At 42.2% G+C, this 57,671-nt stretch carries 46 protein-coding genes, 2 tRNA genes, 1 pseudogene and 1 other annotated feature (1 of these 50 running past the window's edge); of the genes and pseudogenes, 42 read left to right on the plus strand and 7 right to left on the minus strand.

What is annotated here, in order from left to right:
- The 3 genes and pseudogenes from BM294_RS10025 to BM294_RS10035 form a co-directional block, all read right to left on the minus strand.
- A pseudogene (locus tag BM294_RS10025) lies at positions 1-198 on the minus strand (transposase); the annotation flags it as partial.
- Between the two features lie 363 nt (positions 199-561).
- Positions 562-1,977: a glucuronate isomerase gene (gene uxaC, locus BM294_RS10030; protein WP_091207709.1), complete on the minus strand. Its 1,416-nt coding sequence runs from the start codon at positions 1,975-1,977 to the stop codon at positions 562-564.
- A 171-nt stretch (positions 1,978-2,148) separates the two neighbouring features.
- Positions 2,149-3,177, minus strand: coding sequence for a LacI family DNA-binding transcriptional regulator (locus BM294_RS10035; protein ID WP_091207711.1), 1,029 nt, complete (start codon positions 3,175-3,177; stop codon positions 2,149-2,151).
- Between the two features lie 274 nt (positions 3,178-3,451).
- On the opposite strand from BM294_RS10035, the gene BM294_RS10040 reads away from it, so the two are divergent.
- From BM294_RS10040 to BM294_RS10115, 16 genes are all read left to right on the plus strand, one after another.
- The gene (locus BM294_RS10040; protein WP_091207714.1) at positions 3,452-4,483 is read left to right on the plus strand and encodes a sugar kinase; all 1,032 of its coding nucleotides are present in this window, start codon (positions 3,452-3,454) and stop codon (positions 4,481-4,483) included.
- A 59-nt stretch (positions 4,484-4,542) separates the two neighbouring features.
- Positions 4,543-5,424 (plus strand): hypothetical protein, encoded by an 882-nt coding sequence (locus tag BM294_RS10045; RefSeq protein WP_091207716.1) that lies wholly within the window; start codon positions 4,543-4,545, stop codon positions 5,422-5,424.
- A 71-nt stretch (positions 5,425-5,495) separates the two neighbouring features.
- Positions 5,496-5,752 (plus strand) — a binding site (T-box leader).
- Positions 5,753-6,025: 273 nt separating this feature from the next.
- Entirely contained in the window at positions 6,026-7,126 is a 1,101-nt protein-coding gene (locus BM294_RS10050; protein WP_091207719.1) for an ABC transporter substrate-binding protein, read from the plus strand.
- Positions 7,127-7,146: 20 nt separating this feature from the next.
- Positions 7,147-8,100, plus strand: a complete 954-nt coding sequence (locus tag BM294_RS10055; protein ID WP_091207721.1) for an ABC transporter permease — start codon at positions 7,147-7,149, stop codon at positions 8,098-8,100.
- A gap of 80 nt (positions 8,101-8,180) precedes the next feature.
- Positions 8,181-8,996 carry an ABC transporter ATP-binding protein gene (locus BM294_RS10060; RefSeq protein ID WP_091207724.1) on the plus strand — a complete coding sequence of 272 codons (816 nt, stop codon included), beginning with the start codon at positions 8,181-8,183 and terminating at the stop codon, positions 8,994-8,996.
- A gap of 299 nt (positions 8,997-9,295) precedes the next feature.
- Positions 9,296-9,934, plus strand: coding sequence for a cytidylate kinase-like family protein (locus BM294_RS10065; protein ID WP_091207726.1), 639 nt, complete (start codon positions 9,296-9,298; stop codon positions 9,932-9,934).
- On the plus strand, positions 9,934-11,259 hold the full coding sequence (aroA, locus tag BM294_RS10070; RefSeq protein WP_091207727.1) for a 3-phosphoshikimate 1-carboxyvinyltransferase: 1,326 nt from the start codon (positions 9,934-9,936) through the stop codon (positions 11,257-11,259). The genes BM294_RS10065 and aroA overlap by 1 nt, the downstream gene beginning before the upstream one ends.
- A 353-nt stretch (positions 11,260-11,612) precedes the next feature.
- Positions 11,613-11,684, plus strand: a tRNA-Glu gene (locus BM294_RS10075).
- A gap of 21 nt (positions 11,685-11,705) precedes the next feature.
- Positions 11,706-11,777 (plus strand) — tRNA-Glu (locus tag BM294_RS10080).
- Between the two features lie 200 nt (positions 11,778-11,977).
- Positions 11,978-12,853 (plus strand): peptidoglycan editing factor PgeF, encoded by an 876-nt coding sequence (gene pgeF, locus BM294_RS10085; RefSeq protein WP_091207730.1) that lies wholly within the window; start codon positions 11,978-11,980, stop codon positions 12,851-12,853.
- 54 nt (positions 12,854-12,907) lie between these two features.
- A complete protein-coding gene (locus BM294_RS10090) occupies positions 12,908-13,117 on the plus strand; it encodes a hypothetical protein (protein ID WP_091207732.1) in 210 nt (69 codons plus the stop codon).
- 37 nt (positions 13,118-13,154) lie between these two features.
- Positions 13,155-13,802 carry an RluA family pseudouridine synthase gene (locus tag BM294_RS10095; RefSeq protein ID WP_175494629.1) on the plus strand — a complete coding sequence of 216 codons (648 nt, stop codon included), beginning with the start codon at positions 13,155-13,157 and terminating at the stop codon, positions 13,800-13,802.
- Between the two features lie 158 nt (positions 13,803-13,960).
- The gene (locus BM294_RS16560) at positions 13,961-14,905 is read left to right on the plus strand and encodes a DUF4186 domain-containing protein (protein WP_139225873.1); all 945 of its coding nucleotides are present in this window, start codon (positions 13,961-13,963) and stop codon (positions 14,903-14,905) included.
- 181 nt (positions 14,906-15,086) lie between these two features.
- Positions 15,087-16,094 carry an aspartate--ammonia ligase gene (gene asnA / locus BM294_RS10105; RefSeq protein ID WP_091207737.1) on the plus strand — a complete coding sequence of 336 codons (1,008 nt, stop codon included), beginning with the start codon at positions 15,087-15,089 and terminating at the stop codon, positions 16,092-16,094.
- A 245-nt stretch (positions 16,095-16,339) separates the two neighbouring features.
- The gene (locus tag BM294_RS10110) at positions 16,340-16,606 is read left to right on the plus strand and encodes a helix-turn-helix domain-containing protein (RefSeq protein ID WP_091207739.1); all 267 of its coding nucleotides are present in this window, start codon (positions 16,340-16,342) and stop codon (positions 16,604-16,606) included.
- 232 nt (positions 16,607-16,838) lie between these two features.
- Positions 16,839-17,363, plus strand: a complete 525-nt coding sequence (locus tag BM294_RS10115) for a cysteine hydrolase family protein (RefSeq protein WP_091207742.1) — start codon at positions 16,839-16,841, stop codon at positions 17,361-17,363.
- Between the two features lie 62 nt (positions 17,364-17,425).
- Here BM294_RS10115 and BM294_RS10120 read toward each other — a convergent pair whose 3' ends face one another.
- Positions 17,426-18,289: a hypothetical protein gene (locus tag BM294_RS10120; RefSeq protein ID WP_091207744.1), complete on the minus strand. Its 864-nt coding sequence runs from the start codon at positions 18,287-18,289 to the stop codon at positions 17,426-17,428.
- 460 nt (positions 18,290-18,749) lie between these two features.
- Here BM294_RS10120 and BM294_RS10125 point away from each other — a divergent pair, with 460 nt between their 5' ends.
- The 8 genes from BM294_RS10125 (at position 18,750) to BM294_RS10160 (ending at position 29,178) form a co-directional block, all read left to right on the plus strand.
- Positions 18,750-19,703 carry a helix-turn-helix transcriptional regulator gene (locus tag BM294_RS10125; RefSeq protein WP_091207747.1) on the plus strand — a complete coding sequence of 318 codons (954 nt, stop codon included), beginning with the start codon at positions 18,750-18,752 and terminating at the stop codon, positions 19,701-19,703.
- Between the two features lie 62 nt (positions 19,704-19,765).
- On the plus strand, positions 19,766-20,914 hold the full coding sequence (locus BM294_RS10130) for a tetratricopeptide repeat protein (RefSeq protein ID WP_091207748.1): 1,149 nt from the start codon (positions 19,766-19,768) through the stop codon (positions 20,912-20,914).
- Positions 20,915-21,092: 178 nt separating this feature from the next.
- A complete protein-coding gene (locus tag BM294_RS10135; RefSeq protein WP_091207751.1) occupies positions 21,093-23,549 on the plus strand; it encodes a dynamin family protein in 2,457 nt (818 codons plus the stop codon).
- On the plus strand, positions 23,542-23,913 hold the full coding sequence (locus tag BM294_RS10140; RefSeq protein ID WP_091207754.1) for a hypothetical protein: 372 nt from the start codon (positions 23,542-23,544) through the stop codon (positions 23,911-23,913). The genes BM294_RS10135 and BM294_RS10140 overlap by 8 nt, the downstream gene beginning before the upstream one ends.
- A gap of 5 nt (positions 23,914-23,918) precedes the next feature.
- On the plus strand, positions 23,919-27,140 hold the full coding sequence (locus BM294_RS10145; RefSeq protein ID WP_175494630.1) for an ATP-binding protein: 3,222 nt from the start codon (positions 23,919-23,921) through the stop codon (positions 27,138-27,140).
- 4 nt (positions 27,141-27,144) lie between these two features.
- Entirely contained in the window at positions 27,145-28,308 is a 1,164-nt protein-coding gene (locus tag BM294_RS16305; RefSeq protein ID WP_242944504.1) for an HNH endonuclease, read from the plus strand.
- A complete protein-coding gene (locus BM294_RS10155) occupies positions 28,308-28,712 on the plus strand; it encodes an SMI1/KNR4 family protein (RefSeq protein ID WP_091207759.1) in 405 nt (134 codons plus the stop codon). The genes BM294_RS16305 and BM294_RS10155 overlap by 1 nt, the downstream gene beginning before the upstream one ends.
- A gap of 136 nt (positions 28,713-28,848) precedes the next feature.
- On the plus strand, positions 28,849-29,178 hold the full coding sequence (locus BM294_RS10160) for a hypothetical protein (RefSeq protein WP_139225874.1): 330 nt from the start codon (positions 28,849-28,851) through the stop codon (positions 29,176-29,178).
- Positions 29,179-29,340: 162 nt separating this feature from the next.
- Here the strand turns inward: BM294_RS10160 and BM294_RS10165 are convergent, their stop codons facing one another.
- On the minus strand, positions 29,341-30,228 hold the full coding sequence (locus BM294_RS10165) for a hypothetical protein (RefSeq protein WP_091207763.1): 888 nt from the start codon (positions 30,226-30,228) through the stop codon (positions 29,341-29,343).
- Between the two features lie 285 nt (positions 30,229-30,513).
- Here BM294_RS10165 and BM294_RS10170 point away from each other — a divergent pair, with 285 nt between their 5' ends.
- A complete protein-coding gene (locus BM294_RS10170; RefSeq protein ID WP_091207765.1) occupies positions 30,514-31,161 on the plus strand; it encodes a lysoplasmalogenase in 648 nt (215 codons plus the stop codon).
- 73 nt (positions 31,162-31,234) lie between these two features.
- On the opposite strand, the gene BM294_RS10175 is transcribed toward BM294_RS10170, so the two are convergent.
- On the minus strand, positions 31,235-32,032 hold the full coding sequence (locus BM294_RS10175) for a ribonuclease H1 domain-containing protein (protein WP_091207767.1): 798 nt from the start codon (positions 32,030-32,032) through the stop codon (positions 31,235-31,237).
- Between the two features lie 560 nt (positions 32,033-32,592).
- On the opposite strand from BM294_RS10175, the gene BM294_RS10180 reads away from it, so the two are divergent.
- The 7 genes from BM294_RS10180 (at position 32,593) to BM294_RS10210 (ending at position 41,653) form a co-directional block, all read left to right on the plus strand.
- On the plus strand, positions 32,593-33,345 hold the full coding sequence (locus BM294_RS10180) for an HAD family hydrolase (RefSeq protein WP_091207769.1): 753 nt from the start codon (positions 32,593-32,595) through the stop codon (positions 33,343-33,345).
- Positions 33,346-33,630: 285 nt separating this feature from the next.
- Complete coding sequence (locus tag BM294_RS10185) at positions 33,631-34,974, plus strand: CobW family GTP-binding protein (protein WP_091207772.1); 1,344 nt, start codon at positions 33,631-33,633, stop codon at positions 34,972-34,974.
- A 96-nt stretch (positions 34,975-35,070) separates the two neighbouring features.
- A complete protein-coding gene (locus BM294_RS10190; RefSeq protein ID WP_091207774.1) occupies positions 35,071-36,111 on the plus strand; it encodes a TIGR03943 family putative permease subunit in 1,041 nt (346 codons plus the stop codon).
- Positions 36,112-36,453: 342 nt separating this feature from the next.
- The gene (locus BM294_RS10195) at positions 36,454-37,506 is read left to right on the plus strand and encodes an ABC transporter substrate-binding protein (protein ID WP_091207777.1); all 1,053 of its coding nucleotides are present in this window, start codon (positions 36,454-36,456) and stop codon (positions 37,504-37,506) included.
- A gap of 222 nt (positions 37,507-37,728) precedes the next feature.
- Positions 37,729-38,712 carry an ABC transporter permease gene (locus BM294_RS10200; RefSeq protein ID WP_091207779.1) on the plus strand — a complete coding sequence of 328 codons (984 nt, stop codon included), beginning with the start codon at positions 37,729-37,731 and terminating at the stop codon, positions 38,710-38,712.
- On the plus strand, positions 38,712-39,509 hold the full coding sequence (locus tag BM294_RS10205; protein WP_091207782.1) for an ABC transporter ATP-binding protein: 798 nt from the start codon (positions 38,712-38,714) through the stop codon (positions 39,507-39,509). Before BM294_RS10200 ends, BM294_RS10205 begins: the two co-directional genes overlap by 1 nt.
- 446 nt (positions 39,510-39,955) lie before the next feature.
- A complete protein-coding gene (locus BM294_RS10210; protein WP_242944505.1) occupies positions 39,956-41,653 on the plus strand; it encodes a C40 family peptidase in 1,698 nt (565 codons plus the stop codon).
- Between the two features lie 171 nt (positions 41,654-41,824).
- Here BM294_RS10210 and BM294_RS10215 read toward each other — a convergent pair whose 3' ends face one another.
- A complete protein-coding gene (locus tag BM294_RS10215) occupies positions 41,825-43,141 on the minus strand; it encodes a MarR family transcriptional regulator (RefSeq protein WP_091207785.1) in 1,317 nt (438 codons plus the stop codon).
- 378 nt (positions 43,142-43,519) lie between these two features.
- Here BM294_RS10215 and BM294_RS10220 point away from each other — a divergent pair, with 378 nt between their 5' ends.
- The 10 genes from BM294_RS10220 to rlmN form a co-directional block, all read left to right on the plus strand.
- Positions 43,520-46,672 carry a DNA translocase FtsK 4TM domain-containing protein gene (locus tag BM294_RS10220; protein WP_091207789.1) on the plus strand — a complete coding sequence of 1,051 codons (3,153 nt, stop codon included), beginning with the start codon at positions 43,520-43,522 and terminating at the stop codon, positions 46,670-46,672.
- 64 nt (positions 46,673-46,736) lie between these two features.
- Positions 46,737-48,404 carry a formate--tetrahydrofolate ligase gene (locus BM294_RS10225; protein ID WP_091207792.1) on the plus strand — a complete coding sequence of 556 codons (1,668 nt, stop codon included), beginning with the start codon at positions 46,737-46,739 and terminating at the stop codon, positions 48,402-48,404.
- Positions 48,405-48,515: 111 nt separating this feature from the next.
- Positions 48,516-50,009, plus strand: coding sequence for a UDP-N-acetylmuramoyl-L-alanyl-D-glutamate--2,6-diaminopimelate ligase (locus BM294_RS10230; protein ID WP_091207794.1), 1,494 nt, complete (start codon positions 48,516-48,518; stop codon positions 50,007-50,009).
- Positions 50,010-50,059: 50 nt separating this feature from the next.
- Positions 50,060-51,400, plus strand: a complete 1,341-nt coding sequence (locus BM294_RS10235) for a UDP-N-acetylmuramoyl-tripeptide--D-alanyl-D-alanine ligase (protein WP_091207797.1) — start codon at positions 50,060-50,062, stop codon at positions 51,398-51,400.
- On the plus strand, positions 51,400-53,415 hold the full coding sequence (gene priA / locus BM294_RS10240) for a replication restart helicase PriA (protein WP_091207799.1): 2,016 nt from the start codon (positions 51,400-51,402) through the stop codon (positions 53,413-53,415). The genes BM294_RS10235 and priA overlap by 1 nt, the downstream gene beginning before the upstream one ends.
- Positions 53,416-53,429: 14 nt before the next feature.
- Positions 53,430-53,933, plus strand: coding sequence for a peptide deformylase (gene def, locus BM294_RS10245; RefSeq protein WP_091207802.1), 504 nt, complete (start codon positions 53,430-53,432; stop codon positions 53,931-53,933).
- Between the two features lie 82 nt (positions 53,934-54,015).
- A complete protein-coding gene (gene fmt, locus BM294_RS10250; RefSeq protein ID WP_091207805.1) occupies positions 54,016-54,993 on the plus strand; it encodes a methionyl-tRNA formyltransferase in 978 nt (325 codons plus the stop codon).
- 73 nt (positions 54,994-55,066) lie between these two features.
- Positions 55,067-55,783, plus strand: a complete 717-nt coding sequence (locus BM294_RS10255) for a zinc metallopeptidase (RefSeq protein WP_091207807.1) — start codon at positions 55,067-55,069, stop codon at positions 55,781-55,783.
- Positions 55,784-55,794: 11 nt separating this feature from the next.
- The gene (locus BM294_RS10260; protein ID WP_091207811.1) at positions 55,795-57,159 is read left to right on the plus strand and encodes a transcription antitermination factor NusB; all 1,365 of its coding nucleotides are present in this window, start codon (positions 55,795-55,797) and stop codon (positions 57,157-57,159) included.
- Positions 57,160-57,271: 112 nt separating this feature from the next.
- Positions 57,272-57,671, plus strand: partial view of a dual-specificity RNA methyltransferase RlmN gene (gene rlmN, locus BM294_RS10265; protein WP_091207814.1) — the beginning only. 653 nt of this gene lie beyond the right edge of the window; only the first 400 of its 1,053 coding nucleotides appear in the window; its start codon is at positions 57,272-57,274; its stop codon lies beyond the right edge, outside the window.

A 57,671-nucleotide genomic window follows, 5' to 3' on the forward strand; every position in this document is an offset into this window, starting at 1 on the left:
TACGTTAATCGGAGTGTTACGGCGTGAAGGCTGATCACTGTACAATACTCGGAAAGGCTCTTCATCTATAGCTGGAAAAATATTTTCAGAAAAAAATTTAGCCCATGATTTTTCAAGCATTTTTACTTCTCTTTGGGTTAAATTAGAAGTAGAATCAAACAAGCTGATTTGCTGAGATGAATTTGTTGCAAATGACATAAACTATACCTCCAACAGATCCTATCTCTATTATACTATTTAGAAAAGGTAATGTATTAGGTTTTTAAGGTTCTAGCGCCCCATTTGTCGGGCGACTCATCATATGATGTAAGGATCAAAAGTACGAAATCACGTGCTTGCACGTTGATTTGAGACTTTATGACCCGCCCGAACACGAATAAAGTAGTCGTTTTGCACAGCAAAAGGACCCAAGTTTGAATGTTCAGCAGCACATCTGCCTTCGATTTTTAATCGAAGGAGCCACGCGGCTTTGAGCGCTTCAAAGGAATCTGTAAGGATTCCTTCTCATTGCACACGAATATGTGCGTTTGTGCTGTACATCATATTATCTATCCTAAGCTCTTAGCACTGCTCAAGATCAAATCCGAAATATCTTGCAGCATTGTTGTAAGATATGCCCTTGATGATGTCGCAAAGAGCCTTCTTGTCGTATGGATACTCGCCGTTCTCAACCCAACCACCTACGAGCTCGCAAAGGATACGACGGAAGTAGTCGTGACGTGTGTAGGAGAGGAATGAACGTGAGTCAGTAAGCATTCCGTTGAAGTTTCCAAGTGTTGACAGGTTAGCATAGTTGATGAGCTGATCTGTCATGCCCTGCTTGTGATCATTGAACCACCATGCAGCACCCTGAGTGATACGGTTCTGTACAGGTGCCTTGCAGAAGCATCCTGTGATAGTATTGATGGTTGTGTTGTCACAAGGATTCAGTGAGTAAAGAATGGTCTTAGGAATTTCGTCGGTAGCAGAAAGAGCATTGAAGAATGCTGCAAGCTGGTCAGCAGGAGCATAGTTGTCAACCGCATCAAAACCTGTATCAGCGCCAAGCTTTCCATACATATCAGCATTGTTATCACGGATGCATCCGAAATGAATCTGGAATACGAGATCTCTCTTGTTGTACTCCTTTGCAAGGAACTGCATCTCAGCTGTTCTGTACTTTGCGCACTCAAGATCTGTAAGCTTCTCGCCCTTAAGTCCCTTCTTTACAATCTCATCAACTTCAGCATCTGTAGCAGGAGCATACATAACATAGCGAAGAGCGTGGTCTGTAACCTTGCAGCCCATAGACTGGAAGAAATCAAGACGATTCTTGAGAGCCTCCTTAAGTGATGCGAAATCCTTAACCTCTATACCTGATCTCTCAGAAAGCTTCTTCATGTATGAAGGGAACTCAGGCTTCTCGATATTTGTAACCTTGTCAGGTCTCCATGCAGGAAGAACCTGAACATCGAATGTAGGATCATCCTTTATCTTCTGATGCCACTCAAGTGTATCGATAGGGTCATCTGTTGTGCAGATAAGGGTAACATTTGAAGCCTTGATAATGTTTCTTACAGACATGGACTTATCATGAAGCTTCTCATTACAGAGATTCCAAACCTCTTCAGCTGTATCCCCGTTAAGGTAGCCCTGATATCCGAAATACTTGCGGAGTTCAAGATGAGACCAGTGATAAAGCGGATTTCCGATAAGCTTTGGCATAGTCTCTGCCCACTTCTGGAACTTCTCACGATCTGACTTGTCACCTGTGATATACTCCTCAGGAACACCGTTTGTTCTCATCTGTCTCCACTTGTAGTGGTCACCGCCAAGCCATACCTGGAAAATGTTATCGAACTGACGATCCTCAGCAATCTCCTGTGGGTTGATATGACAGTGATAGTCGAGAATAGGAGCATTCTCAGCATAATCGTGATAAAGCTGCTTTGCTACATCTGTTGAAAGCAGAAAGTCCTTGTCCATAAATGGTTTCATTTTGAATTACCTCCATACTTTTTGCGCCGGCTAATGTTTTTATGTTCACATTAGCTGACGCCGTGTGTCTATTATTAAATTTGGGCGATGCAAGCTCATTGAAATCACAAAACCTAAAACCTAACTGATTCATGAAAATCGCATCTTTATATTTGAACCGGTTACCCGATATCAAAATCTTGTTGTCTGTCTCTTTACGAGATGAGTCTTTACCACAGTCTTGCCGGGTAAAGAAACAGGTACTGCTTCTCCATTTTCATCCATTGGCGGATTCAAAAGTTTCATAAGAGACTTACATGTCTTTGAACAAAGCTCCTGAAGCTTCGCATCCACACTTGTAAGCTCCGGTGTGGAAGCTTCTGCAAGCTTGGAGTTATTGTAGCTGACTATCTGTATATCCTCAGGGATATTAAGGCCCTGACGGGTGGCAAATTTAACCGCACCGACGCCTGATGTGTCAGATGATGCGATGATGGAATCAAATGGTTCCTTTTCATATTCCTTCTGAAGAAGATCCGCAATATCGGAATAGTCCTTCTTTCCCTTGACTATGCGAAGGTTTTCCTCCGGAATGCCGCACTTTTTAGCTCCGGCTCTGATGCCTTCGATCTTCTGACGCCCCGAAAAACTGTCACTGGAATATACATATATGATCTTTTGGGCTCCGGACTCATGAAGCTGTATAAATGCATCCTTCATGCCGCCTTTATCATCACTGATGATAGAGTAAACATTGTCACCCTCGATAAATCCGTTAACAAGCATGACAGGATGTTCCTTCGCCCCGTCAATGATGTACTGATCATCCGCAGGATTCGGCTCTACATACTTTGAACCGGCCAGAATAAATGCATCCACCTGTCTTGACTTGAGAAGTTCAAAGCTCTGCTTTTTTGTCTCGAGATCATAACCTGTACAGCAGAGAATAGAGTTGTAGCCATTCTTTCTGAGTTCCGTCTCAAGATAGTAGATGGCATTGGCAAGGTAAATATCTGATGAGTCTGAGCACATGATGCCGATGGTCTTCATGGAACCACGGCCAAGACCTCTGGCATATGCATTTGGCGTATAACCGTACTCATCAATAACGTCCATGACTTTCTTTCTTGTCTTTTCAGAAACATTGTCCGCGCCGTTTATAACGCGTGAGACAGAGGCGATAGAAACACCCGCTGCCTTTGAAATGTCGTAAATATTCATTTTATTTAAATCCTTTTTATGTTACGTGGCTTACCTGACTGTACCCACATGCGTTCCGCCCGGTTCACGCCGGTTCTGATAGCCGGTGTGAATTTTGATTCGCAAAACAGTTTTCCAAAGAAAAACTGCCATATCGCTACGAAATCCGCTTAATGTGGATCCTCACGCTGTAACCGCTTACATTTGACTTGATTATAACCAACTCGTGTTATAAAATCAATGCATTAGCGAAATTTTGAAAAAAGAGTTTTTCAAACAAAAGAGGAGCAGAATCATGAATTTTCCAAATCGTTCTTTTGACCTTGTTACCATGGGACAGCTCATGCTGAGACTATCACCTCCCGGCAATGAACGTATAGCAAGAAGTGATATATTTGAGAAAAATGTAGGCGGTGCAGAGCTTAATGTTGCCGTCGGAGCATCACTTCTCGGACTCCACACAGGCATCATCTCCAAGCTGCCTTCTCATGATCTCGGTCAGTTCATGAAAGGAACCATCAGAAGCTATGGCGTTTCTGATGACTTTTTCATCTATGACAATTCACCGGAAGCAAGAGTAGCCGTCTACTTCTATGAGTACGGAGCTTACCCTCGTAAACCTCAGGTCATCTATGACAGACGTAATTCCAGCTTCTTTTCCATTACACCTGACGAGATAAATCCGGAAGTTTATAAGAATACCAAATGTTTCCATACATCAGGCATCACGCTGGCGCTTTCACCGGAGATACGAAAGACTTCAATAGAAGCCATAAAGAAATTCAAGGAGAACGGTACACTTATATCATTTGATGTAAATTTCCGTGGAAATCTCTGGACAGGTGATGAAGCAAGAGAAACGATAGAAGAGATACTTCCTTATGTAGATGTTTTCTTCTGCTCTGAGTCTACAGCTCAGCTCACATTCAATAAGACAGGCTCATGTCACGACATGATCAGAAGTTTCACAAAGGACTATCCGATAAAGGCTGTCTTTGCTACTCAGAGAACAGTTCACAGTCCTAAATGTCATGACTTTGGTTCTCTCGCTTATGATGCTGAGAAAGATATGTTCTTCGAGGAGCCGCCATACGAGAATATCGATGTAGTAGACAGAATCGGTTCCGGAGATTCATATATATCAGGCGCACTTTACGGACTTATCAGTTCAGGCGGCAACGTACAGGAAGCAGTGAAGTATGGTAATGCCACATCTGCCATGAAGAACACTATTCCCGGTGATCTTCCTCAGAGCAATCTGAAGGAGATAGATGCCGTAATCGAGGATCACTACTCAACAGGTTTCCACAGTGAGATGAACAGATGATTCATTTGCTCATAAATGATTAGCAGAATTTTATAAAACATTGTCAGAGGGGGACAAGTATGAAAATCAAAAAGAGAATAGTTACAGGAACTGCATTGGCATTGACTGCATTGGCATTATGCTCATGCGGAAGTTCACAAACACCGGAAGCAACCACAGTAGCCAAAGCGGAATCTGAAAATGCAGAAACTACTGCAGCTGAGACAACAGCAGCTGTGAAGGAAACAGAGTCATCTTTAGTTGTTTATGAAAGTAAGGACGGCTGGTCAGTAAAGTATGACAAGGATCACTTCACCGTAAACGAGGGAAATGGCCTCACAAACTTTGTCTATACCGGAGAATCCTCAGGATCTGATCTTGTGGAGATAAGCTATATCAAGGACAAGCAGCCCGAAGAAGTTCTCGGAGAAATCACAGAATCCTGGGGAGATCCTGATAAAGTATCAATATTTGAAAGTTTCTTCCCCGGAACTTCCGATAAATGGGGTTACTGGCGCACGCTCGATGGCACAGATACCGGTTCAGGTCTTAACGAAACAGTCATCGCCGGAGAGTATAACGGAGGTGTCCTTCTTTTTGATATTACAACTCATGTCGAGAAAGGTGAGGATACATCTGTAAGCGATTATATCTCTGACATCATCAACTCCATATCCTATGATGACTTCAAGCCACAGACCATGTATGAATACGTGCCCGGCAAATACACCATGACTTATGAGGACGAACTTGATGGAAATAAGGTGTCTTGCGAGTACTCTGTAACACTCAACGAGGATCACACAGGAATCCTCAGCATACAGGATGATATAGAGGTTCTCTGGGGAAGCAGTGAGTTCATCCCTACTTCCGGCGGTGACAAGATTGAATACACCATCGAGGGCGATAACCTGATGTTGAATCAGGACGGAGAGTGGATTACATTTACAAAGGAGTCCTGATTCAAGCAAAAATATTCAGTCCGGTGTTGACACAATCGATTTAACGTGCTAAAGTACCTTTAAATTAATAACAAAAACCGATGACAGAGAGAAGTAGTTTATCTTTATCGTTCCAGAGAGCTGCAGGTGGTGGGATTGCAGTATGTGCGGATAAGTGAATGGCCTCTGGAGGGTGCTCAGAAAGACATTATCGTTTATTATCGAAGTCAAGTATGCGGCAACGGGTTCTGCACCGTTATCAGGCAGCACATATGCTGGTATGTGAAGAGTGACCTTTTTTATGAAGGTAATATGAGTGGTACCACGGATTTATATATTCGCCTCATGTCGGGAGCAATCCTGACATGAGGCTTTTTTGTGTATAAGTCCTGTATCAGATGTCTGTAAATACTGCAAGCCGGCTTGCAAGTATTTACAGACATCTGATACGACAACAGAAATCGAGAATAAGCACGATAGCGCGGATTCAAAATTCCTGTCAGGATTGCGAGAGTTGCGCAAAAACGAAGCATTCCGCAGGACTTATACCAATTCAGTATCACATGGCTCCAGTAAAAACGAATCATTACAAATTGACGTAACATAATTGGAGGAAAAACAAATGAAGAAACAGTTAATCGCAGCATCTATGGCAACTTTTATGGCAGCATCACTTATGGCTTGCGGCGGAAGTTCAGCACCTGCATCCACAACAGCAGCCGCTGAAACTACAGCAGCTTCAACAGAGAAATCCGCTGCAGATTCCACAGACAGGAAAGAGTATAAAGTCGGTATCGTCCTTTTCATGGATCATCCGTCACTCAATCAGATAAAGGATAATGTTGCTTCTGAGCTCGATAGACTTTCAGCTGATATGAATGTCAACTTCAACTATTCAGACTACACATTCAACGGACAGGGCGATGCAACAGTTCTCAATCAGATTGCAAGCGAGCTTATATCTGACGAAGTAGATGTTATCATCCCTATCGCAACACCGGCTGCACAGGTTGTTCAGGCCGCAGTAGAAGATAAGGCCATCCCTGTTGTATTCTCTGCAGTTTCAGATCCGGTTTCTGCAAATCTTGTTTCTTCAATGGAGACTCCGGGTGCCAACATTACCGGAACCTCAGATGCCCTCAATACAAATGCCATCATGGATCTCATGTTTGCAGTAAATCCTGACACAGACTATGTCGGTCTCCTTTACTCAAATTCAGAGGATTCTTCTAAGCAGCCTATCGCTGATGCCAAGAAGTATCTTGATGATAAGGGTATCAAGTACATCGAAAAGACCGGTACAAAAACTGATGAAGTTCAGGCAGCAGCTGATGCACTTGTTGCAGAGGGTGTTGATGCGGTATTCACACCTACAGACAATACTATCCAGCAGGCTGAACTTGGAATCTACGAGAAGTTCCAGGATGCAAAGATAGCACACTACGCAGGCGCTGACAGCTTTGCTCTTAACGGTGCATTTATGGGCTATGGCGTTGATTATTCATATCTCGGTGTTGCTACAGCAGACATGGTTGCTGACATACTTGTAAACGGCAAGGACGTTTCTACAACATCCGTGCAGACATTTGACAACGGTATCGCCACCATCAATACAGATACCTGCGAAGTTCTCGGTCTCAGCCTTGATGATGTGAAGAAAGCCATTGAGCCTCTCTGCACACAGATCGTTGAAACAAAGACTGAGAAAGAATTCTCAAAGTAAATTTTCAGGAGGAAATTCCATTGACTGGCTTCTTAACAGCAGGCATAATCCGCACCGCACTTGAGGTGGGACTCATATATTCACTTGTTGCACTTTCACTGTTCATCAGTTATTCGATTCTTAATATCTGCGATCTTTCAACTGATGGTTGCTATACTCTGGGCTGCGCCGTGGGTGCCATCATCACCATCGCAGGGCACCCGTTCCTTGCCATACCTGCCGCCATGCTTGCGGGTATTTGTTCCGGATTTGTAACAGCACTTCTCCAGACGAAGTTTGGAGTGGAAAGCATTCTCGCCGGAATCATTGTAAATACCGGCCTGTATACAGTGAATCTCGCCGTCATGGGATTCAGTTCCAATGTCTCTATCTTTGGCACCAATACCATCTTTTCTCTTTTCAAAGGATTGAGTGATTCAAGCTTCTGGAAGGACTGGTCAGCTCTTATCCTTTTGGCAGTCATAGTTGTAATCATTTGTGCCATCATCAAGTGGTTCCTTGGAACAACTCTTGGTCTATCCATCCGTGCGACAGGAGACAGCCCTGCCATGGTCAGAGCTTCTTCCATCAACCCTATATTCACGACCACAGTAGGACTTTGTTTTTCCAATTCACTTACCGGTCTCGCAGGCTGTCTCATAGGTCAGTACAACAAAACCTGTGACATTAATCTCGGAACAGGTATGGTTACCATCGCGCTGGCATCTCTTGTGATAGGTGAGACTCTCTGCGGTAAGAAAAAGATGATGTTCAGAATCTTCGGCATGGTCATCGGTTCATGCTTTTACAGATTCATCATTTCCATCGCACTTCGTCTTAATGTTCCTACCGAGGCATTTAAACTTGTATCAGCAGTTATCGTTGCCATCGCCATCGCAGCACCACGCGCAAAACAGCTCATCGAGTTTAAGCAAAAACAGCTCAGTGCCATGCAGGAAAGAAAAGCCCTGAGAGGAGGTAAGGCAAATGCCTGATATTGCACACACCTTCATCTCCCAAAACAGACATACCTGCTCTGTAAACAATTTGAGCACTTTATCAGGAGGCAGAGCAAATGCTTAAGATCGAACACATATTTAAAACCTTTAACACAGGAACAGTTAATGAAAAAAAAGCTCTGACAGACCTTTGCCTCGATCTTGAGGACGGAGATTTCGCCACCATCATCGGCTCAAACGGTGCCGGAAAATCAACCCTGTTCAATGCTATAGCCGGTTCTTTCTATACAGATTCCGGCTTCATCGAACTGGATGGAAGTGATATCACTTTCACTCCGGAGCACGCTCGCAGCCGCTACATAGGTCGTCTCTTTCAGGATCCTCTCATGGGAACCGCACCTCATATGACCATAGAAGAAAACCTGTCTGTTGCATACCTGAGAGCAAGTGAGCATAAAAGAGGTCTTTTCAGTCATGTTTCAAAAGCTGAAAGAGACAAGTTCAGAGAACAGCTTTCACTTCTCGATATGGGACTTGAAGACAGAATGAATCACCCTGTAGGACTTCTTTCCGGAGGTCAAAGACAGGCTCTGACACTTCTCATGGCAACTATGGTAACGCCGAAGCTCCTGCTTCTCGATGAGCACACAGCAGCTCTTGATCCTTCAACAGCTGCCAAGGTTCTTGATCTAACAAAGAAGATTGTTTCAAAGAATCACATCACCTGTCTCATGGTTACTCACAATATGAATCAGGCCCTGGAACTTGGAAACCGCACTCTTATGATGAACAATGGAAACATTGTCTTTGATGTCAAAGGTGAGGAACGTTCACACATGACCATTCAGGATCTCCTGGACAAATTTGAAGAGAGAGCCGGAAAGGGTCTCAATAACGACAGAATTCTTCTTTCGACGAAGGAAGGGGTATAAATCCTGCGCATAATCAGTGAGTGGCAAATACTTTTGACACTCACATCAAAAAATAGCTTAGTGCAGAAGTCCCGTTTTGTTGTAATGGGACTTCTGTTTTTGTATAATTCTATATAGAAAAAAATTATTCCACCGCATTAGTTCAGTTTCATAAACTCAATGAAACTTGTGCTTATAGTGAAAATACAAGATCGTAATTCATTATGCCGAAGGAACTCGACATAACAGTATAAATCATCCTTCAGCATGGCAGGTTTCTATTATAATCGCCATGTCTATAGGAAACTCAGGAGGCAGTTATGATCAAAAAACATTTTGTCATCACTATCGACAGACAGTATGGTTCAGGCGGACGTGTAGTGGGCAAGCGTCTTGCTGAGGACCTGGGCATTCACTTTTATGACAATGATATTCTGAAGCTCACATCAGAGCGTGCAGCCATAGGTGAACAGTATTTCCGTCTGGCTGATGAAAAAGCCGGCAATAACATTCTCTACAAAATCGTATCCCATCTGACACCTGACATCTCAAGCCCGAAGCTTGATGAGAACATCGTTTCTCCGGAAAATCTTTTCAGATTCCAGGCCGAAGTCATCAGAGAAATCGCAGAAAACGAGACCTGTATCATCGCCGGTCGCTGCAGTAATTTCATTCTGTCAGAAGCAAAAATGGAAGACCATGTCGATTTCTTTGTTTATGCCGATGAGGAAACACGTATAAAGCGTGCCATGGACTACGACAAGATCGACAGGGACGAGGCTGTAAAACGTATCAAGAAGATCAACAACGAGCGTAAAAAGTATCATAAGTACTATACTGCTCATGACTGGATGGATCCGGATTGCTACGATCTCATGATCAATGCTTCACGCATCGAATATGACGACATGGAACGACTCATGAAAGACTACTTACGTATGAAGGGATTTATCGACTGATGAACAAAACTGTAAATGGCATCGCAAGACCACTCCGCGGGGAGCTCACCGTTCCCGGAGACAAAAGCATTTCCCACCGCTCAGTTATGCTGGGGGCACTTTCCGAAGGAACCACGCATGTTAAAGGCTTCCTGAACGGAGCGGACTGCCTTTCAACTATCGAATGCTTCAGAAACCTCGGAATCGAGATAGAGCTAAGCGTTGATGAGACAGAAGTGACCATACACGGAAAAGGTCTCCATGGACTTAATGCCTATAACGGCACTCTGGACTGCGGTAATTCCGGCACCACAACGAGACTTATATCCGGCATTCTTTCCGCTCAGAATTTCGATTCAGAGCTCACAGGTGATGAAAGCATACAGAAGCGCCCCATGAAGCGTATCATGAAACCCCTCGGCGAAATGGGGGCCGAAATCACTTCAGTTCGCGGCAATGACTGCGCGCCTTTGCACATTCACGGAAAGGAACTTCACGGTATCACCTATGAATCACCGGTGGCAAGTGCTCAAGTGAAGTCAGCCATTCTTTTCGCTGGTCTGTATGCTGATGGAACAACTACAGTCATCGAACCAACATTGTCGCGTGACCACAGTGAAAGAATGCTTACTGCACTGGGTGCCAATGTCTCTACCCGTAAACTTCCCGATGGAAGAGCAGCGATAAGCATTGAACACTGTGACAGGCTGGTGGCTCCCGGGGATGTTCTGGAAGTTCCCGGAGACATTTCTTCTGCCGCATACTTTATCTCGGCAGCTCTTCTGGTTCCGGGATCTGATGTAGTTATAAGAAATGTAGGTATCAACCCTACAAGAGACGGAATCATCGAAGCATATCTCAGTATGGGTGCTGACATAACACTTGAAAACAAACGTCTTTCAGGTTCCGAGGATGTTGCGGACATTCATGTACGATACACCGACGGACTACACGGCACAGAGATCGGCGGTTCACTTATTCCGAGACTTATAGACGAACTACCTGTGATAGCTGCAGTGGCAGCAGGTGCTTCCGGAGAGACTCGTATCAAGGATGCAGCCGAACTTAAGGTTAAGGAATCAAACCGTATAGCTGTCATGGTTGACGGTCTGGAAAAAGTCGGCGTAAAAGCAACCGAAACTGAAGACGGTATGATCATCGAAGGGCAGGGCAGTGGACTCACTCTTATATCCGGCGAGATCGATACTCATAAGGATCACCGTATAGCCATGACATTTGCGGTTCTGGCACTGGCAGGATCAGAAAATACAGAAGTTACTCTTAAGGATGCAGATTGTATCAATATCTCTTACCCTACATTCTACGAGGATCTTGGGAAACTTTGATTCCTGATCACAACACATTACACACGAATGTGTACACTGGTGCTAATCAGTGAGTGGCAATACTTTTACAATCACGTCATATAAATAGTGCGATGAATACGTATTTCATACTTTAAGATAAAGTAAAATTGCTTTTTGATAATGCTGTGAGTATGAAAATCGACGTTGAAATATCTCAATTAACCTCTCTGCATATAGCTCATATATACGGGGAGGTTGATTCTTTGTAAGAAGAGTGAGTATTACATTATATCTTTACTTTATATGATAACTAAATGTAATATCAAAATGATGTTGACATTCTTGCGGCTCTCTGATAAATTATTCAAGTCGCATAAAGCGGCAAAACAAATGGCGGATTGGTCAAGCGGTTAAGACGCAGCCCTCTCACGGCTGAATCCCGGGTTCGATTCCCGGATCCGTCATTTGAAAACTTAATTTAATATGGCGGATTGGTCAAGCGGTTAAGACGCAGCCCTCTCACGGCTGAATCCCGGGTTCGATTCCCGGATCCGTCACTAAGCTTCAGGTCGTTTGACCTGAAGTTTTTTGCATATATCAGTATTTTCTACGGAAATACTGATACCGCCCAGCCAGCGAGGCTGGTTTCAGCTATAGACGAAATCAAACGAAAATACCCACGAACCGTGCTAACGGTGCACATTCGAATGGCATTTTCTCCCTGTATATATCAGTGTTTCCACGGGAGGCAGGTTTAATGAAAATAAAGCACTACGGTGATGCCGGCACATTAGAACTTAAAAACCATATTAACGAAGACGGAAGTCTGCTTCAGTATCTTCAGTTTCCGGCTATAGAAAAGACAGGTATCGCTACTCATGCATTCTCCACCAGGATAGGTGGCGCCAGCAAAGGGATATGGTCAACCATGAACCTGAGCTTCACAAGAGGTGATGATCCTAAGGATGCATACGAAAACTTCCATAGATATGCTGTTCTTTTCGGGGTACCTGATGAAAAGATTGTTCTTCCATACCAGACTCACACTGTCAATGTAAGAGTGGTGACAGAAGAGGATGGCGGAAAAGGATTCACAAGAGAAAGAGACTATACTGATGTCGACGGTCTGATTACCAATATTCCGGGGCTTGTCCTTGGCGTCTTTGCCGCAGACTGCGTACCACTTCTTTTTGTTGATCCTGTTCACAAAGCCATCGGAGCCAGTCACTCAGGCTGGAGAGGAACAGTGAACCGCATGGGAAAGGTCACCATAGAAAAGATGAAGGAAATCTATGGAACAGATCCTAAGGACATACTTTGCGCGATAGGCCCAAGCATCTGTCGAAAATGTTACGAGGTATCAGAAGATGTAGCTTTGCAATTCAAAAAAGAATTTCCGGGACATGAGGAAGATATCATGGTGGACGACGGGTTTAATTCTGATGGCGAGCATAAGTTCCACCTTGACCTTTGGGCAGCAAATAAAGTCGTTCTGGAAGATGCAGGTGTAAAGACCGAAAACATTAGCCTAACAGATATCTGCACAAACTGTAATCCTGAACTCCTTTTCAGCCACAGGTTCACAAAGGGACAGCGCGGAAACAACGGAGCTTTCATAATGCTTAATTTTTGACCGGCTTAATATTTCGTGTTAGAATCATGTTCACATAAACAAGGAGTTATAACTATGAATTTACCTATCGCAATCGGTATCATTATATTTTTAGCTGTCGGAACAGTTTTCATTTTCAAGAACGGCGTACGCATGGATAAACTCACTCCCGAGGAGCAGGAGACCATCATCAAGTCACGTTGCACTGCCTGCCGTATGTCACGTTACTGCAACGAATCAAAGACCGGGAACTGCAAGAGTCGTACCGTAAAGGATCTAAAGTGATATATCACTAATCCAAAGCTTTTCGGAGGCATCTCATTTGGAAATCATACATGAAACCGAAAATTACATCGTAATAAACAAAGCTCCCGGAGAGGACTCTGAGAAAGACGTTCCTAAACTCATAGCAGAGTCACTTGGTGGGGAAGCCGCTGACTTTTTTTGTGTACACAGACTTGATAAGACAGCTTCAGGTCTTCTCGTATATGGAAGAAATAAGGCTGCCGCTGCAGATCTAACCCGTCAGATACAGGATGAAACCATACAGAAAACCTATCTGGCCATAGTGGCAGGAAAGCCTGAAGAGGACACCGGAAGTTTCAGAGACCTTCTATATAAGGATAAGATAAAGCAGAAAGCTTTTCCTGTGAAACGTATGCGGAAAGGCGTGAAGGAAGCGATCCTTGACTATAAAGTTTTGGATACTACAGAGTTTGAGTCTCAGGTTATATCCATTGCAGAAGTAAAGCTTCACACAGGCCGTTTTCACCAGATTCGCTGTCAGTTTGCATCCAGAAAGATGCCTCTATTGGGTGACGGAAAGTACGGTTCAAGGATCAAAACAAAAAACCTCTGCCTTTTCTGTCAACGCCTCAGTTTCTATGATCAGACAGCGAAAGCAGTGGTTTCTTTCACAGCCGTTCCTCCGGCTGAAGAACCATGGACTCTTTTCAACCGGATACAGTGACTCTTTTATTCCATATATTATCCGGACAAAGCATGACCGGATAATAGCTTTATATATTTACGTGAGTATTAATACTTTTATGCTCACGTAAAAAGCTCAGCATTCACACAGTTGTACTGCTGAATACCCGCTTAAAAACACATCTACGGAGGCATCAAATGGATATACCGTTAAAAGCTTCATTATCCATTAGTTTTTCAACCCAAAAAGAAGCAGAAGAGAAGCTTGCAGAGCTCAATCAGCTGAATTCCGAAAAGATTCCTGATGGTATTGCACTTATCGCGGAACCATTGATCGAAAAAACAGATATCACTTCATTCTTAAGCTGTAAAAACATTTCATACCTCAGCTGTTCAGGTGATAATGCCGAAGACGGCTCTGTTCTTGACTTTGACTGGGTACTTGACTTAAGACGCCAGTGTATCCTTCGTGACATCCCTTTTTATTTCACGTCAACCGGAGCAAACTTCCGTATGCGGGGCCGTGATTTTCACATCAGCGAAAAATTCCGTGAATCTCAGGCTGCAAAGGCCAACGTTCATTACTTCCCGGTGTCTAAGGCATTGAATCCACCAACCTTTCAGGAAGACGATGACCTCCCCGAATCAGGTGAGATGCCTTTATCCTCTGTGGTTTTAGATGAAAACTTCGGATCAATGTCTGATAAAGATTCATGTTCCGGTGATATGAACGAGGACGGCAGTATTTCCATCCCGGGCATCAATTACAAAATTGAGATCGAACCTGAGGACAGATACATTGACGAACTCTTTGTCCGCATAAGCCATAGTAAATTCCGCTCAAGCTTTCACTTGCGTGAACAGGAAAAAAACTACTATCTCTCACACGGCGAAGATGTCATAAGGCAGCATGCCTTTGATTTCATTTCCGAAAGACTGGCACCGGCTGAACCAGGGAATGACGGGAAGCAGACACCCATGAAGGGACACCCCGTATTTATCGCCCAGCATGCAACCGCCTGTTGCTGCCGTGGCTGTCTCCACAAATGGCACCATGTCCCTGAACACAGACCACTGACAGAAGGCGAACAACAGTATATAGTTAAAATCCTCATGTCATGGATCAAGAATGAGATGAAATAATTTTTTGATGTAAGGATTCCTGCTCTATGCACACGAATGTGTGCGTTGTCGCTAATCAGTGAGAGGCAAATACTTTTGACACTCACGTCATAACATTCCTTTTTTAAGTGGAAATACTTGCGGTGTGTTTTAGATATTGCTAAGATAATGCTTTAAAGTATAAAAATATAGGGAGGCAACTATGGGACTTATTTTTCCTAAGGACTATGATCCACGACTTTCTGTTCGCGAAACACAGGAAGCCATCAAGTACATTCGCGATACATTCCAGAAAGAATTCGGCCGTGAGATGAATTTGAGCCGTATTTCTGCACCACTTTTCGTACCGAAGAGCAGCGGTCTCAATGATAATCTCAATGGATATGAGCGTCCGGTAAGCTTTGATGTACCATGGTGGCCGGGTGAGACAGTAGAAGTTGTTCATTCACTTGCCAAGTGGAAGCGTATGGCTCTTAAGCGCTACGGTTTCAAGCCGGGCGAAGGTCTTTACACTAACATGAATGCTATCCGCCGCGATGAGGAGCTTGATAACCTTCACAGCTGCTATGTTGATCAGTGGGACTGGGAGATGGTCATCGATAAGGCAGACCGCAACATGAACACTCTGGAAGGCACCGTACGCATGATTTTCCGTATCATCAAACATATGGAGCATGAGGTATGGTACAAGTATCCAAATGCTGTTAACAAGCTTCCTGATGACATATATTTCATTGATTCAGAGACTCTTCTCCAGATGTACCCTGACAAGACTCCAAAGGAGCGTGAGAACGCTATTACAAAGGAGCACGGCTGTGTATTCATCTCAAGAATCGGTGAGAAGCTTTCAAACGGAGAGCCTCACGACGGAAGAGCTCCGGACTATGACGACTGGCAGCTGAACGGTGATATCCTTTTCTGGTATCCAACACTTAACTGCGCTCTCGAAGTAAGCTCCATGGGTATCCGTGTAGATGAGGATTCACTTGCAGAGCAGCTCAAGAAGGCAGGCTGTGAAGAGAGAGCAGAGCTTCCTTACCACAAGATGCTTCTCAATAAAGAGCTTCCATACACCATCGGTGGTGGTATCGGACAGTCACGTCTCTGCATGCTTCTTCTTGACAGAGCACACATCGGCGAGGTTCAGGCAAGTATCTGGCCACAGGATATGATCGACGAGTGTGCAAAGCACAACATCACATTACTTTGATGTGAGTTTTCTATAGCCATATGATCAAGCCTTCGGGTATCGTTAGAGATACTTAGAACTGATTCGAAATTTAACAGAGCGTTCAAGTCATTGATAAGTGGCTTGAACGCTTATTTTATTACCTTCTACAGAATTTCATATTAAATGTTTTTATAAGTGCTCTACACAAAATATTAGTTGCATAAATCACCTGGGGATTTTATATTTTAAGTATACATTGAATACTCATCAAGGAGTTGATTGCGATGAAAAGCATAAAAGAATTACGTGCCTTGACCGGACTTACTCAGGCAAGATTCGCCGAAATATATCATATTCCTTTGCAAACGGTGAAGCAGTGGGAGTCATCAAAAGACAGCAGTTCTTATCGCACTCCACCGACCTATGCTCTCAGGTTATTGGAACAGACTATATTCAGAAGTATAGAAGATGAAATGATTTTCCTTTTAGTTTCCACAGAAAGCAAATCAAAAAATGCAAAACAGAATGAACTGATGAAAGCAGCTTCTTAAATACAGAACGTAAAGATTTTTTGCTAAAACTTTACAATAATAAGGTGGAGTATTTAAAAAGCATGATATGACGGGCGGATTATAAAATCTCAAATCAAAGTGAAAGCACATGCTTTGGTACTTTTTTCCTTTCATCATGATATAAATAAACAAAGGAGTCACATTATATACACCCATCATAGGTATACATGAAATACTTATACGTGGATTATGCTAATTACAGGAGGGCGATATGAGAAAAATACTTGTTGTGGTGGACATGCAAAAGGATTTTGTTGACGGAGCACTTGGCTCAAAAGAGGCAGTAGCCATCGTTCCGGCTGTTGTGAAAAAGATCAAATCCTATAACATAAAGGATGTTTTTGTCACCCGTGACACCCATCAGTCTGACTATATGGAGACTCAGGAAGGCAAAAATCTTCCGATTGTGCACTGTGTAGAAGGTACGGATGGATGGCAGCTTGATTCAAGAGTGGAAGAGGTGGTTGAAGGTGCAACATTTATCAATAAGCCGACATTCGGTTCTACGGTTTTGGCGGACACCATCAAGACAATCAGCGAAAAGGAAAATATTGAGATAGAGCTCATTGGCCTCTGCACAGATATTTGTGTAGTATCCAATGCTTTGCTCCTGAAAGCCTCTATGCCCGAAGTTCCAATCTCTGTTGATCCTAAGTGCTGCGCCGGCGTGACTCCGGAAAAGCATGAGGCCGCCCTTGAAACAATGCGATCCTGCCAGATTTTTGTGAGATCTTAAAAAAAAATATATATATAATAAGCGTTCAAGTCTACAACTGACTTGAACGCTTATTTTATATCCTATGATATTTCAGCCAACAGCTCATTGGCGGATTTAACGATATCCGGATTATATCCTTTATCAAGCAGTGTCTGAACCATGGAACCGGATTTTAACAGCTTTACTACCGTAGCTAATTCCGTAGCACCTTCTTTTCTCGCATTATCTGTTGCAGCATCAAGCTCGGGCTTCATGAGTTTTATTAGAGCTTCATTCATTTCCGGTACCTCCTTCAATTTGTTAAAAATCGCCTCGTTTTCTATCATTGCAAGATGTAACACTGAATCAGCATTATCTCTATCATCTTTTTCAGTCAGGACTTTAGCAGACGAAACCAGGCTTTTAGCTGTCGTTTCATCCATCTTCCGGGTCAGGGCCCTTAACCATTGATGCTCATCGACTCTCAATCTTGATGATATGATCAGCTGAGTAGGAAAAAGCACTTTTTCCCCGGATATGTAAAATATCCCTGGATATTCTTCGGCAACAACGCAACTGTTGTTCTTAAACCAGTTGATCAATGTTCTGGTTATTCCCTCCCGGATAAGAGAGATGGTTATTTCCGATGATCGGATAGCATCTTCATTCTCAGCATTGGCTTTATACAAGCATGCATAGGCTAAAGTCTTAAAATATTCATCTATACCAAGTTCATCTTCAGGTGACTTGTATTCAAAAATATTGTGCTGCAGGAAGATCTTGCCTATTTCATTCTTGATTTTAACGTCTTTTTGCTTTTTTATCACCAACAGATCCATCTGTATGGGCTTTGTGTTAAGCGTGCGTTCAGAATCAAAGCTTAAATCTTTTTTGTTGGCTTTAAGCTCCAGCTTTATGGCAGCACAAAATGGCGGATGCCATTGGGTCTTTTCGTATTCACTCATAATTATTTTTCTTTCTATGGTAATTATAAGTGATTAACGCTCAATCACCTTCATATTACCATCATTTGTTATGGGAAACAATAAGCGTAGATCTCGCTATTGAAACAGCTTCGATTTTTCTGATTTTTTAAGAATTGTTGTTTTTAGAAATTTTCAGATCAGGAAATTTGCAAATTCAATCTCTACTGATGATATCAGATTTTAACCGGAAATCATATAGTCGAAATTCAGACTATATACCTTAGATGGCTCATTATATTCAGATTTATCAGTCCTTAGCAATGTCTTTTTATATTACCGGAAAACCGGTCGAAATATATACCGTATTGGTATAGTTCTATACCCTTATAAGTTTACAGATATTTTATACATACCACATTTACTTGGACATATCGTGACCAACCCGGTCAGTATACTACTTATAGAATCACTTAAACAATTCATTATAAGAGAATGCTATATGTATGAAAATGATCAGAACAAGAGCAACCGTGTTTTATTCATCTATTCGGAGCTCTTAAACGGCAATGTACTAAAGAAAAAAGAACTTGCAGAGAAGTTCAATGTAAATGAAAAGACCATACAACGTGACCTTGAAGACATACGACAGTTCCTTGATAACAGATTCATCAGCAATGATATACACAACGACCTTATCTATGATTACAAAGACCGCGGATACCGTTTAGAACATATCAACAGGATGAAGTTTTCAAACGATGAGGTTCTGGCTATATGCAAGATTCTCCTTGATAGCAGGGCCTTTCGAAAAGACGACATGAAAACCATCCTTGATAAGCTGTTGGACTGCTGTGTACCGAAGGAGAGTCAGAAAATGGTTACCGACCTTATTGCCAATGAAATCTACCACTACATCCCACCCATGCATAACAGTTATTTCCTCGATAAGATGTGGTCCATCGGAACTGCCATAAGAGACGGATTAAAACTCCGGTTCTTTTATAAAGGTATCCGGGGAAAGACCGGACACGAACGTACAGTGAAACCTTTGGCGATAATGTTTTCGGAATACTATTTCTATCTGATAGCGATTCTTGAAAATGTAAACTACGAAACACAATCCACTAACCCTGATGATATAAACCCTACTATATATCGTATCGACAGGATCAAGGACCTGAAGATAACTACCGAACACTTCTCAATCCCGTATAGAGACAGATTTGAAGAAGGAGAGTTCCGGAAACGAATTCAGTTTATGTTCGGTGGAAAACTCCGGAGAGTAAAGTTTGAATATACCGGATACTCTGTTGAAGCAGTACTGGACAGACTTCCGACAGCAAAAATACTCAGCGAAAATGATGGCAAGTATGTGATACAGGCGGAAGTGTTTGGTGATGGGATAGATATGTGGCTGAGAAGTCAGGGAGAGAGTGTGAAGGTACTCACCTAATAAAAAAGAGGGTTTTATGATTACAATACTTACTTTTACATAGTTCTAAAGGAGGATGCAAAATGGCTCAAAAGATTACTGGTGACTTATACTCAAAAGAAGAAATACTAAGCGATGCAAAAAAAGCCGAAAACATAGGTGATTTAGATACAGCGATGAAGCTGTATTTAAGTTTAGCTGAAACCGGAGATGCTGAAGGACAATATAAATACGCTGAAATAAAAGAGAGTTTATTACAAGATGATGATAATCCATCAAAAAGTGATTTAAATCAAATATTCAATTTGTATAAACAATCAGCTGAACAAGGTTATGCTCCTGCGCAATGTGCATTAGGATATCTTTATGAGTATGGATCGGATAAAAGTCGGGCTTTATACTGGTTTCAAAAATCTGCCGAACAGGGTTATCCTATTGCACAATATAACGTGGGATATTTTTATAAGAATGGTATATCAATTCCTAAAGATAATGATAAGGCATTTTACTGGTTTCAAAAATCTGCCGAACAAGGTTATTCTCCTGCACAGTGGGTAATGGGGAATTATTATGCTGAAGGAATAGTAATTCCGGAAGATAAAAACAAGGCTTTAATTTTGTATAAAAAATCAGCCGAACAAGATTTTTCACCGGCTCAAAACACATTAGGGATTTATTATGCTGAGGGAATAGTTGTTCCTAAAAATAACAGTCAGGCCTTATATTGGTTTCAAAAATCTGCCGAACAAGACTTCGGTCCTGCACAGTCAAATTTGGGTCGTTTTTACCTTGAATCTGATGAAGAAAAAGCCTTTTATTGGCTGCATAAAGCAGGAAATAATTACTGCGATGATGAAGATTCTGATGGAAACGAGTTATGTGAGATAGCAAATATGTATAACTATCTACTTACTCCAGAAGATTGGAGAGACAAGATTATTCAAACAAAAAATAATGGAAGAATACAAAAAGCAACAGGTATAAGTATGGCTTTGATCGGACTTTTTGTATCTGCGCCTCTGGTTATTGGCGGAATCTTACTGTCATCATATGGAAGTTTCAATTCAGGTAAAGCATATGGATCAATAGATAGTTATAAAAACATTTTGCAATCTACTAGAGGGCAAGAAATGATTTACTTTTATGAAGAAGCTAAAAAAAGAGGATCTCAAGAAGCTCATGAATACCTTAATAATTTACATGATTTTTTGAAAAAATTCAAAATCGAATAATTATGCTATCGTTGAGGTAAAAAATCGAGATAGAAAAGCATCTCACTATATTCTTACAGGTTCATCATACATGGAGTCAATCTTCCAAGTAGAAGATTGACTTGTTACACTCATATCATACAGTTACAATCTGTCATTTTTAATTTGCATTGATATACAGCCTTTGGAGGAATTACATATGCACAAGATAATGATTAAGTACCATCCTGTAAAAAAGGAAATACATTTCTTAACTGATGATAATGGCAGTTTTAATGAGGTTAAGTATACGGATAGTCCTGCATTAGAAGAGTATTCACCTGAGAATGGAGAATTTCTTTTACAAGATCAGGGATATTCATTTTTTGATAATTTACAAGAAGCTTTTCTGGGTTTACAGAATACAGAAATAGTGTTTAAAGGTACAAAGATTGATTACGAAGATTTTCAGAAAATGGTTGCCAATTATAATAGGCATCAGGAAAGAGAGGGGTCCGAAGTGAAATTGAACCTAGGGGAGTTTATTGAGCTTCCGGACGTCGGAGCTATTTATGATGAAATAAAGAGTGTTGCAGGTGATACCGTAGAACTTTTTGAAAGCGAATTGTCTGAAGGATCTACAAAGGATATTTTTAGAGCACGAAAACAGAAGCTCGATGATAAGGTTACGGATATTGAACAAGATAATGTTAATCTTTGCTTTGTAGGTACATATAGCTCAGGCAAATCCACGTTTATAAATGCCATCATAGGAGCTAAAATCCTTCCCGAGAAGATTAGGCCTGAAACGGCTAAAATGTTTAGAATAAAGCACGCAGAATTACCTACAGTTAATTTTTTGGTAAAGACGAATAATGATGCCGGAAGTGTGGCATCTTTGTTGTGGTCGGATGATCTTAATAAGTTTCAGTTTACTACAAATATTAATGATGGATTAAAAGGACAGATTGATAAGGTTTGTCAGAAGAATGCGGGAAAGCCACGTCACGAGCAGATGAGGTCTCTCTTAAATGCAATTAATGAGATGCCCAATAGCCCCTGTGAGGATGGGGTGTGTTTTGTGGAAGGCATGATAGATGTCAGATATCCAATGGATATACAGTCTGATATAAACTTTACCTTCTATGACACTCCAGGAACAGATAGCAACTCTAGCGAGCATTTACGTATTCTCAAAGATGCATTGGCTCAACAAACGAATTCTGTTTTGATTGTGATGTATGAGCCGGTGAAAATGGATGGTAAGGGAAACTCTGTTTTGTATGATCTTATGCTCAAGTCACAAGCAGATTCAAGTAATGAGGATGGTGTTACCATAGATCTTTCGAGATCATTGCATATTGTAAATCAAGTAGACAGATATGGCACTACAGAATTGAGAGATGCTCTTAGCAAACCCATTCGCTTGTCAAAGAATGTTCAGGATGTTATTGACGAATCAGAGGAAAATGAATTTGAGTATGATCTTCAAGACAAGAGAGTGTTTTACGTTTCGTCAAAGGCAGCGTACTGTGCAAGGGCTCAGAAAAAGGGAATCTGTGATTTGGATGATGAGGAGTTTATTGAAGACAGCGCAGACAAGGTAATTAAGCGTAAATACTACAGAAACAACCACATGGCTGATGCTGAATTTGATACGCAGGAAGTTATAGAACTATCGGACGCTCAGTTTGAACAGAGCGGATCGGATCAAGTTAGTGATCAGCTTTATATTGCTTCTGGCATGTATGCGGTTGAGCGCGAGATAATAAAATATGCTGAAAAATATGCACTAGCAGTAAAAGCAAAAGGGTTATACGATGCAGTTTTATATATGATGGATGGCGTAGAGGATGAGTGTCAGGTTATTGAAGAGGCAAAGAGACTTGAAAAGGAAGATCTGCTAGCTTTAGTTGCAAAACTGAAAACTGATATGATAGCAGATATTAATCAGTGCACCGAAGATTTTAAGAAGGATATAAAGGCAAAGAAGCCGGAAATAATGCCTGCTGAGATTAGTCTTATACAAACCAAAGTGACCAATGCAAGCACAAAGGCAGAGCGGCAGATAAATAAACTGCCAAGGATTGTTTTGAAACCTGAAAAGATAGGTGAAAAAAACAAGGCGATTATGGAAAACCTAAATGACTACATTCATGAGGTTGATGCATTTTATCTTGAAAAGCGAGCCACTATCCTGCAGCAACAAATGAAGGTATTAAAGAAAAAAATAGAATCTAAAATTGCCGAATACAAAGAGATTGATAACAGTATTATTAGTAAGATATTGAAAATAGGCGATACGACAATTCCTACTTCTTCAATATCGTCAATAAGAATGAGCGATTATATTAATTCAGAAAAGGCACTATGGATTTTCACAACAACTGATAAAGGCAAGTATAAAGAAGAGGTGTTTGGAGAATTCCTGGCAATTACTGGCAGACAGCATAAAGCTTATCTAAAAGAAATTGATTCTGTTGCTCAAAAGAAGGCTGAAGAGATGGCTCAGCAGTTTATTGAGAATATATTTAGGGTATCTGAAACATTGGAACACACACAGGAGGAAGCTTATCAAGCAGTAAGAGAGCAGGCTGATGCTCTTAGATGTTTGAATTTGGCAAAGGAGAAAATTGCAACTTTAGAGGAAAGAATTTGGAGGGGCATCAATGAGTAATATTTATGATAAGTATTTTTCAACGGGCGATCTTTATGACGGGCTTAGTAAAGTGATGTATGACATTCGTGCTTCCAGAATTAGTGAGCAGTCTCTTGTGGAATTAGCAGATGAATTAGTAAAAAAAGAACAGATTCCATTAAACAGCTCGTTTGAAAAGAAAAAATGGTGGGGTTGGTCAAAGGGATATGTAAACTATCTCATGAATGGCATGAGTACAGGAAGTGTCAGTAAGGAATACTTACTTTTTTACGCAAAGGTAAGTAGAGCTGTAAAGATTAGAGACACTGTTCTTAAGGTCGCTGTCGTGTGTATATCTTTGATTATTCTTGGAATAGTAATCAAATCATTAATTAACGGGTGATGCATATGGAAGATTTGACTTTAGAATTGCAAAGTAATTTGGATAAAATCAGAAGAACAGTGTTTAGGGAATATCTCTATAATGTCTCGGAAGAATTCCTTGTTTATCCGTTTGATAGGTATAACACCTATAAAAACGATAAAAAAGAGGATACCAAGAGAATAGTTCCCGATGCCAATATTCAATGTATCCATGTTGATAGATGGGTATATGACAAGAAAGAACAAATCATTGATAGATTTGCAAATGTGTATAGCTCTTTTTCACAAAGAAAAGATGCTATTGCTATGCTCGTTAATAGAACAGTCGATGGTGCGGATTTCTATTTTGTAATCAGATCGGATTCGTCTCAAGGTGGAAATAAGACTAATACAAATAGTAGTTTGGATTTACTGATAGCTTCTATAAAGGGGAACTTTCCAGGTACTATTGTAGAAAAGGTATCTTCCGTTCAAAAAGAAGTAATTGAAAAAAAGAATGGTGAGGAAGAAAAGAAAAATACAGATATTTGGGGACTTCGAGAGAAGGCGGCAATCTCAGCAATTACGAGTATTTCAAGTGATAAGTCTGAAAAACATCTTAGTCAGGGTTTAGAGAAGGTGCTAAGTGGTATTTCGCCAAAAGACAAAAAGGATGAGTATACACTTGTGTTTTTGGCAGAGCCTGTTTCAAACAAAGAAATAAAAAGCATTAAGAATGGATACGAAGCACTCGCATCAGGAATACATTCATATTCAGAATATCAGAGCAATGAAACATTGACAGAAGCGGTAACAGATGGCACTTCATGGGCAACTGCGCATACAACAGGTACTAATCGTTCTATTGCAAAGACGAGGGGCATAAATGCTGGTGTATCTGGAAACCTTACAACTTCAGCAGGATGGTTGAAGGGAATAGTTAAGAATTGGAAGAAGGCAAAATCTTCTTCCGTAGGAGCAAATATTGGTTTTCAGTATTCAAGAACCACAACAGAAGGATCTATGACAAGTGATACCGATACCGAAGGTACAAATCACTGTGTATCTAATGGTGCCTTAAAGGGAGAAACTCATACGGTAAAGTCATATCCTATAGCTGATATGCTTAAGAGAATCGAGAAGCAGATTGATCGCCTAGATGAGTGTGAAGGCGTTGGAATGTGGAAGAATGCCACATACGTTCTGGCGAACAACACAGTTCAGGCTGAGAGTGTTGCAAATTTTCTCTTGGGATTAATTCAAGGAAAAGAATCGTTTGTTGAAGCATCGGTTATTAATACATGGGCGAAGGCCAGTGATAAGGACGAGTTTAAGAATGTGTTGGAGTATATTTGTAATTTTTCTCATCCTCTTTTAGTAAATGCTTCTGATATTGAAAAGGTTGATGAAAAGAATACGGATAATGCATATGCAATTGAACCTTTAATACTTGCAAATCAGGTAACATCAATAGAATTAGCTATGTTAATGGCATTCCCTTATAAATCCGTGAAAGGATTGTCATGTGTAGAATGCGCAGAGTTTGAAAGAAACGTTCTGTACAAAGATATTGATCGCTTTTCAAATAAGCGTATTGATGAAGTGGATGCAAAGAAACGCCAGATAAATCTTGGTGAAATCTATCATATGCATGAGTTTGATGGAAAGAATGTACCTATTGATGTAGATGAACTGCCAAAGCATTCATTTATTACCGGATCTACGGGTTCTGGTAAATCTACAACAGTGTATAAAATACTACATGAATTATATAATAATTATAAGATTCCATTTCTGGTAGTCGAACCAGCAAAGGGTGAGTATTATAAAGAGTTTGATAACATTGCCAGTATATATTCCACAAATAGCAATCACGGAAACTTACTGCGCTTAAATCCATTTTATTTTCCGGCAGAAGGTGAAAATAGGATATTTGTATCTGAGCATATCGATAGACTTAATAGTATTTTCAATGTGTGTTGGCCAATGTATGCTGCCATGCCGGCTGTATTAAAAGAAGCCTTGGAAGCGGCATATGAGGAAGCAGGTTGGGATTTGACATTATCGGTGAACAACGTAAGCAATAAGCTTTTCCCGACTTTTGACGATCTTCTCATACAGCTGAAACGTGTGATAAATGCTTCGGATTTTTCAGAAGAAGTAAAAAGCAATTATACGGGATCTTTAATTACAAGAGTAAAGTCTCTTACAAACGGTATATATCGACAGATTTTTACAGCAGATGGATTAGATGATGGGGAATTGTTTACAACTAATGTAATAGTAGATATCAGTAAAGTAGGTTCTCCGGAAACCAAGGCATTAATCATGGGAATGATAGTAATGCGTATGCAGGAATACCATATGGCTAATAGTGAACCTGTTGATGAACTGCGGCATATTACGGTACTCGAAGAAGCTCATAATTTGCTTAAGAAAACAAGTACAGAGCAATCCTCGGAATCATCAAATGTTCAGGGTAAATCAGTTGAGATGATAGCTAACGCAATTGCGGAAATGAGAACATATGGCGAGGGATTTGTGATTGCAGATCAGGCACCAGGGCTTCTTGATGAATCTGTTATCAGAAATACCAATACAAAAATGATTATGAGCTTACCTGATTTTTCGGATAGGGAGCTTGTAGGTAAGGCGGTTGGTTTGTCAGATGAGCAAGTGGTTGAGATTACAAGGTTGCCAAGAGGTAAGGCAGTAGTGTATCAAAACAACTGGGTCGCACCAGTGTTATGTGCGGTAGAAGCATTTGATAAGTCTAAAGCTTCCGAAGAGAAAAAGAAGAGCTCCTTTGAAAAGAGGGAGTATGATGCGAAAAAGGTTAAAGCAACAATAGTAAATGCTGTATTACATAATAAGATAGATGACATTGGGACATACGAAGTAGAGGGCCTTCAAATCCTTAGCGTGCCTGCCAGCGCGAAGAAGAGGGTTTTGATGCACGTAAAGAATAATGCTCCTTTTAATAAACAGGATAGGATAGAAATTATAAATGACTTCTATGCTACCGATTTTGTGAAGAGCGTAATGCTCAAAACAGAAGGTAATATTGAAATCATACAGGATAGTGATGTAGAAGCTCTTAAGGCTGAGTTCCAGAAATGGATAGAAGCAATAGGTGTAACAGAACAGATAGAAACAGTTGACTTAATGGGAATCATCAACATTATCCTTTATAAGATTGAGCAGGTTGAACAGGTTGAGCTTTCACAATGTGAACGCTTGTTTAACTTCGCTGAACACTGGAGGTGAGTTGATGGCTATTGAAATAGCGGGAATGGTTGCTAAAGCTGTTGAAACAGGAAAAAAAGTTGTTGAAGTCGCAAAAAAGGCAGAGAAAGTTGCTTCCTCCGTAAAGAAACCCGTTAAGGCGATTGAAAAAGTCACTGCTGACAAAGACGGAAATTGGGGTTCAGATATTGTCAAAGGTCAGGTGCAAAAAGGTGTTGGAGAGATTAAGAGTGTACTTTCAGATAAATTGAAAGACTATCTTAGCAAAGATGATATTCCTTCAAAGCCTACTGAAACTTCTGGAGAGGTTGGAATGCAAGAAGATATTAGTGGAAAGAAGGAGGGCGATGCACCTAAAGAAGAAAAAAACGGCTTAAAGGATAGTTTGAACAGATACTTGGATTCTGCAGATAGTCAATCCAATAAAGGTGAAGATGTTCAAGATGACATCGTTAGTGATGAAAAAGAAAACGTCTCAAATGATGCTAAAGATGATAATCTGAACCGCGACAATAGAGATAACAGCAAAAACGATGAAACAGGCGAAGAACCGGAAAATAAAAAAGAACCTGAGAATAATAAGGATATACCCAATAACAATAATAATACTACTAATGAGGTGGATAACACTGAATATAATGAAGATGGCACCAGAGAACTAACAGAAGACGAGAAGCAGGCTATCAAAGATAAATTAGGATGGTCTGACGAAAAACTGAAAAAATGTACAATAGATAAAGATGGCGTTATCCATTATAAAACAGATAGGTGTGACTTAGAGGGCAAGACTTCTGAAAATGGTGTGCCATATGAACGACGAAGAATTGTAATAAATGGCGTTACCATCGAAGGAGTTTTCCCGAAATTTGAAAGCGTTTTTGATACAGAACTTGCTCCGGATAATTTGAAAACAAAAGCATATGCTAAGGAATGTAATGCAGCGCTGAAGGAAGCCATTTCGAACGATTCTGAGTTAAGAAGTAAGTTTACACCTGAACAGATAAAAGATATTGAAGAGGGTAGAACTCCCACGGGTTATGTTTGGCACCATAATGAAGAACCAGGAAAGGTGCAACTTGTAAAAAGAGAAGATCATGATCGAGCAATTGGTGGTGCAGCTCACACAGGTGGAAATTCTCTATGGGGTGCTGATAGTGTTGATAATAGTAGGAAGGAGGAACATTTCTAATGAAATGCATTTCTGAAAAACGTAAGTTGAATATCAATAAGAAGATATTTGAAGATGCAGAGAAAACATATTCTATTACCATCAGATCGGATATCAAAGATTTTCTGGGAAAGAACTCAGGGGGGTATCCAACAAAAGATATAATTATATCTGATGGGGAAGAATATGAAGTAAGAGTATTCATGTCATTAGATGAATCTGATAAAAACTATTATATCCTTAAGCCAATGGATTATTTTTTGAAGAAGACGAAGGGTAAAATTATACCAATTGGAATTGATTCGGGAGATAATTATTACTGCGTGAATAATGAAACTGGTAAGGTTTATTATTGGAGTGCTGGTGAAGATACTTATTATTGTATATCAGAAACATTAGATAGATTTATCTCATTATTTGAATAAACTTAAACATAAATGAAAACCTGTTGCAGATTCAACACGTTAGTATGCAGAAAAAAATGGTTTGAAATATACTATGAACACTTATGAATCATATTTAAAACATGAAGCCGGCTTTATAATCACAATTGAAGAGTGTATGCAGATTTATTCCAAATTAGCAGAAAGCATCACTTTATGTACGTTGGAAGATAAGGATAAATTTTGGAATGATTTTATCAATCGCACGGCCAGATATACCTTTATTAGAAATCAGTGGGAGACCATGAGCTCAGAAGAAAGAATGGCAGCTGACGATGGCCGTACCCAGGCACATAACGTAGTAATCACTTCCCTCAATACTCTTGCCAGAATAGTCGAGCATGATGTTGGCGATGCCTCTTGGCGTTTACAACTTGGTGATAACAGGAAACGTATAGGTGATTTTGCCTGCTTTGTTTCATATATTACCGGAATATCTAACAGATAAAATACAAATTTCAATAAGTATGAAACAAGGTAAATCATTAGAGACTAGGTCATAACAGAGTACAACACTTGTGTCCATCAGCAAAAAGCTGTTCAGCAATCCAATAAAGAAAGAGCTGTTGTATCAGATGATTCGTTCATCTATGCAACAGCTCACACTCTATTACGATATTTCAGTCAGCAGCTCATTGGCGGATTTAACGATATCAGGATTATATCCTTTATCAAGAAGTGTCTGAACCATGGAACCGGATTTTAACAGCTTTACTACTGTAGCTAATTCCGTAGCGCCTTCCGCTTTTCCTTCGGCAATGCCTTCTTGTCTTGCACTGGCTTTTGCAGCATCAAGTTCGGGCTTCATGAGTTTTATTAGAGCTTCATTCATTTCCGGTACCTCCTTCAATTTGTTAAAAATCGCCTCGTTTTCTATCATTGCAAGATGTAACACTGAATCAGCATTATCTCTATCATCTTTTTCAGTCAGGACTCTGGCAGACGAAACCAGACTTTTAGCAGTCGTTTCATCCATCTTCCGGGTCAGGGCTTTTAACCATTGATGTTCATCAATTTTCAATCTTGATGATATGATCAGCTGAGTCGGAAAAAGAACTTTTTCTCCGGATATGTAAAATATCCCCGGATATTCTTCGGTCACGATACAACTGTTGTTCTTAAACCAGTTGATCAATGTTCTGGTCATTCCCTCCCGGATAAGAGAGATGGTTATTTCCGATGATCGGATAGCATCTTCGTTCTCAGCATTGGCTTTATACAAGCATGCATAGGCCAATGTTTTAAAATATTCATCTATCCCAAGTTCATCTTCCGGTGACTTGTATTCAAAAATATTGTGCTGCAGGAAGATCCTGCCTATTTCATTCTTGATTTTAACGTCTTTTTGCTTTTTTATGACCAACAGATCCATCTGTATGGGCTTTGTGTTAAGCGTGCGTTCAGAATCAAAGCTTAAATCTTTTTTGTTGGCTTTAAGCTCCAACTTTATGGCAGCACAAAATGGCGGATGCCATTGGGTCTTTTCGTATTCACTCATAATTATTTTGCTTTCTATGGTAATTATAAGTGATTTACCTTCAATCACTTTCATATTACCATTATTTATTATTAGAGACAATAAGTGGAAATCCAGCTGATACGACAGCTGTAAAAGATTGGATTTTGATTAAAAGAAATGATGATTTATAAGATTTTTTATGTTCGATATTCGAATTCGATTTCCAATAAATGATATCAGAGTTTAACAGAAAATCATATAGTCTGAATTTAGACTATAAAGCCGAAACATAGCTGACTACATCAGCATCCCGGGAGTACATATATGTTTACGATAATTTTTCTTGAATTTGTATTTGTCATCATACTGATCATAGCCGAGTTAAAAAAACAAAATATTAAAACTTTGATTTTCAAGACATTGTCTTCACTGATGTTTGTATTGTTGGGATATCAAAAGCTTTCCTTTGACATGATAGTCCCTGGTCCGATATTTTTCGGATTATGTTTCGGAGCTGTGGGAGATGTATTGCTTGCTATATGCCTTATTTCAAAAAGATACGAAAAAGTTTTTTTCGCATTCGGCGGGATTATGTTTTTCATTGGTCATATTTTCTATCTTATGGCAGCAGTGGCCATGTCTCATCATGTTGTCATGGCATTCGTCATTACCATTATCATAAACTATTTACTGATGGCCCTTTTATTTAAAAAAATCGACCTGGAATATAAGCTTAAGATACCGGGCATGGTCTATGTGTTCATGGTAGTCTTTATGGCTTCAAACGGACTGATGAATCTCATCACCATACCCGGAACCAAAACATTTTTCTTCGGAACAGGAGCTGTCCTGTTTATGATTTCTGATGTGATTCTGATCATTGAAAGATTTATAGAAGAGAAGAGGATTTATACCGTGGGTGTTCTACTGTGTTATTACACGGGGCAGACACTGATAGCATTGAGCATATAAAAAAACGCCGCTACATTATCGGTTTTTATTCCGATATGTAACGGTGTTTTCCACTGTCAATATTTACTGAACCTCAAAGTATTCCGACAGATCCTTTGGCAAGCTTATCTACAAGTTCGTTAAATCTGACACCTGTATGGGCAGCCACCTTTTGGAAACGGATTTCCATACTGTTTCTCATTTCTGAAATAAAAGCCTTATACTCAATGGTACCTTCTTTATTGGCTTTCCATTTGTTGTCAGCCCACATTTCGATTCCCATATAATCATAGAAAACCGTGATACTTTTGATTCCCTGTTTTGATGCAGCACTGATAGCCGCCATGGAACCATGTATCTCCCCGGCAACATTTCTCATGGACGCAAGAGATGCATCTGTACCTGATCCCTGAACTGTCTCAAATGTTCCGTCTCTTCTCATGAGAATCCCGCCATACCCGAATTTCTTTGATCTAATGTTATAACTTCCGTCAACATAGGCTAGAGCTTCAGTTTCGACACCGGCAAATTCTGCAATTATGTCCTCCGGTTTGATATCAGCCACCGAGTGGAACTGAGGTCCCTGCGGAACTGATGCTGAATGTACTCCGGAAGCATTGTGTCTGTTTGTCGAGGATGCGGCCCTACCTGTAACTATCCCTCCGGCTGATCTACCATATCTGTTACTGCTGACCGAATCGACTCTTTGGCTTGTCCCCCCGGTACTTTGTCCATATCCACCGCTTGCTCCTGCAAATGCCTCTGCCTCAGCACGTGTGCTGAACTTCTTATATACTGCTCCGGAAAATCCCGTAACCTGTGCTTTACAGTCATTCCAGTTACTGTAGACTCCCGGTTTTTTTCCTCTTTGAACTGCGTAATAAAATGCCATATGTCACCTTTCATAAATTAGAATACGATGTAAGGGTCAAAATACCAAATCACGTGCTTGCACGTTGATTTGATACTATATGTCCCACCCGAATATAGTAAAATCCCAGTTCTATTCAGTTCATCATTTAAACTGAGCAGAATTGGAAGAAAATGCAAGGGATGGGTGCCAGGGCTTGCGAGTTGAGAGCACTTCCTGTGCCGGCACGTACGTATCCGGACGCATGCTGGTGCGACCGGTACGAACCTGGCAAACAGGATGTGAAATCAACCGAGTGAGCCGGCACGCGCCCTGCATTTTCTGTATTATTTCAACACTGAATAGCACCTAATTCTACCCAATAGTCTAAAATAATTCCACATAATCATAAGTTAATGTTTTATGAAGATTTCAATTTCTCTTTAGATGCCGGATATTTAGTGTTATAATGCAGCAGACTTTATATAAACATTTATTTCCTTAAATATAGCATTATCCATATATACGGTCATATACATGAACCATATATCACTAATCCGGTTAATGTTTTCTGACAAACAATCGAAGAAAGGACCTTCACTATGTCTCAGAAATTCAATGCAATTCTTTTAGATCTCGATGGTACACTTGTTAACACTCTTTACAGTCTTCAGGATACAATGAATAAGGCCATGGAACGTTTCGGATTTGATCCTATTTCCATGGAGCAGACAAAAAAATACGTCGGAGTGGGCAGCTACAAGTTTGTTGAACGTTCCGTTGAAGCAACCGCCAATCGTCTATACAGAGAGGCTGAAAAGTGGGAAGAGAAAGACGAGGACAAGGCATTTGACCTTGATCAGAAGGCTGACGAGGTTATGGAGCAGATCGACGATGCACATGAGGCATACATGGAAATCTTCCGTGACAACTGTACATTTAAGGCAGAGCCTTACCCCGGAATGAGAGAATCTCTTGATGCTCTCAAGGCTAAGGGATGGAAAGTTGCCTGTATTACAAACAAACCTTTGGAAGAGGCAATATTAGTTCTCAATCACGCTTTTGGAGAAGGTTATTTTGATTACATTTCAGGTGATGACGGAACACATCCTTTGAAGCCTGACACAGGTGTTGTGGATGATACATTAAGCCATATAGGCTGCAGCAAAGAAGAGTGTGTTTACGTCGGTGATACAAACACAGATATGGAGACAGCAAAGAGAGCCGGTATAAAGTCCATCGGCTGTATCTATGGTTTCCGCAACCAGCAGGAGCTTGAAGAAGCCGGTGCTGATGTTCTCATAAAGAGCGCAGAAGATATAGTGAAGGCTATCGAATATCTTGAAAGTGTTTGATTGTGCAAAACTGATTTTACAAAATTTTCATTATTTAAGCCGTTTTATGGCAGTTTCGTCTGTTGACAATGATTTTTCATGAACCTATAATTAGCAATGCTGAATCAAGAGTGCTAATTTTGTATACACATTCATTCAGCCTGAAACGTTGATGGATTTTTCTTTTAGAGTTTTTAGATGCCATCATTAATATAGATTATTCTCATCTATAAACGCATATTTTGGGTCGTTTATCTCTGGCATACAGATGTCAGTCTAATCAGCTCATTACTGGAAGGAGTAATTATGACAAGTATAGATATCGTTTCCGGTTTCCTTGGAGCCGGCAAAACAACATTTATCCAGAGACTTCTGGATGAAGCATTAAAGACAGAAAAAGTGGTTCTCATCGAGAACGAGTTTGGCGAGATCGGAATCGACAGTGGTTTCCTCAAGGATTCAGGAATCCAGATCCGTGAGATGAACCAGGGATGTATCTGCTGCTCACTTGTAGGCAACTTCGAGCAGTCACTCACTGAGGTTGTCAATACTTATAAGCCTGACCGTATCATCATCGAGCCTTCAGGTGTAGGTAAGCTTTCTGATATCATCGGTGCAGTCAAGTCTGTTTCAGAAAACCTTGAAGTAGAGCTTCACGCTGCAGTTACAGTTGTAGATGCCAAGAAGGCAAAGATGTATTCCAAGAACTTCGGTGAGTTCTTCAACAACCAGATCGAGTATGCAGGTACTGTTGTTCTTTCCAGAACTGATATAGCTGACGATGCAAAGATCGGTGAAGCTGTTTCTATCATAAAGGGAATCAATGAGCGTGCTACAGTTATCACAACACCTGAGGCAGAGCTTACAGGCGAGCAGCTCGTTAACATTATCTCAAAGAAGTATGATCTTGCAGAGGAGATGCTTGAGGATGTTATGGAGCGTGTTCATGAGCACGAGGGTCACGAGCATGAGGATGAGCATGATGAAGTAGAGACTCTTCCAAACGGTGTTCAGATTCACCACAGTCATTCACACCATCACCATCATCACGATCACGAGCATGAGCATGAGCATCACCACCATGACGAGGATGAGCATGAGCATCATCACCACCATGAGGACGGTGAGGAATGCTGTTGCCACCATCATGACGAGGATGAGCATGAGCACCATCACCACCATGAGGACGGTGAGGAATGCTGTTGCCACCATCATGACGAGGATGAGCATGAGCACCATCACCACCATGACCACGACGATGAGTGTTGCAGTCATCATCATGATGAGGATGAGCACGATCATCATCACCATGAGCACGATCATGAGCATCATCACGATGGATGCTGCTGCGGACACGATCACGATGCCGATGAAGTATTTAAGACCTGGGGTGTAGAGACTCCTTATGCATTTGAGAAGGACAAGCTCTCACAGATTCTTGAAGAAATGGCTCATTCCGAGAAGTTCGGTAAGGTCGTAAGATGTAAGGGAATGCTTCCTACAAAGGAGACCGGAGAGTGGATGTACTTTGATCTCGTTCCTGAACAGACTGAGATCAGATCAGGCTCACCTGATTACACAGGTAAGGTTGTTGTTATCGGAGCTGACCTTAATGAGAGTGCACTTCGCGAAGCATTTGCAGGAATGTAAAAAATACGACGGTGATTTCCATCACCGTCGATTTATTGCATTTATAAACAATTATCATCCGTAACCGATGTAATATTTTTTTGAAATGGAGTTTTTATGGCAACAAGTGATAATTATGAATTAAGAGATGATCAGATTCCTGTATTCCTCATTAACGGATTTCTTGAGGCAGGAAAAACTGATTTTATAAAGTACACCATGGCACAGGAGTACTTCCAGGCTGAAGGCACAACACTTCTCCTTCTTTGTGAAGAGGGTGAGTCTGAATATGATGACGCGACACTTGAGAAGTACCATACAGTTAAAGTTGTCATGGAAAATGAAACTGATTTCAATGAAGAGAATCTCAAAAAGCTTCAGGAGCAGTATAACCCTGAGCGTATCATCATTGAGTGGAACGGAATGTGGAATCAGGATGATCTTTTCAACGGTCCTATGTCAGAGGTAGCTCTTGCGGAGCAGCAGGGTCGCGATCCTGAATACGTTCTTTCACTTCCAGAGTCATGGGTCATCTATCAGGTGATCACCATCATCAACGGCGCGACACTTGACCTTTACTTGAACAACATGAAGAGCTTCATTGGTCAGATGCTTCGTCAGGCTGAACTTTGCATCGTCAACCGTTGCGATAACATACCTAATGAGAAGCTTGTAGACTACAGAAGAAAGTTAAGAGCCATGGGTCAGAATGCCATGCTTGTTCTTGAGGGCAAGGATGGTGAGATACCTCAGGATACTCTTCCGGAGGATCTTCCATACGACATCAACCAGCCTTCTTTTGCCATCAATCCTGAGGATTACGGTACATGGTTCGTTGACTGTATGGACAATCCGGATCGTTACATCGGTAAGGAGATCACTTTTACCGCCATGGTTCTCAAGAGAAACGGAAGCCCTAAAAACGAAATCGTTCCGGGACGTATGGCAATGACCTGCTGTGCGCAGGATATGACATTCCTCGGATATGTTGCCAAGGCTGATCCTGCAGTTCTTGCTCCATACAACACAAGAGACTGGGCTAAGATCACAGCTGTAGTAGGCATGGAAGAAAGAGAAGAGTATGGCGGAGAGGGTCCTGTTCTTGATATAAAGAAGATTGTAAGAACAGGTGCAATCGATGATGCTGTAACATTCTGATGATATAAATCATTTCACAGATAATATACGCGCTTAATCATAGACCTGAGGCTATATATTGGCCTCTGCACAATCTGACACATCGGAACCATCGTCACCGACACAAATGTAAGTCCGACACAGTACTTCTGTAGATATATCCTATCTCACGAAGCTGCTGTGCCGGACTCTTTTTATTTCTCACATAACCCAAAGTAATAAAGTGAAAAAATATCATAATTCCATCTTGATATCCCATTATCCTTGTCCTATACTATAAACAATAAATCGATTTAAAGTGTTAAAGTGTAAAGCACAAAATCAAAATTTGAGATTGGTTTACAAAGGAGAGGAGATAGTGATATGAAGAAAATGAACAAATTAACAGCAGTTTCAATGGCAGCTGTTCTTGCTGCCGCTTCACTTTCAGCTTGCGGCGGATCAGCACCTGCAACCACCGAGACCAAAGCAGCTTCATCAGACGGAGCAACAGCAGCCGCTACAGAGGCAGCCAAGGATACAGCTTCTTCTGACAAGAAGTTCAAGGTTGGTATCTGCCAGCTCGTTCAGCACAATGCTCTCGATGCAGCCACAAAGGGTTTCATCGATGTACTGAAGGAAGAGTATGGTGACAATATCGTCATCGACGAGCAGAACGCACAGGGTGATTCAGCAACATGTACCACTATCGTAAACGGTTTCGTTTCAAACGAATATGACCTTATCCTTGCAAATGCTACTCCTGCACTTCAGGCAGCCATGAACGCAACAGAGGATATCCCAATCCTTGGAACTTCCGTAACAGATTACGGCACAGCACTTGCGATGGACAGCTTTGATGCTTCCAAGGGAACAGGCATCAATGTTTCCGGAACATCGGATCTTGCTCCGCTTGATCAGCAGGAAGACATGATCCTTGAGCTCGTTCCTGACGTAAAGAAGGTTTCCATCCTTTACTGTTCAGCAGAAGCAAACTCACAGTATCAGGCAACTCAGATTGAAAAGTATCTTGAGGAAGACGGCGTAGCTTATGCCGAGTTTACATTCTCGGATTCAAACGATCTCCAGTCTGTTGTTCAGTCAGCTATATCAGATTGCGATGCAATGTATATCCCTACAGATAATACAGCAGCTTCCAATATGACTGTAGTAAACAACATCGTTCAGCCTGCGGGTATTCCTATCATCTGTGGTGAAGAGAACATGATGAAGTCAGGTGCTCTCGCAACTCTTTCTATCAGCTATGAGGATCTTGGCCGTGCAACAGGTAAGCAGGCTATCGAAATCCTTTCAAACGGTGCAGATGTAAAGACAATGCCTATCGCTTATGCAGAGGCTACTACCAAGGAGTACAACAAGGCTTACGCTGATGCCATCGGTATCACAATTCCTGATGACTACAAGGCAGTAGAATAATTCGCGTTCATTTGTGATACGGACTTATCCAACAAAACAATACTCAGTACGGTATTGAGTTCTTTGATACTGTGCTGAGTTGTTTTTTTCAGACAAGTCCCGTTCAACGCGTGATGTATCGGTAAGACAACGGATTTTATACACACTTGTTGATACGTCAGGTCAAAAAGTGACGGCGGTTTCTTTGCCGCTCACATAAAAATATTAACGGAGATTCAGACAATGGCAGCTTATTTTTCTTCATTAAACCCGGTAGCTCTATGGAATGCAGCCCCAGGCGGAGTGGCTCAGGGACTTATATGGGGTATCATGGCACTTGGTGTCTACATTACATTCAGGGTACTTAACTTTGCGGATATGACCGTTGACGGTTCCTTCTCTCTGGGAGGCGCTGTAGCAGTTATGCTTATGCTTAAGGGGGTGAGTCCTCATGTGGTTCTTTTTGTATCCTTCGGAGCAGGACTCTTATCCGGATGTATCACCGGCATACTTCACACAAAACTCGGAATACCTGATATCCTTGCGGGAATACTTACACAGATTTCACTATATTCCATCAATCTGAATCTCATGGGTAAAGCCAATCAGGCTGTACCCGTAAACTCAGTCCGGGTATTCTTTACCTCAAATGTTCGTTACCTCGGGCAGACATTGACACTCACTCTTGTGGTTGATGTGATCATTGTCGCCATCATTTACTGGTTCCTTGGCACAGAGCTCGGAAGTTCCATCCGTGCCACAGGTATCAACCCCAACATGTCAAGAGCACAGGGTATAGATACCAACAAGATGAAAATCATCGCTCTCATGCTGGGCAATGGTCTCGTGGCTCTTTCAGGTGGAATCCTCTCTGAATATCAGGGATTTGCAGATGTAAAGATGGGTCAGGGTTCAATCGTTATCGGACTTGCAGCAGTCATCATCGGTGAAGTTCTGGCTGAAGCACTTGTAGGCAAACGTCTCAACTTCATCATGAGACTCAGTTTCACTATAGTCGGAGCCATCACCTACTATATGGTTTATGTATTCGTTCTTTGGCTTAAATTCCCTGCAGACGACATGAAGCTTCTTACAGCTATCGTTGTTGCTGCCTTCCTTGCTGTTCCATATCTCAAGGAGAAGAGAACCAATTCATTTTCGGGACTGACAAGAAGAAATGCAAAGCTTGAAGCAGCCTCTGCTCAGGTTGATAAGGAGGACGCATAATGCTGGAGATCAGAAACATTTACAAAACCTTTAATCCTGGAACCATCAACGAAAAGAAGGCTCTTTGCGGTGTAAACATCACCCTGAACGACGGAGATTTCTGTACGGTCATCGGTGGAAACGGAGCCGGAAAATCAACTATGATGAATGCTGTTGCCGGAGTATGGCCACTGGATTCAGGTGTGATACTTGTTGACGGTACCGATGTTTCAGGGCTTTCAGAATATCAGAGAGCTCCTTTCTTCGGAAGAGTATTCCAGGATCCAAGAACAGGTACTGCAGGTGACATGCAGATCGATGAAAACATGGCGCTTGCCGCAAGAAGAGGTCAGAGAAGAACATTACGCTGGGGCGTCACAAAAAAAGAAAGAGATGAGTATCGTGAATACCTTAAAACCTTGGATCTTGGTCTCGAAGACAGACTGACAGAAAAGGTAGGACTTCTCTCCGGTGGACAACGTCAGGCTCTTACACTCATCATGGCAACCATGAAGAAGCCCAAGGTTCTTCTTCTCGATGAGCACACAGCCGCCCTTGACCCGAAAACAGCTTCAAAGGTTCTTGCTGCTACAGACAAGATAGTAGAAGAGAACCATCTCACAACTCTTATGGTAACTCACAACATGCGTGATGCAATTCATCACGGAAACCGTCTCATAATGATGAATGATGGTAATGTGGCTTTCGACATCTCCGGTGAAGCAAAGAAAAAACTTACCGTAGAGGATCTTCTTCATAAGTTTGAGGAAGTCACGGGCGGAACATTTGCAAACGACCGAATGCTTCTTTCGAAGTGATGACTTACCGGGTTTCCGGTATGATCCGGTATATGGTAGCAGCGGAATTTCTGTACCATTGCTTCTGACAATCATTAAAATGAATATTATGACCGGGCTAAACGCAAGGATGCTATCCTGTATTTCACAGGTGGCATCCGTTTTTTTATATCTTGTTCATGTCCCTGAAAAAGACTTGAAATCCTATATCCTATACAATCTTAAAATTTCATGGTAATATACGATGATGCATTTGTTAATAAATAGGACTGTATCTGTCGATGTGAGATATAAGGATATTAGTGTCCTAAAAGCTGCACTTATACAATGACGTGAGTATCAGAAGTATTTACGGCTAACTGATTAGCGACACCGCACGCATTTATGTGCAATGTGCTGCTACAATAATCCTTACATTTATCGACAACACAACAGGTTTAAGTCCTGCATATTAAGGAGTATCATTCATGTCAAAACTGAATTTCAATTTTCATATAGATCCCCAAAAGGACAGGGATCGATACATCGTTTTGGCTTCGGCCGGAGTTCTTACTGTTTTAGTCATTGCCATCGTTATAGCACTGGCAGTAAAGGGACAAAAGTCAACATACAGTGAAGAAATCACCGCCGAGTCACTTGCAGCCGATGCCTCACTTGAAGCATCGGGAGCTCAGCATTCCGGCTCATCGGGAGACAGTTCAGCGAAGACTGAGAAAACCACCCTCGAGGAAGTTCAGGAATTCACCAAATCCATCCAGATGGAGGCCATAAACCAGTCCATCGCACAGTACTCAAATCTTGGAATCGTAAAGTGCGACAGCTACATCAACTTCAGAAGCGCACCGGATCAGAATGACCTGACTACTATCATGGGTATGCTTGCAAACGGTTCAGCAGTAGACATCATCGAGGCAGCTCCCGAAAATGCAGAGGGCTGGATGCATGTCAGATCCGGAGGCATGGAGGGTTACGTTGCATCAAGCTATATCGCAACAGGAGATGAGGCCGTGACCCTTGCAGGAAGTCTCATTAAGCCGAGAGCCACAGTTCTGGCTGACAAGCTCCGTATCCGTTCCACACCGGAGATTGCAGACGGCAATACTGTAGGTTCAGCCGCAAAGGGCGAAAAATACGAAATCATCAGCCGTGTCAACAAGGACTGGATCATGATTGCCTCAAGCAACATCGACAACATCGATATCGCTTATATGTCAGCATCAGATGAGAATGTTTCACTGGGCTACGGCCTCGACGAAGCAAAGTCTCTTAACCTTAAGCAGAAGGTTCTCAACATGTATGACAACCTCGGTGTTTCTCTTGCATCAGACTACATCAATGTGCGTTCTTCACCAAAGGAGGACGGCATTGCAAACATCATCGGTAAGTTCCCGGGATATGGCGGATGTAACATCCTCGGTGAAGAAAACGGCTGGTACCATATCAAGTCAGGTTCAGTTGACGGATACGTTCGTGCGGACCTCCTTGCAACAGGTCAGGCAGCTCAGGATCTGGCAGTACAGAATGCTCACGTCATGGCCATCATCAATACACAGTCTCTGAACGTAAGATCTCAGGCTTCAACCGATTCAGAGGCCTGGACACAGGTAACAAGCGGTCAGCGCTATGACGTTGTAAATCAGATGGACGGTTGGGTAGAGCTTGACCTCGGTGACGGTGATGACAGCAATTCAGATCAGGGATCCTTTGTTTCCACAAGAGATAACAATGTATCTGTAACTTACGCTCTTCAGGAAGCCATCGAATATTATCCTGCAGTTGAAGCTGCCAATGCAGCTGCTGCCTTCCGAAACAAGATTGTCAACTTCGCATGTCAGTTCGTAGGTAATCCTTATGTTTGGGGCGGAACATCCCTTACACACGGTGCCGACTGCTCGGGTTTCGTACAGTCAGTTCTCAAGAACTTCGGCATTTCCGTACCTCGTGTATCCCGTGATCAGGCACAGGCCGGCGTCAAGGTTACAAGCGATACCATGAAGCCCGGAGACCTGGTATTCTACGCAAACAGAAGCGGAACCATCAACCATGTAGGTATGTACATCGGAAACGGTCAGATTGTTAATGCCGCATCTTCAAGATCCGGTATCAGAATCTACCGCTGGAACTACAGAACACCTGTCGCTATACGAAATGTAATCGGTGATTGATGATAAATCATCATAACCCGGGATAGCAAAACTTATTATTCGTTTTTTGGTAAGCAAAGAGGCAGCCTCACGGCTGCCTCTTATTTTTAATGACGTTAATGTCATAAATATTGTCACTCACTGCTTAGCGCCAACGCACACATTCGTGTGCAATGTGCTGCTGAATTATAATTACATCAACGCATTTCTGAATTCAATCAGATTGAAGTTATAATAGTGTGTCGGTCTTCCCTGTCTTACCGACTTATCCTGTACATCATTCTCCGTAAGCCTGATGATATTGAGATCAAGAAGCTTGGCAAGAATACGGCTGGCAGATCTCGGCGTGATACCAAGGATGGTAGACAACTCATGAGAACTGATGATCTGCTTGTCATTCTGCTCGAACATACTTATAAGCTTAAGGATATTTGTCTCATTGATTCCATTCTCACGAGAGAAGTTAAGAGCCTTCTCATTGGAATAGTTATACATAAGCTGCGTATCTGAGCTTAACGGACCCGTTACCTTTCCTTCCTCGCCAACAAAAAATGCATCATTTCTTCCGTATCTGTTGGCCTCCATCAGAGCATGCTCCGCAAAATAACGTGAACGCTCCTTGGAAGAGCTGACACCTGCGCCGATACGGAAAGCAAATCCAAGCTCTTTCTTCATCTTGAGAAGAATGGGCCTTATTCTGTCGATTTCAAATGTTCCTGTCTCCATACGGGCATGAATCTCAAACTGATTGAAACCCTGTGTGATAGAAAAATGAACATGATTATCCTTACGATAATCCGCCAGCATTTTATAAACCGTGGCCTCACGATATTCCTGTTCCTCCTGCTCGATGTCCTCACCGAAAGGGAGTCTGATAAGAATAGTAAGCTCATCCTTTTGCTCAATCTGATTAAGCCTCAACTCGTTCATGGCCGAACGGATAGACTTTACTATCATGTCCTCAGACGGGAATACAGCGACATACGGAATATGAAGTTCATCCAGACGCTTCAGGTTATTAATTGAACGGGAGAGTATATAGTCGATTTTTCCCTCATCCCAAAGCTTTTTGGCTGTAGCAGTGATATGCCTGTAATCATAATGAGTGTCCTCAAAGAAATACGGACAGTCTTCCTTTTTTATATAATGTCTTATCCCCATGTAATTATTTGTCGAGGTCAGAAAATCACAGAACACACGATTTAAAGGTGTGGCAGGATGCTCTATCTTAAACTGTAAAAGTATAGAAAGTACATCTATAGGCTCGTATGCGGTAAATGTACACGGAATTCTGATGTCAGGAAACTTGTTCTTGATATAATGATATCCAAGTTCCCCCGAAAAGAAGATGACATCGCACTTTCCTTTGCAATCCTGATATATCTCATCGATATCAGTCATCTTCTTATATATATACTTATGAAACTGTACTCCGAAATCATGCTCGGCGATAACCTTATCCACCGGTTCCAGTGAATGATCCGGACTGACAATAGCTACATTTGTCATAAAAACTCCATTCCGTCATTAAAGACGAATCATAATACATTTGATATGTCCTCCCAAACCCTGCCTGATATGTAAAGAATACTCAGACCCCCGTGTCATCACAGGAAAAACAGACACAAAGAAGCTCTGATCATATCTTCATTTTACAAAGCTTTAATTTTAGGACATAAGACATTTATGTCTTTAAACGTAGGGTAGCACCCGCTATTTTTAAAGTCAAACAAAACATGTTCAATTTTCCTAAATCAACGGTGGTTCCTTGTATACACGATGACATTTTTCATCAAAATAGAACGTAAGTTTATAGGATATGGATTTTATGAGGCAGATGGTCTATAATGTAGTGGTTATATTTTGCAATTTTTTAAGGTGGAACAAATGGCTAGACCAAAAGGCAGTAAAAATAAAACAAAAAAGGGACAGGCAGCAAGAAGCCGCTCTAAAAAAAGCACTTACGATGCACCCATGATGGGAGATGAAGTTGCTATCATTATCACATTTGCAATTTCAGCATTTTTATTTTTATCAAATTTAGGACTTTGCGGACCCATAGGCATGATTTTAAAAAGCATCCAGCTGGGTCTTTTCGGTATTGTAGGATTCCTTTTCCCTATAGTATTAAGCTTTGTAGTTGTATTCATTTTATCCAATCTGGATAATCCATACGCAACATTTCGCATGACCACGGCTTTGTTCATGCTGATTTTTATTTCAGCTATACTTCAGCTCACTCTGGGCGGCGGTGTCAACAACATGGGACTTGGTGACTTCTATAAAGAAGGTGCCGAACTCGGCTCCGGAGGAGGCGTCATCGGCGGTGCCCTTGCCATGGTGCTCTACACTATCACAGGCAAGGTGGGGTCTATGCTCATCCTTCTCGCGGCATGCTTTATATGTCTCATTTACATCACAGGCAAGCCTCTCGCAAGGATGCTTGCCGAGAGTTCAAGTGTTGCCGCACTTCGCGCCAGAGATCGTGCAAGAGAAGATTGGAACAATGTCACTACATCCGCACGTATTCATAGAGAAGAAAGAAGACTCGCAAGAGAAGCAGCACAACGTGAACAGGCAGAAAAGCAGGTTGACTTCGCTTTGAAAGAGCCGGTTGTGCCTGAAGCCATCACAGATACAGCGGCTGATACCGCATATCTTGCGGCTGAAGGACCGTTTTTACCGGATCCGGCACCGGCATCAGAGCCCAAAACCGATCCGGGACGTATTCTCGGACCGGATGAATACGCAGAAAACACAGTTGAACTTCCTTTGAATGTAAGACATACTCCTGTAACTCTTGTAGATCCGACAACATTGCCAAGACCACAGGTGGTTGCGACTAATTCAGATTCTTCTGCCAAAACTTCTGCAAATGCTTCATACAGCGTAGAAGAGACATCGACTTCATCTGCGCTGCCAGAAGTTGACACAACTTCCACGGATAACGGATATGATGCCGTAGAAGCCGCATTGAATGCTGCATTTGACCGTATGACTGTCAGCACACCATCAGCACAGTCTGAAAATTATTCCGGTATTTCGGAGGACTCCTATGCTGAGGTTGATTACGATGATTCTATGATTCAGGCTGAAGAAGATACTGTGGCAGAATCATCAGATTCATTCGATGATTACAACAGCGAAGATGAATCGAATACATCGTCATATGAAACTCCATTAACTGACGGCGGCTCTTCATCCTATGAAGATATGCCCGGTGCAGAAGACTATTCCGAAAACGGATTCTCTGACGAGGACATTATCATCAATGAGCTTCCTCCTATCACTCCGATGGAAGAGGAGAGTAGTGATGTTTCTTCTTATACAGAAGACTCATTCGCAGAGGATTCCGAAGTAACACTTCGTTCAAACGGAACAGCAGTTATAGGCAGAGGCGATATGGAACAGGGTACACGTCGCATTGTGGCCTCAAACGGTCAGGTCATTGAGGCCGATGTTGAACCTGTAACAAAGAAAATCGAAACTCAGCTTGATCGTGAAAAGCGTGAAAACACTCCAACAGAAGCAGACAACAGAAAGGTTGAACAGGAGATAAAAGAGAAAAAGCCTCAGAAGCCTTATGTCATTCCTCCTCTAAGCCTGCTTTCATCAGGAGGTAATCAGGATGTGGATTTCAGAGATGAGATTCGCCAGAATGCCGTAATTCTTCAGGAAACACTGAAGAGTTTCGACATTGAGGTAAAAATCACAGACATTTCTGTCGGACCTTCCGTTACACGATATGAGATCCAACCGGACATTGGTGTTAAAGTTTCAAAGATCGTTTCTCTTACAGACGATATCAAGATGAGACTTGCGGCTACGGATATACGTATTGAAGCACCAATACCGGGAAAGTCCGCAGTCGGAATAGAAGTTCCCAACAAGCACAGCTCTGTAGTACATCTTGGCGATGTGCTCAGGAGTACTGAATTCGGAGATGCTAAATCAAAAATTGCCTTTGGCGTGGGCAAAGACATTTCCGGAAAAATCATCGTTACAGATATCGCAAAGATGCCACATCTTCTTATCGCAGGATCAACAGGTTCAGGTAAGTCTGTTTGCATAAACACACTTATCATGTCCATGCTCTTCAAGTACAAGCCGGAAGAGCTTCGTATGATCATGGTTGATCCAAAGGTTGTTGAGCTCAGCGTCTATAACGGAATACCTCACCTTCTCATCCCTGTTGTAGTGGATCCGAAGAAAGCTGCCGCTGCACTTAACTGGGCAGTAGCAGAGATGACAGACAGATATAAGAAATTTGCCGAAACAGGTTCAAGAGACCTGAAGGGCTATAACGAAAAAATCGAAAGAATCATCAATGATCCTGAAATTCCGGAAGACCAGAAACCTGAAAAGCTCCCTCAGATCGTCATCATCATCGACGAGCTGGCTGACCTTATGATGGTTTCAAGCCAGGAGGTCGAGGATGCAATATGTCGTATCGCACAGCTTGCCCGTGCAGCAGGTATGCATCTTGTTATCGCAACCCAGCGTCCTACCGTTAATGTCATCACCGGACTTATCAAGGCCAATGTACCAAGCCGTATAGCATTTGCTGTATCTTCAGGTACCGATTCACGTACCATCATAGACATGAATGGTGCCGAAAAACTTCTTGGTAAGGGTGATATGTTGTTCTTCCCTCAGGGAATTCCTAAGCCGATACGTGTGCAGGGTGCATTTGTATCAGATCAGGAAGTAAGTGCTGTTACTGATTTCATCAAGAAAACAATGGGTGACATACAGTATAGTGAAGATATCCAGGCTCAGGTACAGTCAGGCGGCGGCTCTTCCATGCCGGGCGCCGGCCAGAGTGATATAGATGATCTTTTCCGTGATGCCGGTCAGCTTATCATAGAAACCGATAAGGCATCCATCGGTATGCTTCAGCGTAAGTTCCGCATCGGTTTCAACAGAGCTGCCAGAATCATGGATCAGCTTGCCGATGCCAATGTTGTAGGCCCTGAAGAGGGCACCAAGCCTCGTAAGATCCTTATGAGTCTTGATGAGTTTAATTCCTTGTTTTCATAGGATTTAATCCTTTGAATATATGTTTTGTTGTCTACTTTTACTACTGAGGAGAAAGAGGTAAAAAATGAAGTCTGATATTGAAATTGCACAGCAGGCCACTATGGAACGAATCACTGACGTAGCTGCAAGATACGGCATCGATAACGATGACCTTGAGCAGTACGGAAAGTATAAGGCAAAACTGAGCGATGAGCTTTGGACAAAGATCAAGAACCGTCCAAACGGTAAACTTGTCCTTGTAACAGCCATCAATCCTACACCTGCCGGAGAAGGAAAAACCACAACCTCCATCGGCCTTTCTGACGCTCTCAATTATGTCGGCAAAAAAACTGTTGTAGCATTGAGAGAGCCGTCTCTCGGACCTTGCTTCGGCATAAAGGGTGGTGCTGCAGGCGGCGGATATGCCCAGGTAGTTCCAATGGAAGACCTCAACCTTCACTTCACAGGAGATTTTCATGCCATAACAAGTGCCAACAATCTCCTTGCGGCACTTCTCGACAATCATATTCAGCAGGGCAATGAACTTCGCATCGATCTCAAGAACATAAACTGGAAGAGATGTGAGGATATGAATGATCGTCAGCTTCGTAACATCGTTATCGGTATGGGCAAGAAAACAGACGGTGTTGTCAGAGAGGATCACTTCGTCATCACAGTCGCATCCGAGATCATGGCTGTTCTCTGCCTTGCAGATGACATGGATGACCTTAAGAAACGTCTTGCACGTATCATCGTTGCCTACGACGTAGACGGAAAGCCTGTCACAGCCGATGACCTAAAGGCCACAGGTTCCATGGCAGCTCTCCTGAAGGATGCCATCAAGCCCAATATCATTCAGACTCTTGAGCACAACATGGCCATCGTTCACGGAGGACCTTTCGCAAATATCGCTCATGGATGCAACTCTGTTCAGGCAACAAGATTTGCTCTTAAGCTCGGCGATATTGCTGTTACGGAAGCAGGCTTCGGTGCTGACCTCGGTGCTGAAAAGTTCTTCGATATCAAGTGCCAGATGGCCGGATTCAAGCCGGATGCTGTAGTACTTGTTGCAACAGTAAGAGCACTCAAGTATAACGGCGGTGTTCCAAAGGCTGAGCTTGGATCAGAGAATCTTGATGCTTTAAAGAAGGGTATCGTCAACCTCGAAAAGCATATTGAAAACCTTCAGACTTACGGTGTTCCTGTAGTAGTTGCCATCAACCAGTTTGCATCCGACACTGATGCCGAACTCGGTTTTGTAGAGAACTTCTGTCGTGAAAAGGGCGCAGACTTTGCTCTCTCAAAGGTTCACGGAGAAGGCGGCAAGGGCGGTGTAGAGCTTGCCAATACAGTCATCAGAACACTTGAGACAAAAGAGTCACATTTCACACCTGTACAGAATCTTTCAGATTCTCTCTACGACAAGATCAATGCAGTTGCCACAAAAATCTATGGCGCCGATGGTGTAGATTTCGACTCAAAAGCAAAGAAGTCGATCGACCGTCTCACAGAACTTGGTTTCGGCAATGTTCCTGTTTGTATGGCAAAGACCCAGTACAGCTTAAGTGATGATCCTAAGAAGCTTGGCAGACCTTCCGGTTTCCGTATCACCGTAAGAGACGTATATGTTTCAGCAGGTGCGGGATTCATCGTATGTCTCACAGGTGACATCATGACCATGCCGGGTCTTCCCAAGAAGCCAGCTGCCTTTGACATTGATGTTGTAGACGGCAAGATCGTTGGATTATTCTGATTAAAACAATGTATACATATAGCCGGTCAATGATTCACCGGCTATACATTTATTTCACGTATGAATGAATCAGTGCACTATATTATTCATTAAAAAGAAAGCGTTATTATCATGGCTAAATTTTCAGAGTGGCTTACAGACCTTAAGTACGAAACAGTTCACGGAGATCCTTCATCATGTGAAGTGAACGAAGTCGTTTTTGACTCACGTAAGGCTTCATGTGACACAATATTTGTGTGCATGAAAGGTTCCAATGTTGATTCTCATCAATACATTCCTGATGTTATTTCAAAGGGTTGCATTTCTATAGTTGTAGAAGAGGAAGCATCCTCTCTCCCTGTAGATATTTCCGAAATCAATGATGACATCACTATCATTAAAGTGGAAAATGCACGAGAAGCCCTTGCTAAGATCAGCGCTGCACGATTCGGTTATCCTTCAAAGGAGCTTTGTGTCATTGCCATAACCGGCACAAAAGGAAAAACCACAACCGCTCACATGATCCAGCAGGTTCTCACATCTGCCGGCAAAAAAGCAGGATGTATCGGAACCACCGGAGTCGAATACCTGGGCAATCACATCCCAACCAAGAATACAACTCCGGAGTCCTATGATCTCCAGCATTATTTCCGCGATATGGTTGATGCAGGATGTGAATATGTGGTTATGGAAGCGTCTTCACAGGCATTCAAACTCCACAGAGTAGATGCCATAACCTTTGATTACGGTATTTTCACCAATATCGAGCCTGACCATATCGGTCCGAATGAGCACAAGGATTTCGAAGAGTATAAGTTCTTCAAGAGCTGCATCTTCAGACAGTCAAAGGTCGGTATCATCAATCTTGACGCTGACTATGCTGACGAGCTTATATCTGAAGCGCCATGCAAAATGTACAGTTTCGCTATAAACAGGACGGCAGATTTCATGGCAGAGCATATCGCACCTGTGACACATTCTGATTTTGTGGGAACAGAATTCAATGTTATCGGCCATACAGAGCTTTCCGTACTCCTCAATCTTCCAGGAAAGTACAATGTCTACAATGCCATGGCAGCCATTTCCTGCCTTACACTTGCAGGCATAAAGCCAGAAGCCATCCTTCATGCCCTTCGAAGGATTCATGTTGACGGAAGAACTGAGGTTGTATTCAAAAATGACACCATGTCTGTTCTCGTGGACTATGCCCATAATGAAATGGCTATGGAAAACCTCCTTAGTACATTGAGAGAGTATCAGCCCAAGCGACTCGTTGTCGTATTCGGCTGTGGAGGAAACAGGGCAAAGGACAGAAGATACGGTATGGGCAAAGCTGCTGCAGAGTTTGCAGATCTTAGTATCCTTACCGCTGACAATTCCCGTTTCGAAGAGACCGAAGATATCATAAACGACATCAAATCGACCCTGGTTCCTGCCGGAGGAAAGTTCATAGAGATTCCTGATCGTCGTGAAGCCATAGAGTTCGCTATGACTCATGCTGAGGCAGGGGATATGATCGCTGTTATCGGAAAGGGTCACGAGGATTATCAGGAGGTTAAGGGTGTCCGCACACACTTCCTTGACAGTGAAGTAATTCAGGAGACAGCAAAAAAGTACAATCTTTGACCGCCTTCCGATCATCAAATTTATCAATAAGTACAAGAGGACATAAGGATATGAATACCGCAGATAAAAGTTTTGGTTTTACAGATGAAGGAATCGAAGAGATAGTTTTGGATTCCAGAAAAAAGATGCACAATGCATTGTTTGTTCCTATCGTAGGCGAGAGAAGTGATGGTCACGATTATATAGATATGGCCATAGCTAACGGTGCTGTTGCAGTCTTAAGTTCCAGAGATACCGAGGCTCTGCAGGAAAAATATCCTAATGTAAAGTTTTACAGGGTTCCTGATACTAAAGCCGCTCTCCAGGAGATCGGCTACATGGAACGTCTCAAGTTCAGCGGCAAAGTAGTGGGTGTGACAGGTTCTGTCGGAAAAACCACCACCAGAAATATGATCGCCACAGCGCTCAGTGCAGGGATGAAAGTATTTCAGACTGCCGGAAATGCCAACTCACAGGTAGGCGTTCCCATTACCATGTTTCAGATGGCACGTTCCTGTGCTGATATTGCAGTTATCGAGCTTGGTATGTCCGAGCCCGGTGAGATGACAAAGATTGCCCGGATCGCATGTGTGGATATCGCAGTCATTACCAATATCGGAATCGCTCATATAGAGTACCTTAAGACTCAGGAGAACATTCTTCGTGAAAAGCTTCATATACTTGACGGAGCCTCCGGTCAGGCAGTTCTTTATATCAACTCAAAGGACGCCATCCTCAGAGAACTGAGCATTGAAAAGATTCATGAATTCGGTATTGCAGAAGATACTTCACTGGTTATAAAGAGCTATTCACCTGATGATTATGCCCTCACACTTATCACAAAGGGTGACCACATGCTTCAGAATGCTTCTGCCGCCATGCATATTTGTGAAGATAATGATGTTGATTTGGATGGCGCAAAAGCAAAGCTTGAGTCATTTACAGGCGTAGCAGGTCGCGGAGAAACCTTCCGTACCGAAAAGGGCGTGCTCATCATCGATGATGCATACAATGCTTCACCTGTTTCTATGAAAGCAGGACTTGATACCCTTTCTCAGCTCGAGGGTTCAAGAAAGATCGCAGTTCTCGCTGATATGCTGGAACTTGGCGAGAAAACTCTCGACTATCATCGTGAAGTTGGAACATACATTGCAACACTTCCTATAGATGTTGTATTCCTCTATGGTGAAAAAGCCGCAAGCATCGGCGCCGGAATCAATGCCGCATTCGATATGTCCGACAAAGACTCCGGAAAGAGTCGAAAGCCGACCATAGAGTATTTTAATGATTTCACTGAGCTTAACAATACAATCCGTTCTGTAGCAAAGGATGGCGATGTTATTCTGTTTAAGGGCTCTAACAGTATGAAGCTGTCTGAAATCGTTAATACCTTTAAGCAGGAAAAGATTTAATGTACGCACAGATAATTATTGATATAACAAGTGATGCTTTGGACAAGGCATATACATATCGCATTCCGGATGGAATGGAAGTACACACAGGGGATAGAGTTTCTATCCCTTTTGGTATTTCTAATGCCATAAAAACCGGTTACGTCATCGGACTGACTGATCAGGTGGACTATGACCCGGCAAAAGTAAAAGAAATTAATAGCGTTATGCACGATGCCATATCTGTAAAAGAGCAGCTCATACATCTGGCATCATGGATGTCTTCAGAATACGGAACAACATTAAATCAATGCCTTAAGACAGTACTTCCCGTAAAACGTGCGGTCAGAAAAAACTCAAGACGTATAGATCCGCTCCTTAGGTATGCATCAGAAAAGGATGAATATCATGAGCTGAACGAAGAACAACAGGCCGCCGCGGATACCATCATTTCCGGTTTCAGACGCTGCATATCAGGCACGGCCGGAGAAACTCCACGCTACCTTCTTAACGGAATAACAGGTTCCGGAAAGACCGAGGTTTATCTACATGTTATGGAACAGGTCATAAAAGCCGGATACAAAGTCATCATGCTTATTCCGGAAATATCTCTGACCTACCAGACTGTCATCAGAGTCTCAACCCGTTTCCGGGGAAAAGTTGCGATTCTTAACTCCAGGATGAGTACAGGGGAACGTTATGAGCAGTATATGAAGTGTGAAAGCGGAGAGGTAGACATACTTATAGGTCCGCGTTCTGCAGTATTTGCACCTTTCGAGAAGCTCGGCATGATAATCATGGACGAGGAACACGAGGGTGCTTATAAAGCAGAAACGGCTCCACGCTACGAAACAAGGGATGTAGCTTATCACAGGGCAAAGCAAAGTCATTGTCCCGTTCTTTACGGTTCAGCCACACCTTCAGTTCACATATACACTAAAGCTCTTCAGGGGGAGATATCTCTATTAGAACTGCACCGTCGTGCAAAATCAGGTTCAAGTCTGGCCGCAACAGAGATCATAGATCTGAGGGCAGAACTTGAAAAAGGAAACAGAAGTATATTTTCTGACAGACTTTACGAACTCATCACAGACAGACTGAACAAACATGAGCAGATCATGCTATTCATGAATCGCCGTGGCTACAGCAGCTTTGTATCCTGCAGAAGCTGCGGTCAGGCAATCAGATGCCCCCATTGTGACGTATCCCTGACACTGCACAGAGACGGTACTATGAGATGCCACTACTGTGGTTATGAAATTCCTGTTATGAAGAAGTGTCCAACCTGTGGAAGTCCTTATCTTGCCCCCTTCGGTTTCGGAACCGAAAAACTGGAGAGTCACGTAAAGAAGACATTTCCCAATGCTTCTGTACTTCGTATGGATGCCGACACAACAAAGAACAAGGGCGGACATGAAAAGATACTTGAACAGTTCAGGAATCATAATGCTGACATACTTATAGGTACACAGATGATTGTTAAGGGACACGACTTCCCGGATGTTACACTTGTGGGACTCATAGCCGCAGATCTCAGCCTGTCTGCACCTGACTTTCACGCATCGGAAAAAACTTTTCAGCTCATAACCCAGGCGGCAGGAAGAGCAGGACGAGACAAAGGAGCCGGTAATGTCATCATTCAGACTTATCAGCCGGATCACTACGCCATCGTTCTGTCAAGTGCACAGAACTATAAACTTTTCTATGAAAAGGAGATAGCATTCCGCAAACTTATGGGGTATCCGCCCGTAGAATATCTCATGACCATACAGCTATTATCAAAGGATGAAGATATGCTCGACATGATAAGTAAATCGGCATCCGAACCCTTCAAGGCGGATTGTACTGAAGCAAATGCAGAATTCATAGGTCCGCTTAACGCAAGCGTCTATAAGGTGAATGACATATACAGAAAAATCGTGTATATTAAACATCCTGAGCATGATATAATTATTCAGCTAAGAGACAAGTTCACAGCACACGTAAGAAGCGTGGATAAACGCGGCTTTGTGATGCTTAATTACGACATACAATAGAATGGAGTTTAAATATGGCTTTAAGAACAATCAGAGTAATCGGAGATCCTATCCTTGAGAAGGAGTGCAAACCGTTAAAGGAAGTTTCCGAAAGAACCAAAGAGATGATCATGGATATGTTTGAGACCATGTACGATGCCAACGGTGTTGGACTTGCCGCTCCTCAGATCGGTATCCTTCGTCAGATATTTGTTGTTGATATCGGAGATGGCAAGCGCTATGTCTGCATCAATCCTACAGTTACCGCCATCGGTGATGAAGAGCAGACAGGTGAGGAAGGATGTCTTTCCGTTCCCGGCAAGGAGGGTGTTGTAACACGTCCTCTTAAAGTACATGTAAAGGCATACGATATCAATATGGAGCCTTATGAGTTCGATGCAGAGGGTCTTCTTGCGAGAGCCATGGCTCATGAAAATGATCACTTACACGGTGTACTCTACACTACCAAGGTTGAGGGCGAACTTGAGGATGTTACCTACGAGAATCTTGAAGAGTACGATTATGAGGACGAAGAATAATTCTGATTCCGTCTTTTGTTTATACCTATAGCATTACTTGAGCCGGCACTGCCGGCATAGACATTTACCCGGAGGTGAGCTTTTGAAGGTTATATTCATGGGGACACCCGATTTTGCAGTTTCTACATTAGAGGCACTTTATAAGGCCGGTCACGAAGTTGCTCTCGTTGTCACACAGCCCGATCGTCCAAAGGGACGTCATGGCGAAGCACAGAAAAGTGATGTAAGGATTGCCGCAGAGGAACTGGGCATTCCTGTGATCACTCCGCTCAAGATCCGTTCCGACGAGGAGGCCAAGGCCAGATTAAAGGACATTGCACCTGATGTTATTGTCGTAACGGCTTTTGGACAGATTCTTCCTCAGGATATTCTTGATATACCAAAGTACGGATGCATCAATGTTCATGCTTCTCTGCTTCCTAAGTACCGCGGCGCAGCACCTATACAGTGGGCGGTTCTTAACGGTGATGAGGAATCAGGTGTTTCTACCATGCTCATGGATGCAGGTCTTGATACCGGCGACATCCTTATGACAAAGAAACTTAAGCTTGATCCTAAAGAAACCGGCGGAAGCCTTTTTGACAAACTTGCAGTTCTTGGCGGAGAGCTCATAGTTGAGACTCTCGATGCATTAAAGGAAGATAAGCTTACCCGTACGCCCCAGGATCCTGAGCTTGCGACAAAGGTTGGACTTTTCACCAAGTCATCCGGCCTTATAGACTGGACACGTTCTGCAGCAGAAATCGAACGTCAGATACGAGGCCTCAATCCATGGCCTTCAGCATACAGCTTCCTTTCAGGCAAGCAGTTAAAGCTTTGGGATGCTGATGTACTGAAAAAAGATGATTTCACTGATACTGATTCCCCTGTGGCGGTGCTTGATAACGACAGAAACTCTTCAGCTTCAGATGCGTCGGAAACAGGAAGTCTCTATGTTTCGGACAAGCGGCTTATAGTTTCCTGCGGAGAAGATTTCCTCAGGATTAACGAACTTCAGCTTGAAGGAAAGAAGAGAATGAGTGCAGAAGATTTTCTGAGAGGCTACCGGTTCAGTGTTTAATGCTGTATCAAACGATGTTTTTTAGATATCATCAAGACTTAAAACGTCGTTGACAGATTAGGAGGTTTTGTCTATGTACGGTTATTACGGATATCCAATGTACGGATATGATTGGACTTATATACTTGTTCTTATCGGAGCAGTTATAAGTATGCTTGCAAGTTACAATGTCAAAGCTACCTTTGAAAAGTTTGCAAAGGTGCAGTCCTTTTCAGGTCTTACCGGTGCTCAGGCAGCACAGATGATACTTGAAAGAAACGGAATCAACAATGTCAGAATTCAGGGTATAGCCGGAAGTCTGACTGATAACTATGTTCCAAGTAAAAAGATTCTTAATCTCAGTCAGTCAACCATCAACAGTACTTCCATAGCCGCCATAGGTGTTGCAGCCCACGAATGCGGACATGCCATTCAGGATGCAAAGGGCTATCAGCCGCTTGTGCTGACAAGAACCATTTCGCCCATGTGCGCCATTGCCTCCAAGATATCTATTCCTTTGATATTTTTCGGACTTATCGTCAGTATGACACCTCTCATAAAGATCGGTATCATAGCATTTGCCGTCGCTATATCGGTACAGCTTCTGACTCTGCCTGTTGAGTTTGATGCTTCAAAACGTGCAGTTCAGACTCTGGCGGAATACGGCATGGTCACAGACCAGGAGCTTTCGGGCATCAAGTCGGTACTTTCAGCCGCAGCTCTTACTTATGTTGCTGCAGCTGCATCATCAATCTTACAGCTCCTTCGTTTACTTATGATCGTACGTGGAAGGGAAAACAGAAGAAGATAAGCATTTCATATATGGATAATAAAAAACCAAACAATTCTTATAAAAAAACAAAAAACAGTCGTCCCGGCACAGTTAGAAGATCCTCTTCCAAACATCCTCAGGGAACAAATAAAAAGATAAATCCACTTCAGCAAAAGACCGCAGTTACACCGCGGTCTATTGCAATTTCCAGCCTTATAAAGATCCTTGAAGAAAAGCAGTTCTCACACATCATATTGAGAGAACAGCTTCATCAGTATACCAATCTGACAGAGCGTGACAGAGCATTCATTACCCGTCTCGTTGAAGGTACCATCGAGTACACCATTCAGTTGGATTTCATACTCAATAAATACAGCAAAACTCATACCAAGAATATGCATCCTGTCATAAGAACCATTCTTCGCATGGCAGTTTATCAGATACTGTACATGGACAAGGTTCCTGACAGTGCCGCCATCAACGAAGCTGTGTCCTACGTCAAGGCACAGAACGAAGACAAGCTGTTTTATCTTTCCGGATATGTGAACGGTGTTTTACGCTCTATTTCAAGAGAAAAGGAAACTGTATTTGCAGACCTTGCCCACACAGGCAAAACTCCTGCATACATACGTTTGAGTACACCGCTCTGGCTTTATGATTATCTGAGAAAGCTATACGGAAAGGATAGTGCTGAAAAAATGCTTAACTGGTTCCTTGAAGGATCAAAGGAAAACTATGTGCGATTCAAGGACGGTCATTCTGAGGTTATGGATGGTAATATCACCAAAACAAAACTCTTTAAGAGTGGAGAGATAACCATTCAGGATTATGCATCCCAGCAGGTCGGTATAGAAGCTGCTCCTGACAGAAACTCCTATGTCGTTGATGTATGCGCTGCTCCGGGTGGTAAAAGCTGTCATATTGCATCCCTCCTTAACGGAACAGGACATGTGGATTCCAGAGACCTTACAGAAGATAAGGTAAAGCTCATACAGGAAAATATAGACAGATTAAAGCTCACCAATATTACTGCCAGAGCTTTTGATGCCAGAGTAACGGACGATTCACTCATAGACGAAAACGGCAATGGAAAGGCTGACATAGTACTGGCCGATCTTCCATGTTCAGGTCTCGGCATCATCGGCAAAAAACCTGATATCCGTTTCAGTGCCTCTCTTCAGGGCATCACAGAGCTTCAGAAACTTCAGCGCGAGATCCTTGATACTGTAAACCGCTATGTTAAACCAGGCGGAAAGTTCATTTATTCGACATGTACTCTCAGTAAAGAAGAAAATGAAGATAACAGAGACTATATCACATCACTGGGAGGTTTCAGACTTGTAAAAGAGCGTAAATTCCTTCCGGGAGAACCTTCCGACGGATTTTATCTCTGCGTATTTGAAAAAGAACGATGATCAAATAACAGATAGTCATAAAGTTCATATCCCATGCCTTTATGAGATATGGGCTTTATATACGGCCCGGGTATTTATAAGCGGGCATCAAACAAACTCAGTAAGGAACAGAATGAATAATCTTAGAGATCTTGAATTAAAAGATTTGGAAAAGCTTCTGCAGGATATGGGAGAAAAGCCATTCCGTGCGAAGCAGCTATATCAATGGCTTCATGTGAAGCTTGCATCAGGATATGATGAGATGACCAATATCTCCAAATCCTTAAGGGATAAACTTTCAGAGAACTATACCTCTGACCTTCCGGAAGTGGTTGAGATACTGACATCCAAAATTGACGGCACTAAGAAGTTCATACATCGCATGAAGGACGGACATGTCATAGAGTCTGTATGGATGAAGTATCAGCATGGTAACTCAGTGTGTATATCGAGCCAGGTAGGTTGTCGAATGGGATGCAAATTCTGTGCATCCACACTTGACGGTTTGGCAAGAAATCTCACTTCCGGCGAGA

It is taken from the genome of Oribacterium sp. WCC10 (genome assembly GCF_900113415.1).
GTDB lineage: Bacteria > Bacillota > Clostridia > Lachnospirales > Lachnospiraceae > Oribacterium.

Bases quoted from the DNA above. Each gene is read 5' to 3' on its own strand.
- BM294_RS10060 (WP_091207724.1), top strand. From the start codon at position 8,181: ATGCTTAAGATCGAACACATATTTAAAACCTTTAACACAGGAACAGTT.
- BM294_RS16560 (WP_139225873.1), top strand. From the start codon at position 13,961: ATGGATATACCGTTAAAAGCTTCATTATCCATTAGTTTTTCAACCCAA.
- BM294_RS10195 (WP_091207777.1), top strand. From the start codon at position 36,454: ATGAAGAAAATGAACAAATTAACAGCAGTTTCAATGGCAGCTGTTCTT.
- BM294_RS10180 (WP_091207769.1), top strand. From the start codon at position 32,593: ATGTCTCAGAAATTCAATGCAATTCTTTTAGATCTCGATGGTACACTT.
- BM294_RS10130 (WP_091207748.1), top strand. From the start codon at position 19,766: ATGGCTCAAAAGATTACTGGTGACTTATACTCAAAAGAAGAAATACTA.
- BM294_RS10200 (WP_091207779.1), top strand. From the start codon at position 37,729: ATGGCAGCTTATTTTTCTTCATTAAACCCGGTAGCTCTATGGAATGCA.
- BM294_RS10170 (WP_091207765.1), top strand. From the start codon at position 30,514: ATGTTTACGATAATTTTTCTTGAATTTGTATTTGTCATCATACTGATC.
- BM294_RS10120 (WP_091207744.1), bottom strand. From the start codon at position 18,289: ATGAGTGAATACGAAAAGACCCAATGGCATCCGCCATTTTGTGCTGCC.
- asnA (WP_091207737.1), top strand. From the start codon at position 15,087: ATGGGACTTATTTTTCCTAAGGACTATGATCCACGACTTTCTGTTCGC.
- BM294_RS10255 (WP_091207807.1), top strand. From the start codon at position 55,067: ATGTACGGTTATTACGGATATCCAATGTACGGATATGATTGGACTTAT.
- pgeF (WP_091207730.1), top strand. From the start codon at position 11,978: ATGAAAATAAAGCACTACGGTGATGCCGGCACATTAGAACTTAAAAAC.
- BM294_RS10155 (WP_091207759.1), top strand. From the start codon at position 28,308: ATGAAATGCATTTCTGAAAAACGTAAGTTGAATATCAATAAGAAGATA.
- BM294_RS10205 (WP_091207782.1), top strand. From the start codon at position 38,712: ATGCTGGAGATCAGAAACATTTACAAAACCTTTAATCCTGGAACCATC.
- BM294_RS10175 (WP_091207767.1), bottom strand. From the start codon at position 32,032: ATGGCATTTTATTACGCAGTTCAAAGAGGAAAAAAACCGGGAGTCTAC.
- BM294_RS10185 (WP_091207772.1), top strand. From the start codon at position 33,631: ATGACAAGTATAGATATCGTTTCCGGTTTCCTTGGAGCCGGCAAAACA.
- BM294_RS10140 (WP_091207754.1), top strand. From the start codon at position 23,542: ATGAGTAATATTTATGATAAGTATTTTTCAACGGGCGATCTTTATGAC.
- BM294_RS10230 (WP_091207794.1), top strand. From the start codon at position 48,516: ATGGCTAAATTTTCAGAGTGGCTTACAGACCTTAAGTACGAAACAGTT.
- uxaC (WP_091207709.1), bottom strand. From the start codon at position 1,977: ATGAAACCATTTATGGACAAGGACTTTCTGCTTTCAACAGATGTAGCA.
- BM294_RS10125 (WP_091207747.1), top strand. From the start codon at position 18,750: ATGTATGAAAATGATCAGAACAAGAGCAACCGTGTTTTATTCATCTAT.
- BM294_RS10145 (WP_175494630.1), top strand. From the start codon at position 23,919: ATGGAAGATTTGACTTTAGAATTGCAAAGTAATTTGGATAAAATCAGA.
- BM294_RS10215 (WP_091207785.1), bottom strand. From the start codon at position 43,141: ATGACAAATGTAGCTATTGTCAGTCCGGATCATTCACTGGAACCGGTG.
- BM294_RS10210 (WP_242944505.1), top strand. From the start codon at position 39,956: ATGTCAAAACTGAATTTCAATTTTCATATAGATCCCCAAAAGGACAGG.
- BM294_RS10110 (WP_091207739.1), top strand. From the start codon at position 16,340: ATGAAAAGCATAAAAGAATTACGTGCCTTGACCGGACTTACTCAGGCA.
- BM294_RS10220 (WP_091207789.1), top strand. From the start codon at position 43,520: ATGGCTAGACCAAAAGGCAGTAAAAATAAAACAAAAAAGGGACAGGCA.
- BM294_RS10040 (WP_091207714.1), top strand. From the start codon at position 3,452: ATGAATTTTCCAAATCGTTCTTTTGACCTTGTTACCATGGGACAGCTC.
- BM294_RS10225 (WP_091207792.1), top strand. From the start codon at position 46,737: ATGAAGTCTGATATTGAAATTGCACAGCAGGCCACTATGGAACGAATC.
- BM294_RS10050 (WP_091207719.1), top strand. From the start codon at position 6,026: ATGAAGAAACAGTTAATCGCAGCATCTATGGCAACTTTTATGGCAGCA.
- priA (WP_091207799.1), top strand. From the start codon at position 51,400: ATGTACGCACAGATAATTATTGATATAACAAGTGATGCTTTGGACAAG.
- def (WP_091207802.1), top strand. From the start codon at position 53,430: ATGGCTTTAAGAACAATCAGAGTAATCGGAGATCCTATCCTTGAGAAG.
- aroA (WP_091207727.1), top strand. From the start codon at position 9,934: ATGAACAAAACTGTAAATGGCATCGCAAGACCACTCCGCGGGGAGCTC.
- BM294_RS10035 (WP_091207711.1), bottom strand. From the start codon at position 3,177: ATGAATATTTACGACATTTCAAAGGCAGCGGGTGTTTCTATCGCCTCT.
- BM294_RS10135 (WP_091207751.1), top strand. From the start codon at position 21,093: ATGCACAAGATAATGATTAAGTACCATCCTGTAAAAAAGGAAATACAT.
- BM294_RS10235 (WP_091207797.1), top strand. From the start codon at position 50,060: ATGAATACCGCAGATAAAAGTTTTGGTTTTACAGATGAAGGAATCGAA.
- BM294_RS10160 (WP_139225874.1), top strand. From the start codon at position 28,849: ATGCAGATTTATTCCAAATTAGCAGAAAGCATCACTTTATGTACGTTG.
- BM294_RS10045 (WP_091207716.1), top strand. From the start codon at position 4,543: ATGAAAATCAAAAAGAGAATAGTTACAGGAACTGCATTGGCATTGACT.
- BM294_RS10190 (WP_091207774.1), top strand. From the start codon at position 35,071: ATGGCAACAAGTGATAATTATGAATTAAGAGATGATCAGATTCCTGTA.
- BM294_RS10090 (WP_091207732.1), top strand. From the start codon at position 12,908: ATGAATTTACCTATCGCAATCGGTATCATTATATTTTTAGCTGTCGGA.
- BM294_RS10260 (WP_091207811.1), top strand. From the start codon at position 55,795: ATGGATAATAAAAAACCAAACAATTCTTATAAAAAAACAAAAAACAGT.
- BM294_RS10115 (WP_091207742.1), top strand. From the start codon at position 16,839: ATGAGAAAAATACTTGTTGTGGTGGACATGCAAAAGGATTTTGTTGAC.
- BM294_RS10065 (WP_091207726.1), top strand. From the start codon at position 9,296: ATGATCAAAAAACATTTTGTCATCACTATCGACAGACAGTATGGTTCA.
- BM294_RS16305 (WP_242944504.1), top strand. From the start codon at position 27,145: ATGGCTATTGAAATAGCGGGAATGGTTGCTAAAGCTGTTGAAACAGGA.
- BM294_RS10165 (WP_091207763.1), bottom strand. From the start codon at position 30,228: ATGAGTGAATACGAAAAGACCCAATGGCATCCGCCATTTTGTGCTGCC.